This window comes from Variovorax xiamenensis, from assembly GCF_050916385.1.
Classification (GTDB): Bacteria; Pseudomonadota; Gammaproteobacteria; order Burkholderiales; family Burkholderiaceae_C; genus Variovorax.
On the sequence record NZ_CP139038.1, the window covers coordinates 7142508 to 7198751 of the forward strand.

Consider the following 56244-nt stretch of genomic DNA (forward strand, 5'->3'; position numbering starts at 1 on the left):
CTGCGTCGCGCGCTGCATTTCCTTCTGCTGCCAGATGGAGCGCTCCTGCATGCGGCCGGCACCGAGGATCGCGAAGGCGGCTGCGGCCAGCAGCAATGCGACCAATACACCGGCAATCAGGGCGCCCCAAGCCTTGGCCGCGAGGCTCATGGCGCGTCCCCCTTGCACTGCGCGTGCAGCCTGAGGCGGTCTTTCCAGAGACCAGCGCAGGTCTTGTTGCCGGATGCGGAGCAGTCGACTCCGCCTGCGTATTTCCATCCGAGGATCGCGTCGCACGCGCCCGCGTAGTCGCCGGCATTGAGGCGCTGCACCAGCACCGAGGTGCCGCCCTTGCGGCCACCGGTGCAGAAGTTGAAGGAGCCGACGTTGTAGGCCAGGCTCACGTACGCGTCGTACTCGTGCTGGTGCAGCGGCACCTTCACGCATTGCTTCAGCGCGTGTTCGTAGGTCTGTACGTCGCGCCATGCGCGCTGCAGCGCGAGCACGGGCGTGGTGGTGTCGCCCATGCGCACGCCTTCGGTCGTGCCGAAGCCGATGGTCGGCACAGCCGTGCCATGCACGGGGTCGGGGTAGGCCTTGTCGCTGTAGCCTTCGCGCGCGACGATGCCGACAAGCCCCGCCGCGCTGAGCGCGAGCACGGCAAGCAACTGCCGCGGGGCCTGGCCCCGTTCACGCCCGCGGCGATGTTCGAAGAAGAGTGTTCGGGAGGTGTCTTTGCCCATGGCCCGAATCGTCGGGCGCCAGGGTCAAAAGGCTGAGGCCGACATCGGCCGGCCTCTGGTTCAGGAAGCGCTGCTCCCTACACTGCGACGCAAGTCGCGCGGCTTCAGATCTCGCCGCCGTGCCACACGACGCGGCCGCTGATATGCAGCTCCGCCGCCTGTTCGGCACTCAGCACCTGCGGCTTGTACGCGGGGTTGTAGCTGATGATCTGCAGGCCGCCGGTCGAGAAGTCGCGCTGCAGCACCTTCACATAGTCGTGGCCGTCGAGCTGGATGACGTACACGCCGTCCTGGTCGAGCGACTTGGTCGCGGTGTCGACAAGCAGGATGTCGCCGTTGTTGATCTTGTCGGCCATCGAGTCGCCGCGTGCATGAACGATGCGGGCATGCGCCGGCTTCACGCCCTTGCGTGCCATCCATGAGCGGTTGAACGCGAAGCGGCCCATGTAGTCCTGCGAGCCGTTGATGGCGCCACTGCCGGCGCTCACGCGAACGTCGAGCAGTTCGACCAGCACGAAGGTCTCGTCATCCAGCCCGCTCGACAGCTGGCTCGGCGGGCTGGCCGACTGAAACGGGTTGAGCTCGGCGGGATCGACCCCGAGCGCGAGCGCCATCACATACAGCTGCTCGAGGCTGGCATCGCTGACGCCCCGCTCGATGCGGCCCACGGTATTGAAGTGGAGCCCGCTGCGCTGCGCGAGGTCGTCGATGGTCAGCCCCTTCTGCTTGCGCAGGTCGCGCACGCGTGCGCCCTGCGCAAGGGCCAGTTCACCGACACGAGCCTTCACCTCGGTGTCGTCGGGTGGGGTGTTGATTTGCTGCGTCACGGTAACTCTGGTTTGTGTGAACGCGCAGATACTAGACATGCAGGAGTATTTTTGCAACCCATTTCAGGTTAAAGAACTCCGAAAAGTTCGTTTTCATGTTTTTCTTGATTGCAAAAACTCACATGATGTGCATAATCGAGGCATCAAACACAAAACAGGGTATTTTCATGAACTGACACCCCGTTTGGGTTAAAGGCGTGCGTGTGACTGTGTAAAAGCAACCGAATCAGGTTTGAAGAGACACAAGGACACGCGCGTCGACACCAGCAAACCGAGCAGCAGTGCCACGAACGAGAAGGAACGTACTGTGGGAAGAGATCAAGCCAGGACCGGCGCCCCCGCGCGCCAGCAAGGGGGCGAGTGATGCAGGAAAACACGACTTCCGAATGGTTCGTTGCCAAGGCGCTGATGGCGCTGGCGCAGCGCCGCACCGAGGCCGGGCAGGAAGCTTCGGCCGCCTGCGAACCCGCGCCCGACGCGATGGTCCGCGATGCGGATCCGTTCGCCGAGCGCCTGTGGAACCTGCTGCGCATCCGGCGCGCACTGACGGCCGACGAAGCCGCGGCCCTGCTGGCCGGCGAGGATGACGACCTCAGCCAGGGCCGGCGCCAGGCTGGCGCACTCATGCTGTCGTGGTCGCGGCAATGCCCGCGGGCCGTGCGCGTGGAAGCACGGCGGGTCGACGGACTCAAGCGCTATGCATTGCTGCGCGACATCGGCGCGACGCCCCCGGCACCGCGCGGAGGCACCGCTTCGTGACCAGTGCGCCACCCTCATACATGAAAGAAGCCTGGTTCGCTCTGCTGCGCGATGCCTGTGCCGGCAAGCGGCGCTCCGAAATCGCGGCGCGGCTGCACCTGAGCGCCGCTGCGGTGAGCCAGGTCTTGAACGGCAGCGGCAAGTACGGCGCCGGCAAGGCAAGCACGGATCGCATCGCCCGCCGGGTGCTCGACACCTTCGGCGCCACCACGACGAACGAGACAGAAGGAGCCACCGAATGAGCATCGCAACCGATCGCGACCTGGACCGCGAAGTGCAGCGCGCCGTTGCCGCGCATCTCGAAGCCAACGAAGCAGCGTCCGCGAAGGAACTCGACAGCATGCTGGCGGAGCGCGTTGAAGGCTATCGACCCGAGCCCGGCGGTACGGCGCTGCGACAGCAGCTCGCAAAGCTTGCCGACGGCGGACACGTCCACAGCGTGGCGGTCGGAGGCAAGCCGCAGTGGAAGCAGGGCCCCGGCCCCGTGGCCGGGCGCATCGCGAAAGGCCGCAGGGTGATGCTGCTCGACTCCAGCGTCTACGAGCCGGAGGAAGTCCCGGTCATCCGGCCCGGCGCGATGGATTTCGCCCGCATTCCAAGCCTGCTGCTCGGCCATCGCAGCGGCTACTGGGGCACCTCGCGCTGAGCGCCGGCAGCCCCTGCACCGACCTCACGAACAACAAGTCACACATCTGGATCAGAGGAACACAGGAACATGCACGCCCAGGAATTCGTCAGCAGAACGCCATTTCCATCGCACGGGATCGCATCGTCGCCCCCGCCATCGCGAGCGCCGGGTGGTTTCCGGCAGGCAGCCACCGCGCTAGCGAGCGAACTGCTGCCTCCCAGGCTGCGCGAGTTCGTGCGATTGATCGGATTGCCCGCAACGCTGCGGATGATCGAGCGCTACGGCGGCCTGCGGATCTACATCCCGGCCCACCCGGCCCCGGACCATCCGCTGGCGAGCCTCATCGGCTTCGACAAGCTGCGCGCGCTGAGCGACGAGTACGCCGTCGACGGCATCGGCCTGCGCTTCGTGCTGCCGAAGGCCAAGCGCGCGTTCGATGCGATCCGCAACGAGCGGATCCGCACCGACTTCAGCACGGGCAAGTCGGTGCGGGCCCTGGCGGCGGAGCACAGCCTGGTCGAACGGCAGGTTGCCCGCATCGTCGCGGACATCGCGTTCTGACCAGGCCGGCCGCCTTGCTTACTTCGCCTGCAGCAGCGCCCCGGCTTCCAGCAACACCAGCTCGTTGTCGTCCGCCTTGTTCGGCTCACGGCTGCTCGAGAAGGGGAGGTTGTTGTCGTTGCCGACCACGATGTGCGTGGCGTCCACCACGTCGACGTTCTCGATGGTGAAGAAGGGGAACTTCAGCACGCCGTCGTTCAGGGGCTTGCGCGCGAGCTTGTTCGGGTCGGCGATGTTCAGCAGGTCGATGTAGCCGATCTTGCGCACCGGGCCGCCCACGTTGGCGTCGCTGAGCTCGACCTTGTAGACGCGCTTGAACTTCGCGATGTCGTGGAAGCAGTCGGTGCGCTTCTGGCCTTCGGGGCAGGCCTTGTCGCTCGTGCCTTCGCCGTTGTCGCGCTCGATGATGAGGCCGGTGGTGCCGTCGATCATGTTGAAGTCGCCGATGGCGTTGCCGTTGGCCTCGAGCACGTACTTCCAGTGGCGGCCGGTCCACTTCTCGGTGGCCACGTCGAACTCCAGCACGCGCAGGGCTTCCTTGCCTTCGAACTTCTCGTAGTCCTTGGCCTCGGCGTTCCACACCGGGCCTTCGAGCAGCGCATACAGCTTGCTGCCGTCCTTCGACGAGGCCATGCCTTCGAAGCCCTTGGAGCGCTTGATCTGGAAGTCGACCGCGCCGCCCGGGGCGCCCGGCGTGGTCACGGCCGGATGGTCGGGCGAGCGCACGGCCTTGCCGTCGACCAGCGTGTCGTACACGGCGAGCACCTTGCCCTTGAGGTCGGCCTTGATGAGGAAGGGGCCGAACTCTTCGCCGATCCACAGCGCGCCGCCGGCGAACTGGAAGCTCTCGGGGTCGAAGTCGGAGCCGGTCAGGTAGCGCTGCTTGGTGCCTTCGTGGACGATGCGGAAGGGCACCTTCTTGTCGGGGTCGTGCAGGAAGACGGTGTCGATGCGGTTGAACTTGCCGCTCTTGAAGTCCACCTTGTAGTGGTTCAGGTAGAGCATGAAGTCGGGCGAGTTGGCCTTGGCACCAGCGCCGTTGTCGGTGAGGATCCAGAAGCTGCCGTCGTCCATCTTCTTGATGCCGGAGTGGCCCTGCAGCGGCTGGCCCTTGAAGGGCAGCGACACGCCGGTGCCGCGGCCGCCCGAGAGGCCTTCGACCGATCCGGGCACTTCGACGCGCTTGCCGGTGGTGAACTTGCCGCTGACCTGCAGGTCGGCCGGAGCGTCCTTGGGCGCTGCGACGAAGCTCTGCGCGGACAACACGGCATGGCCGGCAAGCGTGGCGGGGAAGGCGGTCTGTGCAGCGGCACCGCTGCATGCGAAGGCGGCAGCAAGGGCGACGAAGGACAGGGAGGCAAGGCGCGTCATGAGCGGGAAAGTGTTCAAGTGGAAAACGCGTGACCATGCCGGCGAGGCATGACACAACCATGACATCGCCTGTCGCTTTCCCGCTTCAGGGAGCGATGTCGACCGTCACTTCCCGCGACTCCGCACGCCCCTGGTCATCGACCGCGCGCAGCAGGTAGCGCCGGCCCGAGCTCGCGAGATCGGGCATCCAGGTGATGCCTTCGCCCGGCGCGGCGCGGCCGATGAGCGCGTCGTCCGCGAACCAGTAGATCGCCTGCGTGCCTGCAGCCGCCTCGGCGCGCAGCACCAGCGGCTCCGGCTTCTTCGCGCGCAGTGTGTGGCGCACACCGCGCAGCGGCGATGTGATGAGCGGCGCGCCGTCTGAAGACGCATCGCCTTCGCCACCCTGCGCCTTCTCGCAGCCGTCGGAAGGCGCGCTCGCTCGCGGCAGCCCCGCCTGCCGGAAGAGCCGGCGCATGTCGCTGCCCCATTGCTCCACCACCTGCTGGCGCGCGTTGTGCTGCGGGCCGCAGACGACCTTGCCCGTGGTTTCGTCGACCCACACCGCGCGATGCAGGTTGCTGACCTGGATGGGCGACTTGCCGGCGATGAACCATGTCATGGTGCGCACCGGGCACAGCGCATCGGGCAGGCCGCCGGTCGCAGAGCAGACTTCGACCTGACGCAGGTCGGGCGGGCGGCGCGACGCTATCTCGCCGGGGTCCAGCCGCTCGGCGCGCAGCGCGTCGACCATGCGAAGGAAGAGCGGCGCGGCGGCGTCCACGCCCACCAGTGCCGGATTGCTGCTGCCGTCGAAATTGCCGACCCACACCACCAGCACGTGACGGCCGAACACGCCGGCAGTCCACGCATCGCGGAAGCCCCACGAGGTACCCGTCTTCCATGCGATGGCGGGACGCGCAGGCAGCGTGGTGTCGGGGCGCGGCGTGTGGCGCAGCATGTCGAGCGTGATGAACGACGCCTCTTCGCTCAGCAGGCGCAGCGGCTGCACGGGCTTCTCGTCGGGCACGGGCTGCGTGTAGCGGATGGGCTGCGAGACGCCGCCGTTGGCCAGCGTCGCGTACATGCCGGCCAGCTCCTCGGGCGTGACCTCGCCGCCGCCCAGCACCAGCGCGAGGCCGTAGTGCTGTTCGCTCTGCAGCTTCTGCACGCCCGCCAATCGCATGAAGTCGTAGAGCCCCGGCTTCGAGAGCTTCGCGGCCACCGCCACCGCGGGCACGTTGCGGCTGCGGATCAGCGCCTCCTGCGCCGGCAGCGGCCCCGCGAAGCGGTGGTCGAAGTTCTCGGGCGTGTAGGGGCCGAAGGAGGTTGGAGCATCTTTCAGCATCGTCTTCGGATGCAGCAGCCCCTGGTCGAGCGCCAGCGCGTAGATGAAGGGCTTGAGCGTGGACCCGGGCGAGCGCTTGGCCTGCGTGCCGTTGACCTGTCCCGCGATGGCGTCGTTGTGCCAGTCGGCCGAGCCGATCAGCGCGCGCACCTGCATGGTCGATGCATCGAGCAGCAGGGCGCTCGCGTTCGTCATGCCCACGTCGGCATGCGCGCGCAGGTACTGCGCCATCACGCGTTCGAGCGTTGCCTGCATGCGCAGGTCGATGGTGGTGCGCACCTCCTGCACGCCGCGCTCCTGCGCGAGCAGCATGTCGGTGGCGTGCGGCGCGAGAAAGGGCAGGCTGCCGCGCGACTGTGCCGACAGCGCGAGCTGCGCATCGGGCGCATGCTGCTTCGCCGCCGGATCGCGTTCGGCCCACAGCGCCCAGAGCCGTTCGCGCGCGGCCTGCAGCTCCGCATTGCGCCCGCGCTCGGCGATGCGCTTGACGGGGTTCTGCGGAATCACCGCAAGCGTCAGCGCCTCGGGCAGGCTCAGCTTGGCGGCGTCCTTGCGGAAGTAGATGAGGCTCGCGGCCTGCACGCCCTCGATGTTGCCGCCATAGGGCGCGGTGTTGAGATACGCCTCCAGGATGTCGTGCTTGCTGAAGCGTGCCTCCAGCCACAGCGCGGCGAAGATCTGCGCGACCTTGCCGGTGGGCGTGCGGCTGTCGATGCCGTAGACACGGCGCGCGAGCTGCATGGTGAGCGTGGAGCCGCCCTGCCTGCGCTCGCCGCTGGCGATGCGCCATGCGCTGCGCACCAGCGCGGCGGGGTTGACGCCGGGGTGCACGTAGAAGCGCCGGTCTTCGTACAGCAGCACCGCATCGACCAGCGTGGGCGAGATGCGTTCCAGCGGCTCCCAGAGCCGGTACTGCTGGTCGGCCGCAAGCGTGAGACGCAGCAGCTCGCTGTCGCGCGCATAGACGGCGCGCGAGCTGCCGACGGTCTCGCTCAGCGGGGCATGGGGCCACAGGCGCAGCAGTGCGAACACGAAGACGACGGCCAGCGCCCACAGCGCAGGCTTGCGCAGCCTTCTTGCCGCAGACGCGATGCCGCCGGTGCGCATGGCCCGATCCGCCTCAGTTCGCCACCACCTGGAAGCGCGCACCGGCCGAGCGCGAGAACACGCGCCGGTCGTACATCGCTTCGCCATACGCCGCCGGAACCACGTAGTCGCCCACGTTCGTGGCTCGCGCCTTGTAGGTCACCTCGAGCAGGTCCTTGCCGACGCCGCCGTAGAAGACGACGCGGTCTTCGCGGATGTCTGCGTACTGCACCTTCCACGAGCCGCCGCCGCCCAGGCGCTTCTTCCAGACGGGCGCGTCGGCGTTGGCGTCGTCGTCATCGCCCACGGCCTGCAGCACAGGCTCCAGGCCGCCGGGCAGCACGTCGACCAGCGCCACGTCGTTGATCTGCGCGCGCTCCAGGCTGCGCACGCGCACCCGCACCGTGACCTCTTCGCCGAGCTTCGCCTTGGTGACGGGGTTGCCCTTGGCGTCGAGCACCTCGTGGAAGATCTCCATGCCCTTGTTCACCGGCGTGGCGGGCACGTTGCGCTCGAAGCCCTGCTCGGCCCAGCTGTAGTACAGGTTGAAGTCGCTGTCGTTCGACAGCCTGAGCTTCGCCGTGCCGGCCGGCACCGCGGCGCGCGTGATCGGGTTCACCGAGCCCAGCGCGAGCGCCGCGGCCTGGCCTTGCGCGTTGACGGTGCTCGCCGAGAGCTTGCCTTCCACGTTCTGTCCGACGGCCTCGAAGTACGAATCCACCGCCAGCAGCATCGAGGCCGACGACAGGCTGTTGTACCAGCCGTCGCGCACCATCCCGGCCATGCCTTCCCACACCGCGGGCTTCAGCGTCTTCAGGCGCGTGGGGAAGTGGCGGCCCACCAGGTGCAGCGTCATGCTGTCGTGCACCAGCGGGTCGTAGTAGGAGCCCCAGACGTTGCGGCGCTGCTTCTTCTCGGTGCGCGCGAGCAGGTCGGACCACACGGGGTCGAGCAGCTCGTTGGCCACCTGCTCCTGCTTCACGAGCTGGTAGCTCGCGGCGAGATACACGGCGCCGAGATCGTCGCCCCAGCCCACGCCCTGCCGCGACAGCTGGTTGCGGCGGGCTTCGCGAAGGTTGGCGAGCGCCGCCGGCGCGACGATGCCCTGGCGTGTCAGCAGGTAGGCCGCCTGCGTGCGCTGGCGCCAGCCGTCGAGCGTGTTGTCGCCGCTGCCGAGCCAGCCCTGCAGGTAGGTGTTGGCCTTCTGCAGCAGGTCCTGCGGCACGGGCAGCTTGTGGTCCTTGGCCTCGACCAGCAGCTGCACCGCATAGAGCGTGGCGAAGGGGTCGGTGCCGGCGCCGGGCCACAGCGAGAAGCCGCCGTCGGCCGTCTGCCGCGCGCGCAGCTGCACGAGGTAGCGCTCGAAGGTCTTGCGCGCTTCGGGCAGCGGGCCCTGTTCGGCCGTGCGGCCGCGCGACATCTCCTTCACCAGCTCGGGGCGGCCCGACAGCAGCACAGCCGGGAAGGTCTGGCTCGTGATCTGCTCGGTGCAGCCGTGCGGATAGGCCTCCAGGTACTGCATCAGGCCGGTCGCGAAGGACCAGGGCGCTGCCGACACGGCCACGTCGCTCTGGCGGAAGTTCGGATACAGGTCGGCCTGGCTCGAGATTTCTCCCGCGCGCTGGAAGCTGCCGGCCTGCACCAGCGTGACGAAGGGCGATGCGGGCCGCACGCTCACCTCGGTGGACAGGCGCGCGCTGTAGCTCTTGTGCGTCGAGGTGAACACCAGCGCGGACGAACCCAGCACCGCCTGCTCGCCCGGCTTGGCGCGCACGTTGAACTTCGTGCTGGCTTCGCCGCGCTCGTTGACCTTGAGCGTCTGCGTGGCGTCGCCCACCACTTCGAGCCCGCCCGAGGCGGTGAGCGTGAGCGCGATGGGCGCTTCCTTGCCCGAGCCCACGATGTTGTTCGCGAGGCCCACACCCACTTCGACGGTGTCGCCGGGCGCCATGGCCAGCGGTGCGTTCGGCAGTATCACCATGTCGCCGCGCACCACGGTGCGGGTGCTCTTGGCGGCGGTGGTCTCATCGTTCACGGCCACGGCCATCACGCGCAGGCTGCCGTTGAAGCTCTCGGGCACGGTGTAGCTGAACTCGCGGCTGCCGTTCACGTCGACAAGGCCCGACCAGTAGGCCACCGGCTTGTCGCGCTTGCGCTTGAACGGGTTCAGGTGCTTGCCGAGCTCGCCTTCGCCGTCACCGCCGGGCGCCGCGCCCTGCATGAGCTTCTTGAACTCGGGCAGGATCAGGTCGAGCGTCTGCAGCGTGCCGACTTCGAGTGCGCGCTTCTGGAAGAAGTGCTTCAGCGGATCGGGCGTCTTGTAGCGCGCCACCTGCAGGATGCCTTCGTCCACCGCGAACACCACGGCGCGCGTGGGCTTGTCGCTGGTGAGCTTCATCTTCACCGTCTGACCGGGCTTCACCAGCTCGCTGCTGGTGAGCTGCAGGTTGGCGGTGCGTTTCGTCAGCGCCGTGGCGAAGGGCACCACGCCGTACGACAGCGGGCTCATGTAGACCTCGTCGGAAGCCGGGTCGCGCACGAAGTGCACGTTGATGTAGCCGGTGCCCTCGAAGTCCTTGGGCAGGGTGATCTTCTGCACCGACGCGGTCTTGTCGGTCTTGAACCATGCATGGGCGTAGACCTTGTCACGCTCGATGGTGATGAGGCCCGCGCCCACGTACGGCGCGCGGATGCTCACCGCGATCTCCTGACCCGGCTCGTAGTCCTTGCGGTCGAGCGTGAGCTGCAGCTCGGCGTTGCGGTCGAGCGAGCGCGACACGTTGGCGTTGCCCGCCACGCTGTACTCCACGCGGTTGAGCTCGAGCCCCTGCGCGTTGCGCACCACGTAGGCGAAGTTGCCGGGCGCGGCGGTGTCCAGCACCACGTTGTTGCCGACCGCGGCAATGGCGAAGGGCTTCTCGTCGAGCACGATCTCCTTGCGGCGCGACTCGTAGCGGTACAGGCCGTTGTCCTGCTTGATGAGCACCGACAGCACCTTGCGCTCGACGCGCTCGATCTTCAGGTCGGCCACGGCCGTCTTCTTCGCGCGCGGGTCGATGGCGATCACTGTGGCGTTGCGCGTGGCGCCCTTGCTCACGTAGCTGGTGTCGCCGTCGACCTTCACGCCGACGAGGTAGGGCATGTCGCTCACCAGCGTCTGCGCCTCGGCCGACACGCTGCGCCCGCCCTCGGGCTCGAAGGCCTTGGCGAGCACGTGCACCTGGTAGGTGGCGGCGTCGAAGCGCGAGAGGCGCAGGTCGAACTCGGCCTTGCCGTCGGCGCTGGTCTGCACGCTGCCCAGGTCGTCCACCTGCTTCTCGGTGGCGCGCTGCGGATCGAAGAAGGCGTAGTCGGTGAAGGCGCGGAACACCGGGAAGCCGGGGCTCAGCGTGAGCGTGCCTTCCACCTTGCGGTCGGGCGCGGGCGTGCCGAAGAGGTTCTGCACGTCGATCTGCGCCTTCAGGTCCTTGGGGCTCACCCAGCCTTCGGCAACTTCGTTGCTGAGCTTGGCCGTGACCTTGGTGCGGTCGGGCAGGAACTCCTGCACCTTCACGGTGGTGCTGCCGATCAGCAGGCTCTCGACCTCGGGCGCGCCGGGCGACGACTGGCGCGGCAGGTAGAGATTCACGGCGTAGTTGCCGGTGGGCGAGGTGTCCTGCGTGGTGTGAGCGATTTCCGCCGCGCCGCCGGGGCCGAGCCGGAGCTTCTCGCGGCGCACGCTGAGGCCGCGCGCGTCGATGATCTCGGCTTCAAGCGGCAGGTCGCGCAGCGATGTGCCCCAGTTGCCGGCCTTCACCATCATCGCGATGTGCATGGTGTCGCCGGGGCGGTAGATGCCGCGGTCGCTGAAGACGTACGCCGTCATCTGGTTCGGCACGCCGGCCGCGCGCAGGCCACCGACGTCGAAGCGCGAGATGTCGAGCGTGCGGTCGCTGCGGTTGAAAGGCAGGAAGCTCAGGTCGCCGTCCTTGCGCACCACCAGCACCACCGGCGCCTTCTCGCGCTGGTAGCCGGCGAGGTTGGGCAGCTTGGCGGCGCCCGTCGCGTCGGTGGACTGCGACGCGACGATCATGCCGTTGCGACCCCACACCTCGACCATCGCGCCCGCCACCGGCTGGCCGCTGGCGATGCTCTGCACGAACACGTCGCGCGTGCCGTCGAGCGACTTCTTGGCGACGATGCCCAGGTCGGTGACCAGCACCAGGCGCTGGTCGAGCTGCTGCTCGGGGCTGCCGCCCTCGCCGCCCTCGCCGTTGCCTTCCTCTTCGGAAGACTGCTCTTCTTGCTGCTGTTGCGCTTCCTCCGGCTGGCCTTCGCCCTCCGGCTTCTTTTTCGCCTTGGGGTCGTAGCCCTGCACCTTGAGCAGGAACACGCCGCGGCGGTCGGTCGCGTCGCTGCGCAGGTATTCGGCGAAGTCGACGGTCTCGTAGTGCGCCTTGCCGGCGGGAATGCTCAGCGGAATCTCCTTCTGGAAGCGGTCGACGAGGTTGTCCGACTGCAGGCCGCCGTAGAACTGCGGATGCGCGAAGTCGCCGTTGGTCTGCGTCACCAGGTGCTGCAGCTGCTGCGGCAGCAGGCGGCCGATTTCGAGGCGGATGCCGGGCAGGTCGCGCACCAGGATCGGCAGCTTGCGCTCGCCCGAGAGCGCGAGCAGCGAGCCCTGGCTCATGATGCTGAGCTCGGGCGCGAAGGTCTTGAGCAGGCGCACGTCCTGGCGCGCGGCGCCGAGCTGGTAGCCGCCGGGCGTCTTCAGGCCCTTGGCCACTCGCACCAGCAGGTAGCGGCCGCCCTCGGCCTGTGGCATGCGGAAGCTGACCATCTCGGTCACCTCGCGCTCGCTGGCGATGGCCTGCAGGTTGAGCTTCTTCGAGCGGCGCAGCACCGCGTCGGTGATCTTCGCCGGATCGGCGGACCAGTCGAACTTGTCGTCGGGGTCGCCCTTGGCCTCTTCCGTCACGGGCAGCAGCCAGGCCTGCACCACGCGCGCCATCTCGCGCTCGTGCACCGGCATGGAGGCGGTGACCTGCATCACGTGCTCGGGCTCGCCGTTCTCGCCGGTGACGATGGTGGGCTCGATGCCGGAGATGGAAAGGCTGTAGAGGCCGGGGATGTCGACCGCGCGCGACTGGTCGTTGCGCAGCGCCGGTCCGCCCTTCTGCGCGACGGTGCCGGCCGTGAGGCTCAGGATCGCGGGCCGCGTCTTCTCGGGAATGGGCAGCGGCTCCGACTGCAGCGTAGCGATGAGGCGCAGCTTGTCGTAGCTGACGGTGAATTTCTCGCTCGCGCACTTGCCCACGCTGAAGAAGGAGCTGCTGCAGGGCTGGTCGTAAGTCAGCACCAGCCGCTTCTCGAACTCGGCCGTGTTGACGGCGTGCGAGAAGCGCACCTGGAAGAGCGCGCGGCGCACGTTGGCCTGCACCGGGTCCTGGTAGAACTCGGCGCCTATGAACTGCGCGGTGAACTCGGGCGAGGTGAACTCGTACTTGCGCTGCGCCAGCTCGATGTGCGGCGCGAGGGCGCTGTCGGCAATCTGCACCTTGTAGGGCTGGCCGATGGGCCAGTCCTGGGCGGGCAGGAATTCGAGGCGGTTCTGCTTCGTCCAGGTCCAGCGGCCGGCAATGGCGGGCTCGATGGTGACACCGGTGGCTTCCTGTCCGACGCGTGCGATGGGCGCGACGGAGGCCGAGAAGTTGATGACGTAGGGGTTGGGGCCCTTGTCGAGTTCGATCTGCGTGCGCTGCGGCGAATCGGCCTTCGCGGTGGCGACCACGGGTTCGACGCGGTCGGGTGTGAGGCCGTGCCACCACTTCATCACATGGGGATGGGCGATCCAGCCGACCAGCGCGATCAGCAGCAGCAACGCCAACCACGCGAGGCGCTGCTGCAGCCACTGCAAGCCGAGGAGCACGAAGGAGCCCAGAATGCGCAGCCAGCCCGGGGGTCGCCAGGAACCGATGAGCCCGCGGGCCAGCGGACGCAGGAAGCCGAGCGCGCGGCCCAGCCCGGTGAAGAGCACGTCGCTGAGCGACGCGAGTTTTCTGTTGGCGACTTGAAGCATGGAAGCTCCCCACTGTTTTTTGTTGGCGCCCGCGAGTGTGCGAGCCATCTGTGAAGCAATCGCGCTGTGTGTGAAGTCTTCGTGAAAACCGCACAGGCCCGCGCCGGGCCTTCTTTCATCAGTTCATTTCAATGGCTCATAGCTGGGGCTTGGTCACCATCAGGTAGAACACGACCACCATGGCCGCGAAGGCCGGATAGCCCAGCAGTTCCCACCAGCGCTGGTAGCGCGCATACAGCGACGGCAAGGGCGCCGCATTGCGATGCGCCTGCGCCGCGATGGCCGCCATGCGGATCTGCAGCCACACCACCGGCAGCCAGCAGGCGCCCGCGAAGACGAACAACGCCAGCGACAGCGCAAGCCACGGCGTGGACAGCGGAAAGCCCGCCATGTGCGCCAGCGCGAAGCCGGTGGCCGGCTGCAGGATGACGGTGGGTGTCGTGAACCACCAGTCCGCGCGCACCACCAGCCGGCTCACCACCGCCTGCGCGGGCACGCTGCCGCTGCGGTTGGCGAAGAACATGTAGAAGGCCGAGCCCAGCCCCGTGCCGACCATCAGCACGCTGGAGACGATGTGCAGCCACTTGAGGACGAGGTAGGTGTTCATGTCATGGTGCGGCGCGACGAAACAGGTGCCACAGCAAGGCGGCGATGGGGAGGTTTTTCAGCAGCGGGCCGAGCGGATGCAGCCACAGGCCGGGTTGCAGCACCGTCGCCACCAAGGTCATGACGAGCATCAGCGCCAGGGCTGCCGCATAGCTGGCACGACCGGGCCACCGCCACAGCGCGACGCCGACCGCGAAATCGGCCGCCGCGCCGCCGACGATCAGCCCCTGCACCAGCCATTGCGGCGATGCGATGCCAGCGGCAGCCAGCACGTCGCGGCTCTGGCCGTTCAGTTCGACGAGGCTGACCACGGCGGTGATCAGCCAGACGGCGACGAGGCTGTAGCGCAGCAGGCGATCGGTCTCGTCGGCGGGGCAGTTCATCTGACGGCGGGGCTCGTGCTTTCTTCTTCGACCACATCGGTCACCATGCCCCAGCGCGCGAACTCCGGCTCGAATTCAGGCAGGGCCAGCAGCCCCATGCAGGCATGCGCGCCAACGGGCAGCGCTGAATCCTCGTTCGCGAGCCGGCGTGCCAGCAGGATCGCGGCCATGCACGGGATTTCCGGCCCGTGGTTGTCGTCGGCGGCGATGTGCCAGGCACGGCGTGCAGGCCGTCCCTGTGCATCGGTGCCTTCGACGCGCACGACCATGCCGCCCAGCGCCGTGCCCAGCGCGTCGAACACGCCGCCGGTGGCATGCAGCAGGGGCGCCAGCTTCTGCGGCGCCGGCAGCAGACCCGCGCGGCGCATGAAGGCCAGGAAGGCGAAGGCGTGCTGCGTCAGGCCGACTTCGAGCGCGGCGCGGAACATCACCGACCGCACGCCGGCATAACGCGCCGGAAAGAGCTCCAAGTCGGGAATGTCGCAGAGCGCGCCACGGCGTGGCTTCATGCGCGCAAACTCCACCTTCACCGGATCGGCCCAGCCCGGCATCTCGACCCAACCGCCTTCTTGCCATACGCGGATCGGCTCCCCGCAGTACGCGAGCACGCCCGCCAGCGTGGCCTCGCCGCGCGGCGCGCCCTGCGCCGGAGCGATGCAGATGTCGATGCCGCGGAAGCCCTGCCAGCCGTCTGCAAGATGGTCGACAACGGCGGACGACAGCGCGGGCACGGTGCTGGCTCCGCTCACCGCCAGGCGACCGCAGGCGCGGAAGGCCTCATCCATCGCGGCAGGAAAGTCGCACACGAAGCGCCGCCCGTCGGCCAGGTCGATGTAGTGCGCGCCCGCCGCCGCGACGGCCTGCGGCACGCGGTAGTCCTGGTTCTGGAAGGGGCCGGCGGTGTGGATCACCAGTTCCACGCCGAGGCCGCGCAGGGTGCCGGCGAGATCGGCGGCCTGCACGTCGATGCGCACGCCGCTCGCGGTGCCACCCAGCGACGAGGCGAAGGCCGTCGCACGCTGCGCGTCGCGCCCCGCCACGAGCAGATCGATGCCGGGGCTGCCGGCCAGCGCGCGGCAGATGCGCGCGCCGAAGTTGCCGTAGCCGCCGAGCACCAGCGTCTTCATGCCGCCGCCGCGTCCGTTCCCGCGACATGCCCGCGCGTGAACGCCTCTTCGAAGATCGAATAGCCCGACCAGTCCGCATGCGCGAACGACAGCCGCCCCGCCACCACGCTGCCGCGATGCGCAGCATCGGGCGAACCGATCTGCGCCAGCAGGCCGGGCCTGGGGATGGACATGGCGTGCCCGTAGCGCGTGATCTCGATGCGCGAGACCAGCGAGGGCAGGTCGGGGTGCGGCACCGACAGCTCGGCAAGCAGGTCGTCGCGCCAGCCGGTCCAGGGGCGCTCCAGCAGCAGCTTGCGGCCGTCGGCGGTGTCGTAGCCGCTCGGGCCCAGCGGGCGGTACCAGCTCAGCACTGTGCCGCGCGGCGTGGGGTCCAGCGTCTGGTGGCGCGCGTCGACATAGCCGAGGCCCCTGGTGCCGTAGATCACGTTGTCCCAGCTCGGCGCTGCGCCCACGCGGTCGGCCAGCGGGCCGCGCAGGTGGATGTTGGCCACCAGCCAGGGCGCGTAGCGAACGTGCGCCGCGGCGTTCTTCAGCACCTCGGGCGGGTCCTGGACCACGCGCGCGGCGATGAACACGGGCAGCGCGACGATGCAGCGCTCGGCCTGCCAGCGCACGATGGATTTCGATGCCGCATCCCACGCATCGACCTCGACGCCGTCGCGCACTTCGGCGATGCGCGTGACGACGCTGCCGGTGCGCAGGCGCTCGCCGAGCGGCCTGGCAAGCTGCTTCGTGAGCCAGCCGTTGCCCTCCGGCCAGGTGAGGATGCCGTCGCGCTCGGGGCTCGAGTCGTTGACGCTGCCCGTCGGATCGCCGGGCGCATGAAAGCCGTGCCGGCTCGCGAAATAGTGGATGCCGGCCCAGGCCGAGACCTGACCGATGCCCGCGCCATAGTCGTCGCGGCAGCAGTAGTCCAGGTACCAGCGCAGCTGCACGTCGCTGAAGCCCTCGGTGTCGAGCCAGCTCTCGAAGCTCACGGCGTCGAGCGCCAGCAGCTCGGGCGTGATGGCGACCTTGAGCGTCGGAATCGCGAAGTGCGCGGCGTGCTGCAGCGCGTCGATGCGTTGCGCGAACTTGCGGTACTGCGCGAGCGTGGCCTCGCCGACGCCGTGCACCGGCAAGAGGCCGTCCTGCCACTCGCCGTTGAAGAACAGGCGCTCCTGCGGGCTGTGGCAGAGCGTGACCTCGTCGTATTCCCAGCGGCCCGCCACGCGGCGGCGCAGACCGAGCTCTTCGAGCAGATCCTGCACCTCGCGCGCGTCGTCGCCCGGCACCGGCAGGTAGTGCGCGCCGAGCGGACAGGCGATGCCGTTGACCATGCCGCCGCGCGCGTTGCCGCCCGCGGTGTCTTCCAGCTCGAGCAGCGCGAAGTCGTCGATGCCCGAGAGCCGCAGCGCGCGGGCGGCTGCGAGGCCTGCAACGCCACCGCCGGCGATGACGACGCGCGTACGCTTGACCGTGGCAGGCGTCCTGCTCCCGAGAGCGCCATCGCGCATCGCGTGGCCGCGATTGACGTCGATGCCGGTGAAGCCGCCTTCAATGGGCGGCGCAGGCGCCTCGCAGCCTACAAGCGCCAGCGCACCCGCAGCCCCCGCCGCAGCCCCGAGAAATCCACGCCGCCTCATCCGCACCTGCCTGTTCGGCGTGTTCCAGGAACACCGCGGAACCGGCTCTGCCGGGCCGCAGGTGTTGCCCCCGGCGAGGGGGTTGGCGAAGCGACACGAAGTGCGCGAAGCCTGGGGGAGTGCATCATTCAGTGCGCCATGACCTTGCCCCACTCCTGTTCGTAGGTGGTGACGAGGATCTGGTTCGACAGCCGGTTCACTTCGGCCGGCACGCGCGCCATGTCGAGCGGAAAGTCGAACATCAGCGGCAGCGTGGTCGGGGAAAGGAAACGCAGGCCCGGCGGCAGTGCGTCGGGCATGTGATAGGGCCGGCGGCTCGCGATGATGTAGCCCCATTCGCCGAAGCTGGGCACATGCGCGTGGTACGGCGTGGCGCGCAGGCCCACCGACTCGATGGTGGTCGCCACGGTCCAGTAGCTCTTGCGCGCCACCAGCGGCGAGGTGGTCTGGATCACCGCGTAGCCGCTGGCCGACAGGCGCTTCTCGAGCAGCGAGTAGAAGCTGTTGGTGTAGAGCTTGCCGATGGCGAAGTTGGTCGGATCGGGAAAGTCGACCACGATCACGTCGAACATGTCGCCAGGCTGCTGCAGCCACTGGAAGGCGTCCGTGTTGACGATCTTCACCTTCGGCGAGGAAAGCGAATGTCCGTTGAGCGCGGCCAGCGTCTCGTGCTCGGTGAAGAGCTTCGTCATGTTCGGATCGAGCTCCACCAGCGTGACCGACTCGACCGAGGGGTACTTGAGGATCTCGCGCACCGCCATGCCGTCGCCGCCGCCGAGCACCGCGACCTTCTTCGGCGCGCCCTGCGCCGCCATCACCGGATGCACCAGCGCCTCGTGATAGCGATATTCGTCGCGCTCGGCGAACTGCAGGTTGCCATTGAGGAACAGCCGGTGCCCCAGCAGCCCGCGCGTGACCACGATGCGCTGGTAGGGCGAGGTGGCGCTGAAGACGATGCGGTCCTGGTAGAACTTGTCCTCGGCCAGCGTGGTGATGTGGTTGGCGCCCACGAAGGCCGCCACCAGCGCGGCCAGCGCGAGACAGCAGGCGACGGCATGCGCGCCCACGCGGCGCAGCTCATGGCGAAAGAGCCACAGTGCCCACACCGCCACAGCCGCGTTCATGATGCCGAACAGCAGGCCGGTGCGGATCATGCCCAGTTGCGGCACCAGGATCAGCGGGAAGGCGACCGACACCGCCAGCGCGCCGAGGTAGTCGAAGGTGAGCACCTGCGACACCAGGTTCTTGAGCACGATGTTGCGCTTCAGGATGCGCATCACCAGCGGGATCTCGAGCCCCACCAGCGTGCCCACGACCATCACCAGCCCGTACAGCAGCAGCCTGAAGGCACCGGGCACGTAGGCGTTGGCGAGGAACAGGATCGCCGGCAGCGCGCCGCCGATCAGCGCCACCAGCAGTTCGATGCGAAGGAAGTGCGCCGGCAGCTGGCGGTCGAAGTAGCGCGAGAGCCAGGAGCCCACGCCCATCGCGAACAGGTAGGTGCCGATGATGGTGCTGAACTGCAGCACCGAGTCGCCCAGCAGGTAGGAGCTGAGCGCGGCCGCCGTGAGCTCGTAGACGAGTCCGCAGGCGGCGACCACGAACACGCTGGCGAGCAGCGCGATCTCGATCGGTTGCGGCCCCCGCGCGTCCGGGGTGCGCGCGGGCAGGGCCGCGTCGCTCAATGGATTGCAGCAGCCACGATGATGCTGATGCCCAGGCTCATTGCCGCCACGACGAGGCCCAGCGCCACGTTCTGCTTCTCGACGATCTCGCCCCACAGGTCGTAGGGCGTGATCTTGTCGATGATCAGGAAGCAGAGCCAGAAGATCACGACGCCGATCAGCGCGTACACGAGCGATCCGAGGACCACGCCCGGTTTCAGCCATTCAAATCCCATGGGGACCTCCAGTCGTAGTAGTTAGAAAGACCATCGCGCGCATCTTCGCCGTCATTTGTGGCCGCCGCCACTCGAATAGCCGCCATACGAGCCGCCCGAGCTGCGATAGCCGGACGATCCGCCGCCGCTGCTGGAGCAGGTGCTCAGGATGATCAGCAGGATGATGATCACGACGATGATGAGGATGATGGTGCCGCAGCCCAGCCCGGAGGCGGCGCTCACGGGCAGCGCGTCGGCGCGCTTGAACATGTCCTTGCGCGCGTCGAGCTTGAAGGCGGTGGCCACTGCGCCGCTGTCGATCTTGGTGCCGGACGACCAGGTGAGCTCGTTGGTCGAACGCTCCATCGACAGCAGCGCGCCGCCATTGGCGAAGTCGCGGTTGAAGGTCTTCTGGCCGCGCTCGACCTGCCAGTAGAACTCGCCCGCCACGTAGGTGGTCTCGGCGTTGTAGGCGTACTGCTGCTGGTAGCGCTTGCCGAGGTAGGTGGCGCTGCTGCCGTTCTCGGCCATCACCGGCGCGCCGGTGGTCGGCTTGACCATGCTCCAGCCGTCCTCGGCGTCCACCAGGAAGCTGAAGCCGCGCTTCTTGTTGTAGAGCAGGTATTCGTCCCAGCCGAACTGCTCGTCGTCGCCGGGCTCGCTGCCCATGCGGTGCTGGAAGCCCACCACCTGCCACTGCGCGCCCTGCAGCTGGCCCATGGTGCCCAGCGCGATGAGCGGTCGCACGGGTTCGTCCTGCGTGGCGTGCTTCAGCTCGCCGCCGATGCCCTGCGACAGGTCGATGATGCTGTTGCACGAGCCGCAGGTGATGCTCTTGCTGTCCGCCAGGTTGACGGTGACGGGCGAGCCGCAGTTGGGGCAGTTGAAGCTGCGGCCTTTTTCGTCCTTGGCGGACTCGGCGCGCAGGCCGGTGAGCTGCAGGTCCTCGAGCTGCACCGAGCGGCCGAGGTAGGCGCTGGGCTTCGCGGTGCCGTAGTCGATGCTGAGCACCAGCCCGCGGTCGTTGCGCAGCTCGACCATCGCGAACTGGCGGCCCAGCTCCGGCAGGTGCGGCAGTTCGCCCTGGGCCGAGGTCAGCGCGACCTGCTCGTTCGAGGTGACGGTGTAGCTCTGGCCGGCGAAGGCGCTGGTGGCGCCCACGCGCAGGTCGACCGGCGGCGGCGCGGTGCGCTGCAAATCGAAGGGCAGGGCAAAGACGTAGGCGCCGTTGTCCTCGCTGAGGATGCCGGTGCGGTCGCCGTCGAGCGACGCGATCCATTCGGTCCAGCGCCCGCCGGGGTAGGTGTACTGCAGCCGGCCGATCAGCGTGAAGGGCTTGTCCTGGATGCGGCCGGCGGCGAACAACTGGAGCGGGCTGAAGTCGTCGAACAGCTCCGCCATCTTGCCGGTGCGCGCGAGCGTCTCGCCCTGGCGCACGACGGTGCTCTGGCAGTAGGGACAGACCGCGTGCGTCGATTGCGCCGAGCGGAATTCGACCGGCGCCCCGCAGCCGGGGCAGGGCGCTCGGTAGTAGCGTTGGTTGCCGGTTTCCTCAGCCATGGCGTCTCATCAGCCATGGCACCGGCGGCCACGAGTCTTTCAAGCCAATGAGGCTTCCGACGCCCGTCGAAGAGGCGTCAGGCGCTATGCGGAACATGGCGCCGCGTCAGACCAGCTTCTTGAGCAGTTCGGCCTTCTTGGCGTCGAACTCTTCCTGCGTGAGGATGCCCTTCGTCTTGAGTTCGCCCAGCTTCTCGAGCGTGGTCATCACGTCGGCGGCGCTCACCACGGCCACCGCGGGTTGCTGCTGCTGCGCCGCGGCGGCTGCCGCCGCGTTGGGGCTCAGGCCCTGCGCGAGGTTCTGCGCCAGCACCTGGCCGAGCGCCACGCCGGCACCCAGGCCCATCGCGTCGCCCGCGATGCCGCTGCCGCCGGCGGCAGCGCCCTCGGCGAACTTCGGAATGGCCTGCGCCGTCTGGTACTGCATGAACTTGCCCATGTCGTTGCCGACCATGCCCATGCCGATCTTCTGGTCGAGGATCTTCTGCAGCTCTTCGGGCAGCGAGACGTTCTGGACGGTGATGTTCTCGAGCTTGATGCCGATCTTCTCGAACTCGGGCACCAGCTGCGCGGCGAGCGCCTGTGCGAACTGGATCTGGTTGGCCGCAAGGTCGAGGAAGGGCACGCCGCTGGAGGCGATGGCGTTGCTGATGTTCTGCAGCACCAGGCCGCGCAGCTGGCCGTCGAGGTCGGCCACGGAATAGATGTCGCGCGTGCCGGAGATCTCGGTGTGGAAGGCCTTGGCGTCGCCGATGCGGAAGGAGTAGTTGCCGAATGCCCGCAGGCGCACGGCGCCGAAGTCCTTGTCGCGGATGGTGATCGGCTGGGGCGTGCCCCACTTCTGGTCGACCTGCTGGCGGGTGCTGAAGAAGTAGACGTCGCTCTTGAAGGGGGACTCGAAGAGCTTGTCCCAGTTCTTCAGGTACGTGAGCACGGGCAGCGTCTGCGTCGTGAGCTTGTACATGCCGGGGCCGAAGACGTCGGCCACCTTGCCTTCGTTGACGAAGACGGCGACCTGCGACTCGCGAACGGTGAGCGAGGCGCCGTTCTGGATTTCCATCTCCGCCATCGGGAAGCGCCAGGCGAGCGTGCCGTCGCCCGTCTCGGTCCACTGGATGATGTCGATGAACTGCTTCTTGATGAAATCCATCAGGGCCATGATCGGTCGCTCCTCGTCAGGTTTTTTCAGGTTTTGTCCGAACTGTGCATATTGCCACACCGGCATTGAGAAACACCCGTGCTATTGGTCATGGGGCCCACTGGCCATGCGGCGTATGGCGTCATGCGCGAGGTCTACAATCGGCGCCCCCAGAAGAAGCGCCACCAGGAGCTACGGCACATGTCAGATTCGACCCCCTCGACCTCATCGACTCCCACGCCCGAAGACAAACGCGCAGAACTGCGCCGTGCCGCCCTCGAGTACCACGAGTTTCCCGTTCCCGGCAAGATCGCCATCGCGGCGACGAAGCAGATGGTCAACCAGCGCGACCTGTCGCTGGCCTACTCGCCCGGCGTGGCGGCTCCCTGCGAGGAGATCGTCAAGGACCCTGCCAACGCCTTCAAGTACACCTCCCGCGGCAACCTCGTGGCCGTCATCAGCAACGGCACCGCCGTGCTGGGCCTGGGCGACATCGGCCCGCTGGCTTCCAAGCCGGTGATGGAAGGCAAGGGCGTTCTCTTCAAGAAGTTCGCGGGCGTCGACGTGTTCGACATCGAGATCGACGAGAAGGACCCCGCCAAGCTGGTGGACATCATCGCGTCGCTGGAGCCCACCTTCGGCGCCGTCAACCTGGAAGACATCAAGGCCCCCGACTGCTTCTACGTCGAGCGCGAGCTGCGCAAGCGCATGAAGATCCCGGTGTTCCACGACGACCAGCACGGCACGGCCATCACGGTGGCCGCCGCCATGGTCAACGGCCTGAAGGTCGCGGGCAAGAAGATCGAAGAGGTCAAGCTGGTCGCCTCGGGCGCGGGCGCCGCGGCGCTGGCCTGCCTGAACCTGCTGCTGAAGGTCGGCCTGAAGCGCGAGAACGTGTTCGTCACCGACCTGGCCGGCGTGGTCTACGAAGGCCGCACCGAGCTGATGGACGACGACAAGCGCCTGTTCATGCAGAAGACCGACGCCCGCACGCTCGCCGAGGTGATCGAGGGCGCCGACGTGTTCCTGGGCCTGTCGGCCGGCGGCGTGCTCAAGCCAGCCATGGTGGCGAAGATGGCCAAGCGCCCCGTGATCTTCGCGCTGGCCAACCCCAACCCCGAGATCGCGCCGGAAGACGCCCACGCGGTGCGCGACGACGTGATCATGGCCACCGGCCGCACCGACTACCCGAACCAGGTCAACAACGTCCTGTGCTTCCCGTACATCTTCCGCGGCGCCCTGGACTGCGGCGCGACGACGATCACCGACGAGATGGAGATCGCCGCGGTGCACGCCATTGCCGACCTGGCGCAGGCCGAGCAGAGCGAGCGCGTGGCCGCCGCCTACGTCGGTGAAAAGCTGAGCTTCGGCCCCGAATATCTGATTCCGAAGCCCTTCGACCCGCGCCTGATGATGAAGATCGCGCCGGCCGTGGCCAAGGCGGCGGAGGAAAGCGGCGTGGCGCAGCGTCCCATCAAGGACATGGACGCCTACCGCGACAAGCTGCAGAGCTTCGTCTACGCCTCGGGCACCACGATGAAGCCCATCTTCGAAGCCGCCAGGCGCGCGAGCAAGAAGCGCGTGGCCTATTCGGAGGGCGAGGAAGAACGCGTGCTGCGCGCCGCCCAGATCGTGGTGGACGAAGGCGTCGCGCGCCCGACGCTGATCGGCCGGCCGGCCATCATCGCCCAGCGCATCGAGAAATTCGGCCTGCGCCTGAAGGAAGAACTGGACTACGACGTGGTCAACGTCGAGCAGGACCACCGCTACCGCGAGTTCTGGCAGACCTACCACCGCATGACCGAGCGCAAGGGCGTGACGGTGCAGGTCGCCAAGATCGAGATGCGCCGGCGCCTGACGCTGATCGGCTCGATGCTGCTGCACAAGGGCGAGGTCGACGGCCTGATCTGCGGCACCTGGGGCACCACCGCCAACCACCTGCACTACATCGACCAGGTGATCGGCAAGCGCCCCGGCGGCTGCGAAAGCACCCCGCAGGACGTGCCGGTGTACGCCTGCATGAACGGCCTGCTGCTGCCCGACCGCCAGGTCTTCCTGGTCGACACGCACGTCAACTACGACCCCTCGCCCGAGGAACTGGCCGAGATCACCACCATGGCGGCCGAGGAAATGATGCGCTTCGGCCTGAAGCCGAAGGCGGCGCTGCTGTCGCACTCCAACTTCGGCACCAGCAACGGCCCCAGCGCCATCAAGATGCGCAGGACGCTCGACCTGCTGCGCGTGCAGGCGCCCTGGCTCGAGGTGGACGGCGAAATGCACGGCGACGTGGCGCTGGACAGCAAGCAGCGCGCCGTCGTCATGCCGCACAGCGCGCTGGCGGGCGACGCCAATCTGCTGGTTTTCCCGAACATCGACGCGGCCAACATTTCCTACAACCTGCTCAAGACGGCGGCGGGCGGCAACATCGCCATCGGCCCGGTTCTGCTGGGCGCGGCCAAACCTGTGCACATTCTCACGGCGAGCGCGACTGTTCGGCGCATCGTGAACATGACAGCCTTGACAGTGGCCGACGCAAACGCCGAGAGATAAGCCATCTGGCGAGAGTGGCCGCCAACTTGAAAAGCCATTCGATACCCTCGCGACTGCTCAAACTTTGGGCAGTCGCTTGCTATTTTCGCCAGCGTGGTGCACACTCGCGGGCTTGAATTTGCGGGTTAACCCCGACGTTGATCGCCGATTCGACCCCCCGCTCTTTTCTTGTGGTGCCCCATGGCGGCTTACGCCTCGATCACGTCCTCTGTCACAAAGTTTGCGCTCACCAGTCTGATGCTGGTGGCGTTGACGACGGGGGCCGAGGCCCGCGGATGGTTCGGCGCCGGAAAAACGTCCTCCGAGGAAACGGTTGCACTGGCCGATCTGCCGGTGCAGGGCCAGCGGACCTACCAGGCCATCCTCAATGGCGGCCCCTTCCGGTATGACAAGGACGGCACGGTGTTCGGCAATCGCGAACGTCTATTGCCGCCGGCCCGCCGCGGCCACTACCGTGAATACACGGTAACGACGCCCGGCTCGCGCAACCGAGGAGCGCAGCGGATCGTCTGCGGCGGCGAACAGCGCACCGCGCCCGAGGCCTGCTGGTACACCGCGGACCACTACGCGAGCTTCAGACGGATTGCGCCATGAGCGATGAAAACGACCTGAGCGGCGCCTCGAAGCGCCCCGAAGAAATGATGATGACTATGGAAAGACCAGCGGAGATGACCTTATCCCTTCGTGCCGTACGCCCGAACATCGTGCAATCGATCCGCGCGTTCCGCGTGAACGACCTGCAGGACGCGGCCAACGCGGCCGGCCAGCACTTCCTGTACGCCAACCTGGGCAACGCCCAGACCAAGCAGGACGTGCTCGACCTGATCGCGCAGCAGTTCACGTTCCCGGCCCACTTCGGGAAGAACTTCGACGCGCTGTACGACTGCATGACCGACCCGTTGCATAAATCGGGCCCGCAGCCGGGATTCGTCATCGTGCTGGAGCAGATCCCCGCCAACGCCAAGTTCGACAAGGAAGCCCGCGAGCAACTGCTCGACATCTTCCGCGACGCCTCGGACTACTGGGGCGACCGCAAGGTCCCGTTCCGGTGCTTCTATTCTTTTCTGTAGCCCGTTCTGCATCCACCAGCCAAGCAGAACGGGCGAACGAGGCTCAGCCGAACGCTGAAACCCTCGATGGCATCGACGTCAACAACACCGCCGCAACCGCAGCGGCCGCCGCCAGCACCGAGCCGGCCGGCGAAAAAATGCCGACCGACAAACTGGTCGACGTGTCGCCGCTGGCGCTGCGCATGAGCAGCCCCTTCAACGCAGGTTACTGGCTCGCCGCCGCCTGAGCGGCAAGCCTGCCAGGCAACTCGCCGACAAACAAAAAGCGCGCCGATGGCGCGCTTTTTTCATTGGGGCACGGCCTGGGCCAGCGCCACGTAGTCGGCCACCGGCACTTCCTCGGCCCGCCGCTGGGTGTCGAAGTCGCCGGAAAAGCCCTTCTCCTGCAGCCACTTGCCCAGCGTATGGCGCAGCAGCTTGCGGCGCTGGCTGAAGGCGACCTGCACGATCTCGCCCAGGCGCTGTGCATCGACGGCCGGCGGCGCCGCCAGCGGCACCATCCGCACCACGGCGCTGTCCACCCGCGGAGGCGGGTCGAAGCTCTCGGGCGGCACGAACAGCACGTTCTCCATCTCGTAGCGCCACTGCAGCATCACGCTCAGGCGGCTGTAGTCGGAGGTGGCGGGCCTGGCCACCATGCGGTCGATCACTTCCTTCTGCAGCATGAAGTGCTGGTCGGCGACCAGGTGGGCGTAGCCCAGCAGATGGAACAGGATGGGCGTGGAGATGTTGTAGGGCAGGTTGCCCACCACGCGCAGCGGCTTGTCGGCCGGAAACTTCGCGGCCAGCTGCGCGAAATCGACTTTCAGCACGTCGGACTCGATCACGTCGAGCTGCGGATGCTCGCGCAGGCGCTTCGCCAGGTCGCGGTCGAGCTCGATCACGGTGAGCCGGCCCAGCCGCTCCACCAGCGGCTGCGTCAGCGCAGCGAGCCCCGGTCCGATCTCGACCATGGCGTCGCCGGGCTGCGGCGCGATCTCGCGCACGATCGAATCGATGATCCCGCCGTCGGACAGGAAGTGCTGCCCGAACCGCTTCCTCGCGATGTGCTGCGCCATCAGGTCAGGATTGGGGAGGGTCGCGGTATTCGACGTAGGCGCGCGCGCGCACTTCCTGCACCCAGGTGGTGAAGGCCTCTTCCACGCGCTGCTCGCGCAATGCGGCGCGCGCGGCTTCGCGCTGCTCCGACTGGCTGAGCTTGGAATCGCGGCGGCCCACCACCTGGATCAGGTGCACGCCGAAGCGCGACACGATGGGATCGCTGATCTGGCCCGGCGAGAGCCGGTCCATGGCTTCCTCGAACTCGGGCACGAACTGGCCCGGGCGCGACCAGCCGAGGTCGCCGCCCTGCTTGGCGCTGCCGTCCTGCGAGTTGTCGCGGGCGAGGCTGGCGAAGTCGGCCGTGCCTGCCTGGATGCGGCGCTTGAATTCGGCCAGCTGCGCAACCGCCTGCGCCGTGGTGCGCTTGGGATCGTTGAGCAGCAGGATGTGACGCACCTGCGTCTGGGTGACGGTGACGTCGCCCGAGCCGATCTGGGCCTTGGCCAGCACCTTGAGCACGTGGAAGCCGGCGCTGGAGCGCACCGGGCCGGCGATGCCGTTCACGGCGGTCGACTGCGTGGCCTCGACGAACAGCGACGGATAGCGGTCGGCGCTGCGCATGCCGATGGCGCCGCCGTTGGCGCGGTCGGGCGAATCGGAGTTCTCGCGCACCAGCTTGGCGAAGTCTTCGCCGGAACGGGCGCGCTGGGCGATGTCCTGCGCCTTCTTCTGGGCCGTGGCCACCTGCGCGTCGGTAGCGTTCTCGGGAACGGCCACCAGCACCTGCGCGAGGTTGAGGTTTTCCAGCGCCGCGTTCTTCACGGACTGGTTGCGCTGGTCGCGCAGGTATTCGTCGGCCTCGGCATCGCTGACCTTGACCTTCGACTCGACTTCGCGGTCACGCAGGCGCGTGAGCAGCAGCTGGTCGCGCAGGTCGTTGCGGAAGTCCTGCTGGGCGATGCCTTCGGCGGCCACGCGGCGGCGCAGCTCGACCAGGCTGATCTCGTTCTGGCGCGCCACGGTCTGCTCGGCCTGGTCGATGGCCACGTCGTCGACCTTGATGCCGTTTTCCTTCGCGAGCTGCAGCTGGGCACGTTCGGTGATCAGCCGCTCCAGCACGAGCCGCGTGAGTTCACCGCGGGGCACGCGCTCGGCGTCGGGGTTCTCCTTGATGAGCCGCGTCACGCGCGACTGCACGTCGGTGTTGGTGATGGGCTCCGAGTTGACCAGCGCGACGATGAATTCGGCCGAACGCTGCACCGGCGCCGAGGATGGCGGGGTGGACGGACGCGCCGCCGGCGGCCCCAGGCGCGGCCCGGCGCGCATGATGTCCGTGATGCCGGTACCGGGACGATAGCCCTGCGCCCCCGCCGTGGCGGCGATTGCCGCGAGGCAGCCCATGGTGATGATGGAACGGATGTGTTTCATGGCGTCGCTCAGTCAGTCGTCTCAGTCGTAATTGGTGAAGCGGCTCGGCGCTTCGCCCGGTTGGCGCAGGGGTTCGTAGCGCTGGATGTTCTGCCGCAGGGTCTGCATGGGGCTCGAGCCGATGCTGGAGAAGCCGACGAATTCGAGCTGGAACATGATGCGGGTGTTCGCCGTCACCTGGCCGGTGGTGATGCGCTGCATCACCACGCGCCCGATCCAGCAGCAGCCGTCGTACTCGAAGCCGAGCACGCCGTCCGTGAGTTTCTTGTCCTGCAGGCTGTAGTTGAGCCGGCCGACCGCATACCAGCGTCCGCCGCCCTGGCCCTTGCCGGGGCCCAGGTTCTTGCCCTTGTCGCCCCACAGGTCGTTGAGCGGCCACTGCCAGCCCACGTCGATCGACTTGTTGCCGTCGGTCGCCGTCGGGGTGGTGGGCGCCTGGTAGCGGAAGGCCGCGCTCAGGTTGTGGTACGGCTCGGGGTTGTAGCGCGCGCTGATGGCCGAGCGCTCCGACCTGCGGGTGTCGGGGTTGTACTGGACCAGGGTGTCCAGGCTCCACTTGGGCGTCCAGTTGATGGTGGCGCCCAGCAGCAGGTCGCTCGCGCGGTCGGTCACCGGCGTGCCGCCCGGCAGCGTGACCTTCTGGTCGCTGAAGCGCAGCCGCTGCGCGATGCCGAAGCGCGCGGCCTCGACGCCGGTGTCCGGATCGATCAGGCGGGAGGTCACGCCCAGCGTGAGCGCGTTGGTGTCCGAGATGCGGTCGCCGCCCGAGAACGCGTTCTCGGTGTAGATCGTCGCGAAGCTGAAGTCGTTGGCCGCCGAGTCGTAGTTCGGCAGCATGCTCTGGTTGCGGTACGGCGTGTAGACGTAGTACGCGCGCGGCTCCAGCGTCTGGCGGAAGGCGCGGCCGAAATAGCTGGCGTCGCGCTCGAAGGTCAGGCCGCTGTCGAGGCTGAAGGTCGGCACCACCCGGTTGCTGGAAGTCGGGAAGAAGTACAGCGAGCTCGGGTTGTAGACCTGACCATTGACGTACTGGACGCCGTTGACCGTGAGCTTCGGGATGTCCGCCTGCGGCAGGTAGTAGTTGTACGAGGCCCCGTTCAGGATCAGCTTGGGAATGACGTACGTGCTCGGCGTGATGAACGGCCGGCTGATCGTGGCGACGGCCATGGCGCGGTCGCCGTCGGGCTGCGACTGCTGGGTGACGTCGTAGCCGAGCTGGGTCGAGGAGAGCCTGTTCACGCGAAAGCGCGTGTAGTCCAGGTTCAGCGCAACGTCGAAGCCGTGCCAGTCGTACTTGTTGTAGTTGGCCGTGATCTGCGGCATCCGGTCGTACGCGGGCACGATCGGCGACAGGTTGTACTGCAGGTTCTGGTACTTCAGCGTGCGGATCATGCCGCTCCAGTCGCCCTTGCTCCAGTTCAGCGATGCGTCGTTCGGCAGCTGGCGCTGCGCGAGCGAGGGCGTGCGCGTGAAGTCGCGCCAGTAGTCGTTGTCGCTCACCCGGTTGATGGTGATGTTGGCCGACAGCGAATCGAGGCCCAGCGCCTTGGCGTCGAAGTCCTGGTGGTGGGTGAGCCACAAGCCCCAGCGCCGCGTGTTGCCGGGCGGCGGGGTCAGGCTGCTGGCCGTGATCTGCCCGTTGGCCAACTGCTGCAGCTGGCTGGCGCGCAGCTCGTTGTAGCGGTCGCCCACGAGCCGGTCGCTGCCCATCAGGTCGAAGCGGATGGTTCCCTTGTATTCCTTCTCGAGGTAGCGGAACTCGTTGCCGAAGTTGACGCCGCGCTTGCTCATGATCGTCGGCGTGAACGTGGCGTCGCGGTTGGGCGCGATGTTCCAGTAGTACGGCTGCGCGATCTCGAGGCCGTTGGTGTTGTCGATGCCGATGGTGGGCGGCAGCAGGCCGCTCTTGCGATCGTTCGACAGCGGGAAGCTCACGCTCGGAATGGGCGGCGTGGTGATGCCCATGAAGCTCAGGCGCGCGTTCTTGGCCACGCCCTCGTTCTCCTCGGTGTCGGTGGTGATCGAGGCGGCGGTCAGCAGCCAGGCGGGCATCCAGCCGGGGAAGTCCTCGCGGCGGCAGGTGGTGTAGGTGGCCTCGCGGGCGATCGACACGTTGGCGTCGACGAAGTCGATGCGCTTGGCCTCGCCGTGCGCCTCGTTCGCGAGGAACTTGTAGCGCACGTTGTTGAAGAAGCCCTCGAAGGTCTCGAGCTTGAGCTGCAGCTCGGGGCCTTCATACACGTTGCCGGCCTGGTTGACCCGCACGTTGCCGGTGGCCTTGGCGCGGTCGTCGGGCTGGTAGTACTCGAGCCGGTCGGCGGTGATGGACACGGCGCCGCGGCGCAGCGTGGCGTTGCCTTCGACCACGGTCTCCAGGTCGGGCCGGCCGGAGATGCGGTCGCCGGTGACCAGGCTGGGCATCTGGCCGCGGTCGGCGGGCGTCAGGGTTTCGGTCAGCAGCGGCGTGCGCTTCAGCGTGAGCGGAGCGTCGACGTTGCCGGCGGTCTGCGCGGACGCGCCGTGCACGTGCATCAGTGCCAGCGACAGGACGGCCAGTGGCAGCGGCGGCGGGCCCGGGCGCCGCGGACGCGGGGCGACACGACGTCGGCTCATCAGGCCTCCCGCCCGGCCGTTCCGAGGAAAGCCGGCGACTCTCCCATGGAGAGCTGCGAGCGCACAAGGTGCCAAGCGTGAGGGCGTTGGGTCGTAGGCATCGGTTCGGAACGAAATGTCGTCGGGGACGGCGCGGCAGGCCGGCGGGTTGCAGGGGCCGGAGGCGATCCGCATCGGCCGGAAGCCGGCCAAGGGGGATTGCCGCGCCAGGCGGATTTGTAGAATCGATTATCCATGACAGCACCCCCGCCCCCGGCCGCATTGGCCCCAAGCCCCGCCGAGACCATTGCCTGGACGGATCCACAGCGGGCCGAAGCGTTCCGGACCTGGCTGGCCGCGGTCGCGCCCACCCACAAGCTGCTGCCCGACACGGTGCGCCTCGCCTCGGCCGACGCGAGCTTTCGCCGCTACTTCCGGCTCGACACCACCGAAGCGGCCGCCCCCACGCGCATCGTGATGGACGCCCCGCCGGACAAGGAAAACAGCGCCCCCTTCGTGCAGGTGGCCGGGCTCATGGCCACCGCCGGCGTGCTCGCCCCCACGGTGCTCGAGTGGGACAAGCCCCACGGCTTCCTGCTGCTGGACGACCTGGGCCGCCAGACCATGCTGGACGTGATCGATCCGGCCCGCCCCGATGCCGCCCGCCCGCTGTACGACGAGGCCATCGACGCGCTGATCCGCTGGCAGCTGTCCTCCAGGCCAGGCGTGCTGCCGCCCTACGACAGGGCCCTGCTGGAGCGCGAACTGGGCCTCTTCCCCGAGTGGTACATCGACCGCCACCGCGGCATCGCCGTGGAAGGCAAGCTGAAGGAGCGGCTCGACCGCAGCTTCAAGCTGATCGTCGAGAGCAACCTTGCATCGCCCAGCGTCTATGTGCACCGCGACTTCATGCCCCGCAACCTGATGGTCGGCGGCAGTGCATCGCTCGGTGTCCTCGACTTCCAGGACGCGGTGTACGGCCCCATCACCTACGACATCGCCAGCCTGATGCGCGATGCCTTCCTGAGCTGGGACGAGGAGTTCGTGCTCGACGTCACCATCCGCTACTGGCAGGCCGCGCGCAAGGCCGGTCTGCCGGTCGACGAGGACTTCGGCGCCTTCTATCGCGCGGTCGAGTGGATGGGCTTGCAGCGCCACCTGAAGGTGGCCGGCATCTTCGCGCGCCTCACGCTGCGCGACGGCAAGCCCAGGTACCTGGCCGACACGCCGCGATTCATTGCGTACATCCGCGCCACCGCCAGCCGCTATACCGAGCTGACGCCGCTGCTGCGCGTGATCGACGAGATCGAGGGCACCTCGGCCATCACGGGCTACGCCTACGGCCGTGTCTGAAGAGAAACTGAAAAAGCACCACCCTGTGACGCCCGCGCAACGGTCGTTCGCAGCTATCGATTTCAGAGCATGCCGCGTTTTCACTGTTCCGTGCCGCTGAGCGCCGGCGCCAGCCTGGCGTTGCCGGCCGGCGCCGCGCGCCATGTGCAGGTGCTGCGGATGCAGCCCGGCGACGCGCTCACGCTGTTCGACGGCGCGGGCGGCGAGTACGCGGCCACGGTCGAGCGCATGGGCCGCAGCGACGTCGCGGTGACGGTCGGCGCGCACCTCGCGGTGGAGCGCGAGGCGCCGCGCGCCGTGCACCTTGCGGTCGGCATGCCGGCCAACGAGCGCATGGACTGGCTGGTCGAGAAGGCCACCGAGCTCGGCGTGGCGAGCATCCAGCCGCTGGCCACCGCCCACGGCGTATTGCGCCTGGTGGGCGAGCGCGCCGAGAAGAAGCGGGCGCACTGGGAAGCCATCGCGGTCGCGGCCTGCGAGCAATGCGGGCGCAACCGCGTGCCGGTGATCCATCCGGTGCAGTCCTTCGCCAGCTGGCTCGAGACCCAGGACGGCCCCGGCGATCCGGCCGTGCGCCTGGTGCTGAGCCTTGCCGAGGGCACCCGCAGCCTCGCAGCCATCTCGCCGGGCGGGCAGGGCGTGACCGTGCTGAGCGGCCCCGAAGGCGGGCTGAGCGCCAGCGAGGAGCAGCAGGCCATCGCCCGCGGCTTCGCTCCCGTCACCCTGGGCTCGCGCGTACTGCGTGCCGAGACGGCGGCGCTGGCCGCGCTGGTGTCCCTGGCCGGCCTCTAGACAAAGATTAGGCCGACAGGCCCCGGGGCCGGCGTCCCAGGTGGGTGTTTTCCGCGACGCGCACGCGGAACGGCTAGGAAACAATCGTTACCTCTTTAAGACAAAAGAAGGACTTTTGCGCCCATGTCCAAGCTCCCCGGCCCGCTGCGCCTCGCCCCTCTCGTCCTCGCCGCGCTGCTGTGCGCCACGCAAGGCGCACTCGCCCAGAGCCAGGCCGTCGCCCCGACGCCTGCGCAAGTCAGCCCCGAGATCGACCGGGCCTTCACCCAGCTGATGGCCGCGCCCGCCATCCAGAAGCTGCTGGAGGCGGTCAAGGCCGACCATGACCGCTCGGTCGAGGACCTCAAGATGCTCACCGAGATCGAGGCCCCGCCCTTCAAGGAGCAGAAGCGCGCCGAAGCCTTTCTCGCGCGCATGAAGGCCTTCGGGCTGACGCACGCGAAGATCGACGCGGAGGGCAACGTGATCGGCCTGCGCAAGGGCACCGGCGGCGGCCCGAAGCTGCTGATCTCGGCCCACCTCGACACCGTGTTCCCGGCCGGCACCGACGTGAAGGTCAGGGAGCGCGACGGCCGCCTCCACGCGCCGGGCATCGCCGACGACACGCGCGGGCTCGCAGTGCTGCTGTCGTGGCTCAAGGTGCTGAACGACAACAAGGTGCAGACGGTGGGCGACCTGATGTTCGTCGCCAATGTCGGCGAGGAAGAGCTCGGCAACCTGCGCGGCATGAAGGCGATCTTCCGCGACCACCTCGACATCGACGGCATGGTGGGGCTCGAGCCTTCGGCGCCGGGCTCGGTGCTGGTGCTGGGCACCGCGAGCCATCGCCACGAGGTCACGTTCCAGGGGCCGGGCGGTCACAGCTTCGGCGCCTTCGGCCAGGTGCCGAGCGCCATCCACGGCATGGGGCGCGCCATCGCGAAGATCGCCGACATCCGCACGCCGAGCTTTCCGAAGACGACCTTCACCGTCGGCACCGTGGGCGGCGGCACCTCGGTCAACACCATCGCGCCGGACGCGCGCATGGCCATCGACATCCGTTCTGACGACATGGCATCGCTGCTGGAGACCGAAAAGAAGATCCTCGCCGCCATCGACGAAGCCGTGGTCGAGGAGAACAAGCGCTGGAACGTCAGCACGCTGAGCGCGAGCACCAGGCTCATCGGCGACCGGCCGGGCGGGCGCACGCCGCCAGACTCGGTGATCGTGGAGGCCGCGATCCGCTCGAACGCCGCCTTCGGCCACAAGACGCTGCTGCGCGGCGGCAGCACCGACGCCAACGTGCCGATCTCGATGGGCATCCCGGCCATCATCATCGGCGGCGGCGGCAAAGCCTCGGGATTCCATTCGCTGAACGAGTCCATTGACATGACAGATGCATGGAAAGGCGCGCAGAATTCGCTCGTCACCGTGCTCGGCCTGGTGGGCGTGCAGGGGGTCGGCCCCGCATTGCTCCCCAAACGGACGGCGCGTATCAAGTAATTTGTCACGTTGCCAATTCGAAAGTGGCGTGCCACTTTCGGCTTAAGGTCCGCGGCATTTAACAATGTTGGCGGTTCTGTCACACACCACAAGGAAACAGCCATGGGATTGCTCGATTCGGTACTCGGTCAAGTGCTCGGAGGCGCTGCGCAACAGCAGCAACCGCAAGGCGGAGGCATTGGCGGACTGGGCGATCTGGGAGGCCTGGCCGGCGCGCTGGGCGGCCTGCTCGCCAACAACGGCAGCGTGGGCGGCCTGGGTGGCCTGGTCTCGAAGTTCGAGCAGGCCGGCATGGGCGACGTCATCGGCTCATGGATCGGCAAGGGAGAAAACCAGCCCGTCTCGGGCGACCAGCTGCAGAACGCGCTGGGCGGCGACACCATCGCCGCCATCGCGTCCAAGCTCGGCATCAATGCGCAAACGCTGCTGCCGATGCTGGCCACCATGCTGCCGGCGCTCATCGACCAGCTCACGCCGCACGGCAAGATTCCCGACCAGGGGCTGGGCAATCATGACGACCTGCTGGGCTCGCTCAGCGGTCTGCTGCAAGGCAAGCAGTCCTGATCTTCCGAAGGACTGCCTTCTCCAGAGTTACGGCGCCCGCGAGGGCGCTTTTTTTTGCCCCGCGCGTGTTGGCCGACAATCCCGCTGGCATCAACGGAGAGCAATGGCATGGCGGTCAGTCGCAAGTCGAAAGAAGGAGACAGCAAGAAGGAGGACGGCCTGAACGCACGGCCCGACGGCAGCGTGCGGTGGTCCAAGGGCATGCGCGAGGCGCTCGCGAAGTTCAACGACCGGCCCTGCGGGCAGTGCGGCGGCTCGCTCTCCGACGAGCGCAGCCTGGCCGACAGCCTCGACTTCTTCCGCCGCCACCGCTCCAGCTTCTATCCGCCGCGCGCCGCACGGCTGCGCATGCTCGAGATGCACGGCGCCGCGGCGGCCGAACTGCTCTTCGAGCCCTCGCCGCACAAGGAAGCCGTTACCGACCTGCTGGCCATCCACGACGCGGAGGTGGTGCGCTTCTTCGTCGCCCAGGTCAAGCAGATCGACTGCAAGAACGCGCTGGTCAAGCAGGCGGCCCGCTGGCCGCTCTTCGTGCTGCGCGAGCTGCTGTCGGCGAACCCGGCGCGGCACCAGGCCGGCGCGGCGCTGGTCCTTGAGCTGCTCGCGGCGAACCCCGAGTGGCAGGAGCCGCTGGAGGCCTCCTGCGACGAGGCCCAGCGCAAGACGCTCGCGCGCCTGCAGGAAGACAGCTCCGGCGGCGTGGCCGATGCAGCCGCCGACACCTGGCCCGCGCTGCTGCGCCGCCCACCGTGGAAGAACCGGCAGGCGCTGCCCGTCATTCCGGTGCTGGCGCTTCAGCCGCTGCCGCCGACGGCGCGGCTGCACTGGGTCGATCTGCAGCCGCCGCAATACCTGCAGGCCACGGGCGATCTGTCAGACTGGATGGCGCGCGAAGTGCGCGTTTCGCGCGAGCGCTCGGACCAGTGGATGAAGGAATTCGCGCGTAACCAGCCCGATGCGCCTGACTCGATCCGCGACGGCAGCAGCGCGCACAAGGCGCTGTGGATGCTGGGCCTGCGCCCCGAACTCATCGACGACACGATCGCCGGGCGCCGCGAGATCACCGGCCCCGAAGACTTCGGCGAGCTGCCGGGCTCGCGCTGGAGCGTCGCCGAATACATCTGGCAGCTGCCTGCGCCGCTGGCCGTCGCGGCGTTCACGCACGGGCCGGCCGTCGAGCACTTCATGGGCGACGTGGCGCGCGTGCGGCCCATCCTCCATGCCCTCGGCACGGACGCGCTGCCGGGGCTGCCGCGCTTCCTCAAGCAGGGCTCGCGCGCGATGTTCGAGCTGGCGTCGGTCATCGAGTGGGACCCGCTCGCCGGCTGGATCGCCAGGGGCTTCCACACCAACCGCTGGGTCCGGCGCGAAGCAGCCGCGTGGCTCGGGCGCTACCCCGACACGGCCGCCCGCGGCCTCGTTCCCATCGCGCTGGGCGAGCCCGGCCCCGCGCACGAAGCGGCACAGGCCGCGCTGCGCTGGCTGCACGACTCGGGCCATGCCGGCGCGGTACGCACTCAGGCGCAGGCCTACGGCGCCGGGGCCGCCGACGCGGTGGCGCAGTTGCTCTCGATCGCGCCCGAGGACGTGCTGCCCGACAGCCTGCCCGTGGTGCCCAAGACCCTGCCGCTCTCGGCGCTGCCCCGCCTGATCCTGGCGAAGGGCGGCCTCGCGCTGCCGCAGGCCGTGGTGCCCGACGTGCTGATGGCCATGATGCTCGGCAAGCCCGACGCGCCATACCCGGGGCTCGCCGGGCTGCTCGACGCGCTCGCGCCCGATTCGCTCGCGCGCTTCGGCCGCGCGCTGCTGGCCTGGTGGATCGGCAACGGCCGCCCGAGCAAGGAGCGCTGGATGTTCGCGCTCCAGGGCCGCCTCGGCGACGGCGAAACCGCGCGCCAGCTCTACAGCCTGCTGCGCCAGTGGCGCGCCGCACTCGACCGCGTGCGCGCCTACGACGCCATGGCCATGCTCGGCGAGATCGGCAGCGATGCCGCGCTGATGCACCTGGCCGAACTCGCGCGCCAGACCCGCTACGACGACCTGCGCACCCGCGCCGACCGCATGCTCGGCGAGGTGGCCGAGCAGCGCGGCCTGAGCCTCGACCAGCTGGCCGACCGCACCGTGCCCGACCTCGGCCTCGACGCACGCGCGCGGCTCACGCTGGACTTCGGCCCGCGCAGCTTCGAGGTGCGCATGGACGACAGCTTCCAGCCCGTGGTGCACGACGCCCGAGGCAAGGCGCTCAAGACGCTGCCGAAGGCGGGCGCGAACGACGACCCCGGCAAGGCCGCCGCCGCGGCGACGCAGCTCAAGGAACTGCGCAAGCTCGCGAAGACCGTCGCCGCCACGCAGATCAGGCGGCTGGAGGCCGCGATGTGCGCGCAGCGGCGCTGGGCCCCCGACGAATTCATGCCCTTCTTCGCCAACCACCCGGTGCTGCGGGTGTTCAGCCGGCCGCTGGTCTGGGGCCTCTTCGACGCGACCGGCAACAGGCTGCAGGGCACCTTCCGCGTCACCGCCGAAGGCGAGCTGGCCGACCTGCACGACGACCCGGTGAACCTGCCGGAGAACGCGCGCATCGGCCTGCCGCATCCGCTGGACTTCGCGGCGCTCGATGCCTCGCTCGCCGCCGCATGGGGCCCCGTGCTGGCCGACTACGAGATCCTGCAGCCCTTCGAGCAGCTGGCGCGCCAGTCCTTCGCTCTCGACCCTGCGTTGCGCGCGGGCCGCGAACTGCCGCAGTGGGCCGGCCGCGCCGTGTCGAACGCCGCGCTCATGGGCCTCGAAACGCGCGGCTGGGTGCGCGAGGTGGGTGAAGGCGGCATGGTCAACAGCTTCAACAGGGGCGTGCCGGGCGAAGGCCAGGTCTGCCTTCGGCTGGAAGAAGGCTGGTTCGTGCAGGACAGCCCCGACGGCAAGGTGCTGCAGACCGTGCTCGGCGTGGTGCTCACCGGCACCGAGCGCACGCTGGGCGATATTCCGCCCATCGCCTTCAGCGAGATCGAGCGCGACCTGCAGCGCGCGGTGAGGGAGACGACGCCATGAACCGCAACCTGTGGCTGCTGGCCATCTGCCAGGGCCTGCTGCTGACCAACAACGTGACCTTCATCGCCATCAACGGGCTGGTGGGCCTGAGCATCGCGCCGCGCGGCTGGATGGCGACGCTGCCGGTGATGAGCTATGTGATCGGCGGCGCGCTCTCCACCGGGCTGGTGGCGCGCACGCAGCAGCGCTTCGGCCGGCGCGGCTCGTTCCAGACCGGGCTGGCGGTGGCGCTGGTGTCGGCCCTGCTGTGCTGCTTCGCGGCGGTCACGAAGAACTTCTGGCTGCTGTGCTTCGCCACGGTGATCGCGGGCTACTACAACGCCAACGCGGGGCTGTACCGCTTCGCCGCGGCCGAGCTGGCGGCGCCGGAGTGGCGCGAGAAGGCGGTGTCGATGGTGATGGCCGGCGGATTGATCGGCGCCGTGGCCGGGCCCAATCTCGCGAAGGCCACGCGCGAGGCCTTCGCCGTGCCCTTCGCCGGCGCCTACATCGCGCTGGCCGCGGTGGCGCTGCTGTCGCTGGCGGTGATGTACTTCATCGAATTCCCGCCCGCGCCCGGTCGCAAGGAAGCGGCGGGCGGCAGGCCGCTGTCGCAGATCGCGCGGCAACCGGTGTTCATCGTGGCGGCCGCGGCCGGTGCGCTGGGCTACGGCGTGATGAACCTGCTGATGGCCGCGACGCCCATCGCGATGCAGATCTGCAGCCTGCCGTTCTCCGACGCCGCGCTGGTGCTCGAGTGGCACGTGATCGGCATGTTCGCGCCGGGCTTCTTCACCGGCCACCTGATCCGCCGCTTCGGCGCGCTGCCGGTGATGGGCGTGGGGCTCGTGCTCAACCTCGGCTGCATCGCCATCGCGCTCTCGGGCGTGGAGCTGCATCACTTCATCGCGGCGCTGTTCCTGCTGGGCGTGGGCTGGAATTTTTTGTTCACCGGCAGCACCACGCTTTCGCTCACGGCCTACACACCCGAGGAGCGCGACCGCGCGCAGGGCGCGCTCAACTTCTGCGTTTTCGCCACGCTGGCGCTGACCTCGTTCGCCTCGGGCGTGCTGGTGACCACGCAGGGCTGGCGGCTGCTGAACTTCGGCTCGCTGGTGCCGGTGGCACTGACGGGCGCGGCGCTGCTCTGGCTGGCGCGCAGGCGCGCCGTCAGGCCTGCGGCGGAAAGCGCCGGTTGAGCCAGCGCTGCAGGGCTTCGAAGACCGGATCGGCCTCGAGCTCGTTGAAGATCTCGTGGTACAGCGTGTCGAAGCAGTGCGCCTCGACCTTGCCGCCGGGCGCGGCGGCCACCGCGAAGGCCCGGCTCGCGGCGGGCCGCACGAGGCGGTCGTCGCCCGCGTAGAGCAGCAGCGTCGGCACGGGCCAGTTCGGGGCCTGCCGCAGCACGGTCTCGCCTTCGTAGGCCAGGAAGCGCGCGAGCCGCCCTCCGATGCGGTCGTGCGTGAGCGGATCGTCTCGGTAGGCCTGCACCACGGCCGGGTCGTGCGAGAGGAAGTTGTCGTCGAGACCGTTGCCCACGCGCAGGTTGGGCGCAACGCGCGGCAGCACCGCGAGCAGCATCTTCTGGAAACCGTTCAGGCCCGGGTCGAGCCCCGGCGAAGACAGCACCAGGGCGTTGACGTGACGCACGCCGCGCGCGACAAGGCTCGCCGCGACCAACCCGCCCAGGCTGTGGCCCAGCAGCACCACCGGCAGGCCGGGGTTCTCGCGGCGCGCGTCGTCGATGACCAGCGCGAGGTCGTCCACCAGCCGCAGTTCGCTCGGCAGGCCGCCGCGCGGGCCACTGGATTCGCCGTGCCCGTAGTGGTCGTGCGCCCACACCGCGAAGCCCCATTCGTGCAGGCATTCGGCGAGCCCGTGATAGCGGCCCGCGTGCTCGCCGAGCCCGTGGACCACGACGACCACGGCACGCGCCAGACCGGGCGCCGGCAGCCGGCGCAGTGCGAGCGTCTCGCCGTCTGGCGTGGACAGCGACACGCGCTGCGGCAAAGGCAGCGCCTCGCTCAAGCGGCCACCGGCTCCGATGCTGCTGCGCGGTGCGCGGCCGGCAATGCGGCGATCACCTCGGCCACAGCCGCCGTGAGCTTCTTGGCGTAGGGCACGTGCAGGAACTCGTTGGGGCCGTGCGCGTTGCTCTTCGGGCCGAGCACGCCGCAGACCATCATCTGCGCCTTCGGGAAGCCGGCGCTGAGCATGTTCATCAGCGGAATCGTGCCGCCCTGGCCGATGTAGCCGCACGAAGCGCCGAAGTGCGCCTTCGAGGCCTTGTTGAGCGCGTCCTCGAACCACGGCGTGATGGTGGGTGCGTTCCAGCCGGTGGCGCCGCCGTTGCTCTCGAAGGTCACGCGGGCCTGGTAGGGCGCGTTGTCCTCGAGCAGCGTCTTGAGGTTCTGCACGGCCTCGGCCGCGTCGACCAGCGGGGGCAGGCGCAGCGACAGCTTGAATGCCGTGTAGGGGCGCAGCACGTTGCCCGCGTCCTTCAGCGCCGGGAAGCCTTCGGCGCCGGTCACCGACAGCGTGGGCTTCCATGTGCGGTTGAGCAGGGCCTCGACCGGATCGGTGGTGGTGGGCAACGCGAACATGGTGGAGCCGCCGCAGTCGTAGTGCGCCCACGGGAAGCGCTTGTAGACCTCTTCGCCGAGGATGGCGGCGGTGGCCCTGGCCTGCGCGAGGCGGTCGGCCGGTACTTCGCAGTGGAAGCTCGCGGGCAGCAGGCGGCCGGTGGCGCTGTCTTCGAGGCGGTCGAGCACCTGCCGCATGATGCGGAAGCTCGAGGGCACGAGGCCCGAGGCGTCGCCCGAGTGGATGCCTTCGGTCAGCACTTCCACCTTGAGCGTGCCGCTGGCCATGCCGCGCAGCGAGGTCGTGAGCCACAGCTGGTCGTAGTTGCCGGCGCCGGAGTCGAGGCAGATCACCAGCTCGACGTTGCCCAGGCGCGGACGCAGGGCATCGACATACGGCAGCAGGTCGTAGGAGCCGCTTTCCTCGCAGGTCTCGATCAGGCCCACGATGCGCGGGTGCGCCGCGCCCTGGCTCTTGAGCGCCTGCAGCGCGGCGATGCTGGCATACACCGCGTAGCCGTCATCGGCGCCGCCGCGGCCGTAGAGCAGGCCGTTCTCGTACTTGGGCGTCCAGGGGCCGAGGTCGTTGCGCCAGCCGGTGAATTCGGGCTGCTTGTCGAGGTGGCCGTACATCAGCACGGTCTCGCCCATGTCGGTGCCGGTGGCCGGCACTTCGAAGAACAGCACCGGCGTGCGGCCCTCAAGCCGCACGATCTCCAGCTTCAGGCCCTCGACCTTCTGCGCCTCGACCCAGGCGGCGGCGTTGCGCAGCACGGTCTCGAGGTAGCCGTTGGCCGACCAGTCCTTGTCGAAGCCGGGCGACTTGGCAGGAATGCCGATGTAGTCGGTGAGTTGCTTGAGGATGTCGCCGTCCCATCGGGCGGTGACGTCGGACAGGGCGCGCTCGGCGTCGAGCGTGCCGGCGGGCATTTCGCGGTGCAGGGGGGCGTTCATCGTTGGGATCTCCGCGGGTGACGAAAGAAAGAAGGACGCATTTTGCGCCTTGGAGCGTCCGCGCGTAGAGTGCGGGCGATCTCAACCCGGAGGGCCATGTGAGCAAGGCAAACATCAAGGTGGGCATCGGCGGCTGGACCTACGAGCCCTGGCGCGACAACTTCTACCCCAAGGGGCTCGCGCACGCCAAGGAGCTGAACTACGCGAGCCGCAAGGTCAGCGCCATCGAGATCAACGGCACCTACTACAGCACCTTCAAGCCCGAGACCTTCCGGAAGTGGCACGACGACACGCCCGACGACTTCATGTTCTCGATGAAGGCCTCGCGCTTCGCGACCAACCGCAAGCTGCTTTCGGGCGCGGGCGACTCCATCAAGCGCTTCATCGACAGCGGCGTGGCCGAGCTGGGCGACAAGCTGGGGCCGATCGTCTGGCAGTTCATGCCGACCAAGCAGTTCGACGCGGAGGACTTCGAGGCTTTTCTCGCGCTGCTGCCGAAGAAGGAGGGCAGCCGGGCGCTGCGGCACGTGATGGACGTGCGGCACGAGAGCTTCATCGTGCCCGCCTACAAGGCGCTCGCAAAGAAATACAAGGTGTCGACGGTGTTCACCGACGCCGAGAAGTTTCCGTCCTTCGAGGAGCCCGAAGGCGACATCGCCTACGCGCGGCTGATGATGGCCGACGCCAAGCTGAAGATGGGCTACGCGCCGAAGGCCCTCGAAACCTGGGCCGAACGCGCGCAAGGGTGGGGCGCGTCGTCGAAGAAGCGCGACGTGTTCGTCTACTTCATCAACGGCGCCAAGGAAAAGGCACCGGCTGCTGCCGGTGCCTTGCTGGAGCGTCTTGGGTGGACCCCGCCTGCTGCTTAAGTATCAAGCAGCGGCTTGCAGCGAGGGCTTGGCGCCGAAGCTGATCTCGCCGGAGATCTGGCCGCCTTCCTCGATCACGATCTTGCCGTAGCGGATCTTGCCGGTGACCTTGCCGGTGGAGTGGATGACGAGCTTCTCGCGCACGGTGAGGCTGCCGTCGAACACGCCGCGGATCTCGGCGATGTCGATCTCGGCCGAGCCCTTGAACGCGCCCTGTTCGGCGATCTGCATCAGGCGCGAGTCCATGGTGGCTTCGACCAGGCCTTCGACCACGAGCGTGTCGCAATCGGTGATCTCCACGCCCTTGAGCTTGATGTTCGGACCGACGGTGAGCTTGCTGCCGCCTTCCTTCGCCGACGTGTTCGCCGCCGCTGCGGCATTCAGGCCGCCTTGCTGTGCGGTGAGCGAAGAGGGATTGACGGGGGTTCCGGAGAGGTTGGTGCCCGAACCGACGAGCGGCGCGGGGCGCGATGTCAACGAATCGGTGTCTCGATCACGCTTGCCGAAGAAGGGGGACTGTGTAGCCAAAGGGGAGCTCCTCAAGAAAGGGGACTATCGTAAGAACGCACTCACGGCCTGCGGCACTTCATTGCGCAATAAGCGTAACTGAATAAGTCGATCGCGCACATGACAATGTGGCGCCATGACCCGTCCGAACGCCGCATCTCCTTCCGACACGCACGCTTCGCGCGCCATCTCGTCCACCACGGACTCGCGCTTCGACAAGCCCGCGCATGGCTGGCGGCGCACTCTCTTCACGGTGATCTTCGAGGCCGACACGCGCGCGGGCCTGATGTTCGACCTCGCGCTGATCGCGGTGATCGTGGCCAGCGTGCTGGTGGTGATCCTCGACAGCGTGCAGTCCATACGCGAGCAGTGGCGCTCGGTGTTCAACGTGCTCGAGTGGGTCTTCACCATCCTCTTCACGCTGGAGTACGTCGCGCGGCTCAGTTGCGTGAACAAGCCGCTGCGCTACGCGTTGAGCTTCTACGGCGTGATCGACCTGCTGGCGCTGCTGCCGACCTTCCTCGTGGTCTTCGCGCCGGAGATGGGGCTGGGGTATCTCATCGACGTGCGCGTGCTGCGTCTGCTGCGCGTGTTCCGGATCTTCAAACTATCGCGTTACTCCGTGGAATACCGTGCACTGGTGTCGGCGGTGGCGGCGAGCCGGCGCAAGATCACCGTGTTCGTCGGCTTCGTGATGCTGGTGGTGCTGGTGATGGGCACGCTGATGTACGTGGTCGAAGGGCCGCAGCACGGCTTCACCAGCATTCCGGTGGCGGTCTACTGGGCGATCTCGACCATGGCCACGGTGGGCTTCGGCGACCTCGTGCCCAAGACCGACCTGGGCCGCGCCATCGCCTCGGTGATGATGCTCGTGGGCTGGGGCGTGCTCGCGGTACCGACCGGCATCGTGACCGCCGAGATGGCGCGGCGCGGCGGCGACGACGAATCGGCGGCGGTCCCCGTGGCCGCGCGCGGCATTCTCGCGATGGCGGAGCCTTCGGCACCGGCGGTGCCTGCGAAGAGGCTCACTCCTTCGGCCAGGCGACGCGCCCTTGCGCAGCATCGCCGAGGCGCGCGATGAAGGCGTCGGCCTCGGGCTCGGGCAGCGAGAAGGCGAAGGCCACGTCGTCGCCGTGCTGCACGGCCTCGAGCACCGCGCCGGCAGCCGCGAGTTCGCGCCGTACCAGTCCTTCGAGCGCATAGGGCACCGAGCAGCGAAGGCTGCGCTGGCGCAGCAGCGGCACCAGCGTGGCGCCGAGCAGGGCCTGCGCGACCGCGTCGGTGTAGGCCCGCACGAGGCCGCCCGCACCCAGCTTCACGCCGCCGAAGTAGCGCACCACGGTCGCGAGAGCACCCTCGACCTGCTGGTGGCGCAGCACCTCCAGCATCGGCCGTCCCGCGGTGCCGCCGGGCTCGCCGTCGTCGTTCGCGGCCGACTGGCCGCCGGCCATGAGAGCCCAACAGACGTGCGCGGCCGCAGGGTGCTCTGCACGCAGGGAGGCGACCACGGCCAGCGCCGCGGCGCGATCGGCCACCGGCTGCACGCAGCCGATGAAGCGGCTCTTCTTGATGACGAGCTCGCTGTGGACCGGCTGTGCGAGCGTGAAGCTCATCCGTCGATGCGCCCCGCCGCGATCAGCCGCCGCCGCGCTCGAACTTGAAGACCGCCGTGCTGGCGCGCGCGTTGGGCAGCCAGCGCACGTCGCGCCCGTCCTGCAGGCCGAAGGCGTCGAGGATGCGCAGGTTGTTCTTGCCGGCCAGCACCTCGAAGTCCTTGAAGGTGCCGACGCGGATGTTGGGCGTGTCGTACCACTGGTAGGGCAGGCGGCGCGTGACGGGCATGCGCCCGCGCGCCACGCTCATGCGGTTGGGCCAGTGCGCGAAGTTGGGAAAGGCGACGATGCCGATGCGGCCCACGCGCGCGGTCTCGCGCAGCATCACCTCGGCATTGCGCAGGTGCTGCAGCGTGTCGATCTGCAGCACCACGTCGAAGGAGGCGTCGTCGAACATCGCGAGGCCTTCGTCGAGGTTGAGCTGGATCACGTCGACGCCGCGGCGGATGCACTGCAGCACGTTGCCGTCGGCGATCTCCACGCCGTAGCCGGTGCAGCCGCGCTCGCGCTGCAGCAGGTCGAGCAGGGCGCCGTCGCCGCAGCCGAGGTCGAGCACGCGCGAGCCTTGCGGCACCAGTTCGGCGATGAGTCTTTGATGTTCGAGGTCGCTCATTGCTGGAACTCCTTGGCGACGCGATCGAAGTAGGAGCGCACCACGCCCATGTAGCGCACGTCGTCGAGCAGGAAGGCGTCGTGGCCGTGCGGCGCGTCGATCTCGGCGTAGCTCACGTTGCGGCGGTTGTCTAGCAGTGCCTTCACGAGTTCGCGGCTGCGCGCGGGGGAGAAGCGCCAGTCGGTCTTGAAGCTCACGAGCAGGAACTTGGCGGTGGCCTGGGCCAGCGCGGTGCTGAGCTTGCCGCCGTGGCTGCGCGCGGGGTCGAAGTAGTCGAGCGCGCGGGTGATCAGCAGGTAGGTGTTGGCGTCGAAGTATTCGCTGAACTTGTCGCCCTGGTAGCGCAGGTAGCTCTCGATCTGGAACTCGACGTCCTGCGTGGAGTAGCGGTAGTCGGCGCCTGCCACCTCGCCCTCGACGGCGCTGCGCAGGATGCGGCCGAACTTGGCGTTCATCACATCGTCGCTGAGGTAGGTGATGTGGCCGATCATCCGCGCGATGCGCAGGCCGCGCTTGGGCACCACGCCGTGCTCGTAGAAGTGGCCGCCGTGGAAGTCGGGGTCGGTCACGATGGCGCGGCGCGCCACCTCGTTGAAGGCGATGTTCTCGGCCGTGAGGTTGGGGGCGCTGGCCACGACCACGGCGTGGCGCACGCGCTCGGGGTACTGCAGCGTCCACGAAAGGGCCTGCATGCCGCCGAGGCTGCCGCCCATGACGGCGGCGAGCGTCTGGATGCCGAGGGCGTCGAGCAAGGCTGCCTGGGCGTCGACCCAGTCTTCGACGGTGACCACCGGGAAGTCGGCGCCGTAGACACGGCCGGTGGCGGGGTTGACGTGCATCGGGCCGGTCGAGCCGAAGCAGGAGCCGAGATTGTTGACACCGATGACGAAGAAGCGGTCGGTGTCGACCGGCTTGCCCGGGCCCACCATGTTGTCCCACCAGCCCTCGGAGCGGGCCTGGCCCTGGTAGACGCCCGCGACGTGGTGCGAAGCGTTGAGCGCATGGCACACGAGCACGGCGTTGCTGCGCTCGGCGTTCAGGGTGCCGTAGGTTTCGTAGGCGAGCGTGTAGTCGCTGATCGATGCGCCGCTGCGCAGGGCCAGCGGGCCTGCGAACTGCATCGACTGCGGAGTGACGACCAGAGGTGGCGACGAAGACATGAATGAAAAAACCCGGCCTCGCCAAAAACGAGCCGGGTCTGCCGCGCCTGTCTTTAGCTGAATTTATAGAGCGCCCGCAAGCTGAAGCAAATCGGCGCAGGGCAAGTATATCCCCCAGGCTTCGCGCACTGCGTGCCGCTTCGCCAACCCCCTTGGAAAGGGGGCCGGGTTTGCTTTTATATGCCGACGATCATGAGGACGCCGAGCACCAGGAAGATCGCTGCGGAGACGCCGTGCACGAGCTTGATCGGCACGCGCCGCACGATCTTCTCGCCGAGCCACACCACCGGCGCGTTGGCCAGCATCATGCCCAGCGTGGTGCCCACGACCACCCAGAAGTAGTCGTGCGTGAAGCGGGCTGCAAGCATGACGGTGGCGATCTGGGTCTTGTCGCCCATCTCGGCGAGGAAGAAGGCGATCACCGTGGTGCCGAAGACGCCGAACTTCGATGTGCCGGGGGCATCGTCGTCGTCCAGCTTGTCGGGGATGAGCATCCAGACGGCCATGGCGATGAACGAGCCGCCCAATATCCACCGCAGCACCTCGGGCCCGAGCCAGCGCGTGAGGTAGTTGCCGACGGCGCCCGCCAGGGCATGGTTGATGACTGTGGCGGCGAAGATGCCGAGGACGATGGGCCAGGGTTTCCTGAAGCGGGCGGCGAGCAGGAGGGCCAGGAGCTGGGTCTTGTCGCCCATTTCCGCGAGCGCGACGACGCCCGTTGCTACGAGAAAAGCTTCCATGATGACGTGGGGTTCCTTGGGCCGAAGGACGCAATTGACCGTGCAACACCTTCGGCCATATTCCCGAAGTTGCACGGTCAAAGGTCTCGCCAGGTGTGTTCACTGCACGCGCCATATCCTGGTGGGACAGGACAAGTCTGTTGACGCGGGCCCTTCTCGCAGATCGGAAGGCGGCTACTCCCCAATGACGGGCGGAATTCTACATGCAGACGCGGATGTAGGGCGAAGGACCTCGCCCGATCATGCAAGTAGGCACTAGCTTTCGGATAGTTTTGACAGGTGCTACCTCAAGAAGCAATTTCCCGCTTGCAATTCGGATATTTCACCCATAATGCACGAGCCTCCCTCTTCAATTTGGTCGGGGGGCAGTTCGGTGATCGGTCAGTTTCGCGCGACTCGACGCTCTCGTTTGAGTGATGCTTTCGGGACTCCATCGCTTTTCTTGATGTGTTTATAGGAGTCCCTTGATGGGCAACAAACTGTACGTCGGCAACCTGCCTTACTCGGTGCGCGACGGAGATCTCGAACAAGCCTTCGGGCAGTTCGGCGCAGTGACCAGCGCCAAGGTCATGATGGAACGTGACACCGGCCGCTCGAAGGGCTTCGGCTTCGTCGAGATGGGCAGTGACGCGGAAGCACAGGCCGCAATCAACGGCATGAACGGCCAGCCCCTGGGCGGCCGCAGCGTCGTCGTCAACGAAGCACGTCCGATGGAAGCTCGTCCCCCGCGCAGCGGTGGTGGCGGCTACGGCGGCGGCGGTGGTGGTTATGGCGGCGGTGGTGGCGGTGGCTACGGCGGCGGCGGTGGTGGCGGCTACGGTGGTGGCGGTCGCTCCGGCGGTGGTGGCGGCTACGGCGGCGGTGGCCGCAGTGGTGGTGGCGGCGGTGGTGGCGATGGTGGTTTCCGCAGCCCCTACGGCGCCGGCCCCCGTGGCGGCGGCGGTGGCCGCTCTGGCGGTGGCGGCGGTGGTTACGGCGGCGGCAACAGCGGCTACTGAACCCTGCGACACTCCGAAGCACACTCAGACAGACAAAAGGCTCCCTCGGGAGCCTTTTTCTTTTGTCGATCCGCGATCGGTCCGATCGGGCCCGGATCGATCTTCAGTCAGATCAGGCTTCGCCGCTTCGCTTCTTGCGCTCGCGCCCCTGCACCGCGCGGTCGAGCACGGCGTTCGGCAGCATGCGCATGATCTTGGCGACCACGCCCATCTGCCAGGGAATCACGCGGTAGCTGGTGCCGGCCTCGATGGCGCGCAGCGCCTGCGCCGCGAAATCTTCCGCCTTCATGAGAAAGGGCATGCCGTAGCGGTTGCCCTGCGTGAGCGGCGTGTCGATGTAGCCCGGGCACAGCGTGACGACCTTGACGCCGCTGTTGTGCAGTTCGCCGCGCAGGCTCTCGCAGTACGCCACCACGCCCGCCTTGCTCGCGCAGTAGGCGCCGTGCCCCGGCAGCCCACGGATGGAAGCCACGCTGCCGATGCCCACCAGCCGCCCGCTGCCGCGCTGGACCATCGCCCGCACGAAGGGATGGAAAGTGGCCATCAGGCCCACGTTGTTGGTCGCGAAAGTACGCGCCATCACGTCGATGTCCTCGCGCTCCGCCGTGTCGATGCCCATGCTGATTCCGGCATTGGCGATCACCACGTCGGGCAGCCCCTGCTGCTCGATGCAGGCCTTGCCGGCGGCGACGATGCTGTCGGTCTGCGCCACGTCGGCGCCATAGACGCGGTAGCGGTCCGCGCTCAATTGGCGGGCGTTCGCCCACGATTCGATTTCCCCCGTTCGCCGCGCGACCAGCGCCAGCCGGTAGCCCGCGTCGTAGAAGCTCGCGGCCAGCGCCTGGCCGATGCCGCTGGAGGCGCCGGTGATGAAGACGAGCGGGGAGCCGTTGGCCATGAGAAAAATCGTCCTCAGCGCTTCTTTGCGGGAGCGGGTGCTGCCGCGGCCGCCGACGGAATCAGCACGCCGCGCACCCGGCCGTTGAGGTTGGCCACGCCGCTCAGGTTGTCGTAGTCGAGCGTGTCGCCGGTGAACTGGTCGGTGCCGCGGATGAGCGTGACCGGCTTGTTCGACGTGACGCGCTCGGTGTCGACATAGGCGTGCAGGAAGTCGCCGCGGAACTCGAGGCGCGGCGTGGGCTTGCCGTTCGGCCCCACCGACGGGTCGCGGATGACGATGGCATTGCCGAACAGCTGGAGCTCGCTGCCGTCGGAATTCGACAGGCCCCGATCGGCCGTCGCGCGCGTCACCAGCCCCTCGGGCGACACCGAGCGCATGCGCACCTTGTCGACCTCGATGGTGTCTGTATCGGGATAGTGCCTGCCCTCGGTGCCGTGCAGCTCGCTGCGCAGGTCCCCGTTGGGCAGGAAGTTCTTGATGACGAAATCCCGCATGAAGTAGTCGGGCTCGTGCGTCGGCGCGACCTTGGGGGTGGGCTCCAGCAGCTTGGGCGCGTTTCGCACCAGCCAGTAGGTGCCGAGCGCGACGGCGGCCGTCAGGATGATCGGCAGGTAGATCGTGGCGCGGTCGAGGACGTCGCGCACCATGCCCAATGCGCGTTTCGCGGTGCTCATGCGCTCGGCCCCCGGGCGGCGTCGAGCATGACGCGGTACTGGCCGCAGGCCGTGAGCAGCAGGTCGCAGAACTCGCGCGCCGCGCCCTCGCCCCCGCGTGCCTGGGTGACGTAGCGCGCGATGCCTCGCACTTCCGCGTGGGCATTGGCCGGCGCCGCCGGAAAGCCCACGCGCAGTAGCACCGGCAGGTCGGGCCAGTCGTCGCCGATGGCGGCGGCCTGCGCCCACGTGAAGCCGAGCTGGTCGAGCATGGCCTGCGCGGCCGGCAGCTTGTCCTCGGTGCCGTAGCGCACGTGCTCGATGCCCAGCGCCTCCAGCCGCACGCGCAGCGGCTTGGAATCCCGCCCCGTGATCACGGCCGGCACGATGCCCGCCTTGCGCAGCAGCTTCAGGCCGTAGCCGTCGAGGATGCTGAAGCGCTTGAGCGTTTCGCCGTGCTCGGTGAAGTACACGCCGCCGTCGGTCAGCACGCCGTCGATGTCGAAGAAAACGATGCGCACGTCCTGCGCGGCGAGCAATGTCTCGGCCTGGAACTCGAGCGGCATCAGATGACCTTCGCGCGCATCAGGTCGTTGGTGTTGATCGCGCCGACGACCACGCCTTCGCCGTCGATCACGAACAGGCGGGTGATGCCGCACTGCTCCATGAGCTCGGCCGCCTCCACCGCCAGCGCATCGACGCGGATGGTGCGCGGATTGCGGTGCATGACGTCGACCGCCTTGGGGCTGCGCAGGTCGGCGCCGGCCTCGATCAGCCGGCGCAGGTCGCCGTCGGTGAAGATGCCCGAGGCGCGGCCATCGGGCTCGACCACCGCGGCGGCGCCGAAGCCCTTGTTGCTCATGGCGCGCATCAGTTCGCTGATGCTGGCGTCGGGCGCCACGCGCGGAACGTCGTCGCCCGAGCGCATGACGTCGCTCACGTGGGTGAGCAGCTTGCGCCCGAGCGCGCCGCCCGGGTGCGAGCGCGCGAAGTCTTCCGAGCCGAAGCCGCGCGCGTCCAGCAGGGCCACGGCCAGCGCGTCGCCCATCGCCATCTGGGCGGTGGTGCTCGCGGTGGGGGCGAGGTTGAGAGGGCAGGCTTCCTTCGACACGCCGGCGTCGATCACGATGTCGGCATGGCGGGCCAGGGTGGATTCGGGGCGGCCGGTCATGGCGATCAGGGGCACGCCCTGGCGCTTGACGACCGGCAGGATGACGGTGAGCTCGTCGACCTCGCCGCTGTTGGAGATGGCGAGCACCAGGTCGACCGCCTTGATCATGCCGAGGTCGCCGTGGCTGGCCTCGGCCGGGTGCACGAACATCGCCGGCGTGCCGGTGGAGGCGAGGGTGGCGGCGATCTTGCGGCCGACGTGGCCGCTCTTGCCCATGCCCATCACGACCACGCGGCCGCGCACTTCGAGAATTTTGCGCACGGCCTCGACGAAGCTGGGGCCGACGCGGTTCTTCAAACCGGCGACGGCTTCGGCTTCGATGTCGAAGGTGAGGCGTGCCCGAGCCAGGATGGCTTCGGGGTCGACCACGGGGGCCGGGGCGGGACGGGAGCTCATCGCCGGATTTTACGGGCCAGAGGCTTGTCCCCGCGCCCGGCCCCTTGCGGCCCGGGCATACCCTGCAGGCGGTGCCCGGCGCTGCCCGGCGGCGCTCGGTGTCCTCCCGGACGCGCCGTGCACGGCTCTTGCTCTAGCATCGGCGCATATGTCTTCGTTCGATCTCACGCTGTTGTATTTGCTGGCCGCGGTGATCGGCGTGGTGGCGTGCCGCTCCCTCAAGCTGCCGCCGATGCTGGGCTACCTTTCGGCCGGCGTGCTGATCGGGCCGCACGCCTTCGCGCTGGCCCAGAACACCGAAGGCATCCAGCACCTCGGCGAGTTCGGCGTGGTGTTCCTCATGTTCGTGATCGGGCTGGAATTCAGCCTGCCCAAGCTGCGCGCGATGCGAAAGCACGTGTTCGGCCTCGGCCTGCTGCAGGTGCTGCTGACCATGGCGCTCGCCACCATCGGCGCGCTGCTGCTGGCCCGGCTGCTGCCGCCCGCCTGGCACCTGGGCTGGCAGACGGCGCTGGCGCTTTCGGGCGCGCTCACCATGAGCAGCACCGCCATCGTGGTCAAGCTGATGGCCGAGCGGCTGGAGCTCGAGAGCGAGCACGGCAAGCGCGTAATGGGCGTACTGCTCTTTCAAGACCTGGCGGTGGTGCCGCTGCTGGTGCTGATTCCCGCTTTGGGCGCGCCGCCCGAGGCGCTGGCCAAGGCGCTGGGCCTGGCGCTGCTGAAGGCGAGCTTCCTGATCGGCGTGCTGCTGTACGGCGGCCCGCGCGTGATGCGCTGGTGGCTCACGCTGGTGGCGCGGCGCCGCAGCGAGGAACTCTTCATCCTGAACGTGCTGCTGATCACGCTCGGCCTGGCCTGGCTCACCGAGCTGGCCGGCCTGAGCCTGGCGCTGGGCGCCTTCATCGCGGGCATGCTGGTGTCGGAGACCGAATACAAGCACCAGGTCGAGACCGACATCCGCCCCTTCCACGACGTGCTGCTGGGGCTGTTCTTCATCACCGTGGGCATGTCGCTCGACTGGCACATCGTGGTCGAGCGCTGGCTGCTGGTGGGCGTGCTGCTGCTGGTGCCGCTGGCCTTCAAGCTGGGGCTGGTGACGGTGCTGGCGCGGGTGCTGGGCGCCACCTCGGGCGTGTCGCTGCGCACCGGCCTCTACCTGGCGCAGGCCGGCGAGTTCGGCTTCGTGCTGCTGACGCTGGCGCAGGAACGCAGCCTGCTGCCGCCGTGGCTGGCCAACCCGGTGCTGGCGTCGATGGTGCTGTCGATGCTGGCGACGCCCTTCATCATCATGTACAGCAACGCCATCGTGCGGAAGCTCGTGGCAAGCGACTGGCTGCAGCAGTCGCTGCAGATGACGACCATCGCGCGCAAGACCATCAACACGGCGCAGCACGTGATCATCTGCGGCTACGGGCGCTGCGGCCAGAACCTGGCGCGCATCCTGGAGCGCGAGGGCATCCCGTACATGGCGCTGGACCTCGACCCCGACCGCGTCCGGCAGGCCGCCGCCGCGGGCGACTCGGTGGTGTTCGGCGACGCCGCCCGGCTGCAGGCGCTGATGGCTGCCGGCCTGGCGCGCGCCAGCGCGGTGGTCGTCACCTACCTCGACGTGCCCGGCGCGATGAAGGTGCTGGCCAACACCCGCGCCCACGCGCCGCACGTGCCGGTGATCGTGCGCACGCAGGACGACCACGACCTCGAGAAGCTGCAGGCCGCCGGCGCGACCGAAGTGGTGCCCGAGGCCATCGAGGGCTCGCTGATGCTCGCGAGCCATGCGCTGGCGCTGGTCGGCGTGCCGATGCGGCGCGTGATCCGCGTGGTGCAGGACCAGCGCGACGCCCGCTACAACCTGCTGCGCGGCTACTTCCATGGCGCCGACGACGACAACGCCGACGAGATCGACCACGAGCGGCTCAACAGCTTCACCCTCGATGCCCGCGCGCGCGCCGTCGGGCAGACGCTGGAGGGGCTGGCGCTGCAGACGCTGGGCGTGCGCATCGCCAGCCTGCGCCGCCACGACGGCCAGCCGCGCACCGTGGCCGACGACACGGTGCTGTCGGACGGCGACACGCTGGTGCTGTCGGGCAAGCCGGCCGCGCTGGCGATGGCCGTCGAGCGGCTGCAAAAGGGCTGAGCGGGCGGCGAAAAGCCGCTTCTTGCCGCCGCCTCCGGCTCAGTTGATGAGCGTCGGGTTGCGCTTTTCTTCTTCGATGCGCTGCTGGCGCCGCACGGCCTCGCACTGCGCGTGAGCCTTGAACTCGGGCTTCAGGCACTGCGCCGCCATGCATTGGGCCTTGGCGATGAAGTTGCGGTCACCGCACATGGCCGCGGGCTCGGCCGGGGCTGCAGGGGCCGGCGCCGGAGCAGGGGCGGCAACCGGAGGCGCTGCCTCGGCAGCGGGCTGGGGCGATGCGACGGCAGTCGCCTGCTTGCGCGGCTTGGCGGCAGGCTTGGGTGCCGCAGGCGCTGCCGGCGCGGCTTCGGCCGCGGGCGATGGCGCTGCCTGCTCGGCCGCCTGGGCATCCGCCGCGGCGGGCTCCGCGGGCGACGGCGGCGGTGGCGGTTCGGCCGCAGGCGGCGGTGCCACGGGCGCCGGCGCTTCAGCGGCCGGCGCAGCCTCCTCGACAGCGGGAGCCGCCTTGCGCGTTCCGTAGCCGGACCAGCCCGCGACGATCATCGCCACGGCCACCGCCAGCAGGCCCACCCACAGCAGGATCGCCCGCCAGCGCGGCGGCCGCTCGACCGGAGCAGGCTTGCGGATCTTGACTCGGCGGGGTTTCTTCGCTCGTTCAGGCGACGGTGCCCAGCTCGATTCCAGGCCCAGTGGCGCGGCGGGCGGCGCAGGCGTGCGCGGCGAACCGTCGTCGTGCAGCATGAAGACGGTCTGCTCGTCGTCGTCATGCCGCGGCGCGGCGGCCGGCGTCCTGCTGAAGAACGACTGGCGTGCCGGCGGTGGCGCAGGGGGTAGTTCTTCCAGGGGCGCCGGGATGGTCGGCGCGCGCAACTGGGCGGGTGCGGTGGTGGCCCATTCGCGTTCCGGGGTCGGCGGCGGCGGGATCCGGTCTCCCGCGGCGGACAGCTTGATGCCGCAACTCCTGCAGAAATTCGCGCCGTCACGGTTCTCCGTGCTGCAGACCGGACAGATCAAGGCCATGGCTTACTTACTGACTACTTCTCGGGTCCTGAACTGAAAAACGGCTGGCCCGCATCCGTAGGATCGATCCGGCGGCGGGCGATTGGAGGGGTTTGCTGCTCAGGTCACCGCGACGCGCTTGGAGCGGTGCGCCATGCGCTTGGCGATCACGGCGCCCAGGGCCATCGCGATCTCCAGCGCCATGTTGGGCTGGCGGTTGGACATTTCCGCAAAACGGATCGCTGTGAGCCGCCACACGCGGCCCGCGCCGGTGACCACCACGTTGGCCGAATGCGGCTGGCGCGAGAAGAACGAACCTTCGCCGACCACCGCGCCCGAGGTGAGCACCGCAAGCTTCATCTGTTCCTTGCTGCTGACGCGGTGCACGCTGATGGCACCGCTCTCGACGAAGAACACCGAGCGGTCGGGCGTGTTCTGCTCGATCAGCACGTCGCCCACGCCGGTGTCGATCGGCTGCAGGTAACCCGCCAGCGTTTCCCACTGCTGGACGTTGAACGTCAACGCGAACGCGTCGGTGTTGATGTTCTCCGCGATGGCGCGGCTCAAGTTCTGGATTGACATGTGTTTCTCGGCCCCCGCATGTGAGCCGAAGTATCCGCGATGGCCACGAACTTCGGCTACAACTGATTACGTTTTTCGGCCTGCGCTGCCGCCATCTGTGGCTATTTGCCAATGCAGAAGCGCGAAAAGATGACTCCCAGCAGGTCGTCCGCGCCGAACTCGCCGGTGATCTCGTTCAGGGCGTTCTGCGCCAGGCGCAGTTCCTCGGCCAGCAGGTCGAGCAGTTGCGCCTGTGCCGCGAGATGGCCGGCGGCCAGCGCCAGGTGCGTCTCGACCCGCGCCAGCGCCTGCACGTGGCGCGCCCGCGCGAGGTACACGCCCTCGGGCACGGCCTGCCAGCCGGCCATGGCCAGCAGTTGATCGCGTAGGGCTTCGATGCCCAGGCCGGTCTTGGCGGAAAGTGCGATGCCCTGCTCGGGATGGGCCGCGGGCGCCGCGTCCTGCTTGTTCCAGACGTCGAGCACCGGCACGCTCGCAGGCAGCTTCTGTCCCAGGCCGGCCAGGATCTCCGCGTCGGCGGCGGCGTAGTCGGGCAGGTGCGCACGCGTCAGGTCGTGCAGGAACAGCACTGCATCGGCGCTCTCGATCTGGCCCCAGGCGCGCGCCACGCCGATCTGCTCGACCTCGTCGCTGCTCTCGCGCAGGCCGGCGGTGTCGGCCACGTGCAGCGGCACGCCGTGGATCTGGATGGTCTGCGAGACGACGTCGCGCGTGGTGCCCGCCACCGAGCTCACGATGGCCAGCTCGGCGCCGGCCAGTGCATTGAGCAGCGAGCTCTTGCCCGCGTTGGGCTGCCCCGCGATCACGACCTTGATGCCCTCGCGCAGCAGGGCGCCCTGGCGCGCGCGCTGCTGCACCGCGGCCAGCTGCGACTGCAGCCTGGCCAGCTGACCGGCCGCGTCGGCCTTCTGCAGGAAGTCGATTTCCTCTTCGGGAAAGTCGAGCGTGGCCTCCACCAGCATGCGCAGATGGATCAGCGCGTCGCGCAGCGTGTGAATCTCGCGCGAGAAGGCCCCCGACAGCGAGCGCCCGGCGCTGCGCGCGGCGGCTTCGGTGCTGGCGTCGATCAGGTCGGCGATGGCCTCGGCCTGCGCCAGGTCGATCTTGCCGTTGAGGAACGCCCGCTGGCTGAACTCGCCGGGCTCGGCCACGCGCAGGCCGGGCAGGCGGGGTCGGCCGGTGATCGGGTCGGGCTCGGCTGCCGCTTCGAGGCAGCGCGCCAGCAGCAGCTGCAGCACGACCGCCCCGCCGTGAGCCTGCAGTTCGAGCACGTCCTCGCCGGTGAAGGAGTTCGGCGAGGGAAAGTGGATGGCCAGGCCGTGGTCGACCGGCTCGCCGTCCGCGTCGCGAAACGGCAGGTAGGTGGCTTCGCGCGGCTTGAGCGCGCGGCCGCAGATCGCGTCGACCAGCGGCGCCAGCCTCGCCCCCGACACGCGCACGATGCCGACCGCGCCGCGCCCCGAAGCGGTGGCGATGGCGACGATGGGATCGGAAGTGCGGGCGAGCATGGTGCGGATTCTTTCAGTCTTTCAGCAAAAAGGGCCGCTGACGCGGCCCTTCGAAGGATGGCTGGAGTGCCGTGCGGCTACTTGGTGCCGAGCACGCCCAGGCGCTTGTTGATGAACCACTGCTGCGCGATCGACAGCACGTTGTTCGTGATCCAGTACAGCACCAGGCCGGCCGGGAAGAAGATGAACATCACGCTGAACGCGAGCGGCATGATCCACATCAGCTTGGCCTGCATCGGATCGGGCGGCGTCGGGTTGAGCCAGGTCTGGAAGAGCGACGTGGCCGTCATCACGATCGGCAGGATGTA

General features: G+C 68.4%; 50 protein-coding genes and 1 riboswitch (2 of these 51 running past the window's edge). Of the genes, 18 read left to right on the forward strand and 32 right to left on the reverse strand.

The features are described from left to right. From SFB74_RS32980 to SFB74_RS32990, 3 genes are all read right to left on the reverse strand, one after another. A protein-coding gene (locus SFB74_RS32980; RefSeq protein WP_432728584.1) for a hypothetical protein crosses the window boundary here: on the reverse strand, positions 1–150 show its 5' portion. Its footprint begins 501 nt before the window's first position; only the first 150 of its 651 coding nucleotides appear in the window; its start codon is at positions 148–150; its stop codon lies off the left edge, out of view. Beyond that, on the reverse strand, positions 147–638 hold the full coding sequence (locus SFB74_RS32985) for a lysozyme (protein WP_432728585.1): 492 nt from the start codon (positions 636–638) through the stop codon (positions 147–149). Before SFB74_RS32985 ends, SFB74_RS32980 begins: the two co-directional genes overlap by 4 nt. Before the next feature lie 188 nt (positions 639–826). Beyond that, a complete protein-coding gene (locus SFB74_RS32990; protein WP_432728586.1) occupies positions 827–1549 on the reverse strand; it encodes an XRE family transcriptional regulator in 723 nt (240 codons plus the stop codon). 363 nt (positions 1550–1912) lie between these two features. Between SFB74_RS32990 and SFB74_RS32995 the strand changes: the two genes are divergently transcribed. From SFB74_RS32995 to SFB74_RS33010, 4 genes are all read left to right on the forward strand, one after another. After that, on the forward strand, positions 1913–2308 hold the full coding sequence (locus SFB74_RS32995) for a hypothetical protein (protein WP_432728587.1): 396 nt from the start codon (positions 1913–1915) through the stop codon (positions 2306–2308). A 20-nt stretch (positions 2309–2328) separates the two neighbouring features. Then, positions 2329–2550: a hypothetical protein gene (locus SFB74_RS33000; protein WP_432728588.1), complete on the forward strand. Its 222-nt coding sequence runs from the start codon at positions 2329–2331 to the stop codon at positions 2548–2550. Further along, entirely contained in the window at positions 2547–2954 is a 408-nt protein-coding gene (locus tag SFB74_RS33005; protein ID WP_432728589.1) for a hypothetical protein, read from the forward strand. Before SFB74_RS33000 ends, SFB74_RS33005 begins: the two co-directional genes overlap by 4 nt. Before the next feature lie 69 nt (positions 2955–3023). Beyond that, positions 3024–3497 carry a Mor transcription activator family protein gene (locus SFB74_RS33010; RefSeq protein ID WP_432728590.1) on the forward strand — a complete coding sequence of 158 codons (474 nt, stop codon included), beginning with the start codon at positions 3024–3026 and terminating at the stop codon, positions 3495–3497. 18 nt (positions 3498–3515) lie between these two features. Here the strand turns inward: SFB74_RS33010 and SFB74_RS33015 are convergent, their stop codons facing one another. From SFB74_RS33015 to SFB74_RS33065, 11 genes are all read right to left on the reverse strand, one after another. Further along, positions 3516–4868: an esterase-like activity of phytase family protein gene (locus SFB74_RS33015; RefSeq protein ID WP_432728591.1), complete on the reverse strand. Its 1353-nt coding sequence runs from the start codon at positions 4866–4868 to the stop codon at positions 3516–3518. 85 nt (positions 4869–4953) lie between these two features. Continuing rightward, positions 4954–7302 (reverse strand): penicillin-binding protein 1C, encoded by a 2349-nt coding sequence (gene pbpC, locus SFB74_RS33020; protein ID WP_432728592.1) that lies wholly within the window; start codon positions 7300–7302, stop codon positions 4954–4956. A 13-nt stretch (positions 7303–7315) separates the two neighbouring features. Next, positions 7316–13339 carry an alpha-2-macroglobulin family protein gene (locus SFB74_RS33025; RefSeq protein ID WP_432728593.1) on the reverse strand — a complete coding sequence of 2008 codons (6024 nt, stop codon included), beginning with the start codon at positions 13337–13339 and terminating at the stop codon, positions 7316–7318. A gap of 136 nt (positions 13340–13475) precedes the next feature. Then, positions 13476–13946, reverse strand: coding sequence for a DUF2269 family protein (locus SFB74_RS33030; RefSeq protein WP_432728594.1), 471 nt, complete (start codon positions 13944–13946; stop codon positions 13476–13478). Between the two features lies 1 nt (position 13947). After that, positions 13948–14328 (reverse strand): DoxX-like family protein, encoded by a 381-nt coding sequence (locus SFB74_RS33035; protein WP_432728595.1) that lies wholly within the window; start codon positions 14326–14328, stop codon positions 13948–13950. Then, positions 14325–15455: a saccharopine dehydrogenase family protein gene (locus SFB74_RS33040; RefSeq protein ID WP_432728596.1), complete on the reverse strand. Its 1131-nt coding sequence runs from the start codon at positions 15453–15455 to the stop codon at positions 14325–14327. Before SFB74_RS33040 ends, SFB74_RS33035 begins: the two co-directional genes overlap by 4 nt. After that, positions 15452–17083 carry an FAD-dependent oxidoreductase gene (locus SFB74_RS33045; protein WP_432728597.1) on the reverse strand — a complete coding sequence of 544 codons (1632 nt, stop codon included), beginning with the start codon at positions 17081–17083 and terminating at the stop codon, positions 15452–15454. The genes SFB74_RS33040 and SFB74_RS33045 overlap by 4 nt, the downstream gene beginning before the upstream one ends. Positions 17084–17211: 128 nt before the next feature. Continuing rightward, positions 17212–18768, reverse strand: coding sequence for a polyamine aminopropyltransferase (locus SFB74_RS33050; protein WP_432728598.1), 1557 nt, complete (start codon positions 18766–18768; stop codon positions 17212–17214). Further along, entirely contained in the window at positions 18765–18983 is a 219-nt protein-coding gene (locus tag SFB74_RS33055; protein WP_019653703.1) for a DUF350 domain-containing protein, read from the reverse strand. Before SFB74_RS33055 ends, SFB74_RS33050 begins: the two co-directional genes overlap by 4 nt. A gap of 51 nt (positions 18984–19034) precedes the next feature. Continuing rightward, a complete protein-coding gene (locus SFB74_RS33060; protein ID WP_432728599.1) occupies positions 19035–20522 on the reverse strand; it encodes a DUF4178 domain-containing protein in 1488 nt (495 codons plus the stop codon). A gap of 106 nt (positions 20523–20628) precedes the next feature. Beyond that, positions 20629–21681 (reverse strand): SPFH domain-containing protein, encoded by a 1053-nt coding sequence (locus tag SFB74_RS33065; protein WP_093195849.1) that lies wholly within the window; start codon positions 21679–21681, stop codon positions 20629–20631. A gap of 180 nt (positions 21682–21861) precedes the next feature. Between SFB74_RS33065 and SFB74_RS33070 the strand changes: the two genes are divergently transcribed. The 4 genes from SFB74_RS33070 (at position 21862) to SFB74_RS33085 (ending at position 25507) form a co-directional block, all read left to right on the forward strand. Beyond that, on the forward strand, positions 21862–24210 hold the full coding sequence (locus SFB74_RS33070; RefSeq protein WP_432728600.1) for an NADP-dependent malic enzyme: 2349 nt from the start codon (positions 21862–21864) through the stop codon (positions 24208–24210). A 180-nt stretch (positions 24211–24390) separates the two neighbouring features. After that, positions 24391–24804, forward strand: a complete 414-nt coding sequence (locus SFB74_RS33075) for a ribonuclease domain-containing protein (protein ID WP_432728601.1) — start codon at positions 24391–24393, stop codon at positions 24802–24804. Between the two features lie 50 nt (positions 24805–24854). Next, positions 24855–25280, forward strand: a complete 426-nt coding sequence (locus tag SFB74_RS33080; protein WP_086011111.1) for a barstar family protein — start codon at positions 24855–24857, stop codon at positions 25278–25280. Further along, complete coding sequence (locus tag SFB74_RS33085; RefSeq protein ID WP_143012506.1) at positions 25259–25507, forward strand: hypothetical protein; 249 nt, start codon at positions 25259–25261, stop codon at positions 25505–25507. The genes SFB74_RS33080 and SFB74_RS33085 overlap by 22 nt, the downstream gene beginning before the upstream one ends. A gap of 60 nt (positions 25508–25567) precedes the next feature. Here the strand turns inward: SFB74_RS33085 and rsmA are convergent, their stop codons facing one another. From rsmA to SFB74_RS33100, 3 genes are read right to left on the reverse strand one after another with little or no spacing between them, the layout of a single operon-like run. Continuing rightward, positions 25568–26338 carry a 16S rRNA (adenine(1518)-N(6)/adenine(1519)-N(6))-dimethyltransferase RsmA gene (gene rsmA / locus SFB74_RS33090; protein ID WP_432728602.1) on the reverse strand — a complete coding sequence of 257 codons (771 nt, stop codon included), beginning with the start codon at positions 26336–26338 and terminating at the stop codon, positions 25568–25570. A 4-nt stretch (positions 26339–26342) separates the two neighbouring features. After that, on the reverse strand, positions 26343–27749 hold the full coding sequence (locus SFB74_RS33095; RefSeq protein ID WP_432728603.1) for a peptidylprolyl isomerase: 1407 nt from the start codon (positions 27747–27749) through the stop codon (positions 26343–26345). A 21-nt stretch (positions 27750–27770) separates the two neighbouring features. Continuing rightward, positions 27771–30362 carry an LPS-assembly protein LptD gene (locus tag SFB74_RS33100; RefSeq protein ID WP_432728604.1) on the reverse strand — a complete coding sequence of 864 codons (2592 nt, stop codon included), beginning with the start codon at positions 30360–30362 and terminating at the stop codon, positions 27771–27773. 234 nt (positions 30363–30596) lie between these two features. Between SFB74_RS33100 and SFB74_RS33105 the strand changes: the two genes are divergently transcribed. From SFB74_RS33105 to SFB74_RS33130, 6 genes are all read left to right on the forward strand, one after another. Then, the gene (locus SFB74_RS33105; protein ID WP_432728605.1) at positions 30597–31694 is read left to right on the forward strand and encodes an aminoglycoside phosphotransferase family protein; all 1098 of its coding nucleotides are present in this window, start codon (positions 30597–30599) and stop codon (positions 31692–31694) included. 69 nt (positions 31695–31763) lie between these two features. Further along, entirely contained in the window at positions 31764–32486 is a 723-nt protein-coding gene (locus tag SFB74_RS33110; RefSeq protein WP_432728606.1) for a 16S rRNA (uracil(1498)-N(3))-methyltransferase, read from the forward strand. A gap of 123 nt (positions 32487–32609) precedes the next feature. Beyond that, positions 32610–33968 carry a M20/M25/M40 family metallo-hydrolase gene (locus SFB74_RS33115; RefSeq protein WP_432728607.1) on the forward strand — a complete coding sequence of 453 codons (1359 nt, stop codon included), beginning with the start codon at positions 32610–32612 and terminating at the stop codon, positions 33966–33968. Positions 33969–34070: 102 nt separating this feature from the next. Continuing rightward, positions 34071–34532 carry a YidB family protein gene (locus tag SFB74_RS33120; protein ID WP_432728608.1) on the forward strand — a complete coding sequence of 154 codons (462 nt, stop codon included), beginning with the start codon at positions 34071–34073 and terminating at the stop codon, positions 34530–34532. Between the two features lie 108 nt (positions 34533–34640). Then, complete coding sequence (locus tag SFB74_RS33125; RefSeq protein WP_432728609.1) at positions 34641–37577, forward strand: DUF4132 domain-containing protein; 2937 nt, start codon at positions 34641–34643, stop codon at positions 37575–37577. Next, complete coding sequence (locus SFB74_RS33130) at positions 37574–38755, forward strand: MFS transporter (protein ID WP_432728610.1); 1182 nt, start codon at positions 37574–37576, stop codon at positions 38753–38755. The genes SFB74_RS33125 and SFB74_RS33130 overlap by 4 nt, the downstream gene beginning before the upstream one ends. On the opposite strand, the gene SFB74_RS33135 is transcribed toward SFB74_RS33130, so the two are convergent. Both SFB74_RS33135 and SFB74_RS33140 read right to left on the reverse strand, forming a co-directional pair. Continuing rightward, complete coding sequence (locus tag SFB74_RS33135; RefSeq protein ID WP_432728611.1) at positions 38727–39584, reverse strand: lysophospholipase; 858 nt, start codon at positions 39582–39584, stop codon at positions 38727–38729. The two genes, SFB74_RS33130 and SFB74_RS33135, sit on opposite strands and share 29 nt — an antisense overlap. Then, complete coding sequence (locus tag SFB74_RS33140; protein ID WP_432728612.1) at positions 39581–41092, reverse strand: M20 family metallopeptidase; 1512 nt, start codon at positions 41090–41092, stop codon at positions 39581–39583. The genes SFB74_RS33135 and SFB74_RS33140 overlap by 4 nt, the downstream gene beginning before the upstream one ends. 98 nt (positions 41093–41190) lie before the next feature. Here SFB74_RS33140 and SFB74_RS33145 point away from each other — a divergent pair, with 98 nt between their 5' ends. Continuing rightward, on the forward strand, positions 41191–41961 hold the full coding sequence (locus tag SFB74_RS33145; RefSeq protein ID WP_432728613.1) for a DUF72 domain-containing protein: 771 nt from the start codon (positions 41191–41193) through the stop codon (positions 41959–41961). Between the two features lie 3 nt (positions 41962–41964). Here SFB74_RS33145 and SFB74_RS33150 read toward each other — a convergent pair whose 3' ends face one another. Beyond that, positions 41965–42489 carry a bactofilin family protein gene (locus SFB74_RS33150; protein WP_432728614.1) on the reverse strand — a complete coding sequence of 175 codons (525 nt, stop codon included), beginning with the start codon at positions 42487–42489 and terminating at the stop codon, positions 41965–41967. A gap of 115 nt (positions 42490–42604) precedes the next feature. Between SFB74_RS33150 and SFB74_RS33155 the strand changes: the two genes are divergently transcribed. After that, positions 42605–43549 carry an ion transporter gene (locus tag SFB74_RS33155; protein ID WP_432728615.1) on the forward strand — a complete coding sequence of 315 codons (945 nt, stop codon included), beginning with the start codon at positions 42605–42607 and terminating at the stop codon, positions 43547–43549. Here SFB74_RS33155 and SFB74_RS33160 read toward each other — a convergent pair. From SFB74_RS33160 to SFB74_RS33175, 4 genes are all read right to left on the reverse strand, one after another. Continuing rightward, positions 43494–44081 (reverse strand): IMPACT family protein, encoded by a 588-nt coding sequence (locus SFB74_RS33160; protein WP_432728616.1) that lies wholly within the window; start codon positions 44079–44081, stop codon positions 43494–43496. The two genes, SFB74_RS33155 and SFB74_RS33160, sit on opposite strands and share 56 nt — an antisense overlap. Before the next feature lie 22 nt (positions 44082–44103). Next, positions 44104–44694 (reverse strand): methionine biosynthesis protein MetW, encoded by a 591-nt coding sequence (metW, locus tag SFB74_RS33165; protein ID WP_432728617.1) that lies wholly within the window; start codon positions 44692–44694, stop codon positions 44104–44106. Continuing rightward, a complete protein-coding gene (gene metX / locus SFB74_RS33170) occupies positions 44691–45854 on the reverse strand; it encodes a homoserine O-succinyltransferase MetX (protein ID WP_432728618.1) in 1164 nt (387 codons plus the stop codon). Before metX ends, metW begins: the two co-directional genes overlap by 4 nt. Before the next feature lie 176 nt (positions 45855–46030). After that, positions 46031–46594, reverse strand: a complete 564-nt coding sequence (locus SFB74_RS33175) for a TMEM165/GDT1 family protein (protein ID WP_093195830.1) — start codon at positions 46592–46594, stop codon at positions 46031–46033. An 8-nt stretch (positions 46595–46602) separates the two neighbouring features. Then, a riboswitch (yybP-ykoY riboswitch) is annotated at positions 46603–46789 on the reverse strand. 272 nt (positions 46790–47061) lie between these two features. Between SFB74_RS33175 and SFB74_RS33180 the strand changes: the two genes are divergently transcribed. Then, positions 47062–47592, forward strand: coding sequence for an RNA recognition motif domain-containing protein (locus SFB74_RS33180; RefSeq protein WP_176665378.1), 531 nt, complete (start codon positions 47062–47064; stop codon positions 47590–47592). Positions 47593–47704: 112 nt separating this feature from the next. Here the strand turns inward: SFB74_RS33180 and SFB74_RS33185 are convergent, their stop codons facing one another. The 4 genes from SFB74_RS33185 to SFB74_RS33200 are packed head-to-tail and all read right to left on the reverse strand — an operon-like array spanning position 47705 to position 50713. Further along, positions 47705–48490 carry an SDR family oxidoreductase gene (locus SFB74_RS33185; protein WP_432728619.1) on the reverse strand — a complete coding sequence of 262 codons (786 nt, stop codon included), beginning with the start codon at positions 48488–48490 and terminating at the stop codon, positions 47705–47707. 14 nt (positions 48491–48504) lie between these two features. Next, positions 48505–49167: an LPS export ABC transporter periplasmic protein LptC gene (gene lptC / locus SFB74_RS33190; RefSeq protein ID WP_432728620.1), complete on the reverse strand. Its 663-nt coding sequence runs from the start codon at positions 49165–49167 to the stop codon at positions 48505–48507. Further along, positions 49164–49712 (reverse strand): KdsC family phosphatase, encoded by a 549-nt coding sequence (locus tag SFB74_RS33195; protein WP_432728621.1) that lies wholly within the window; start codon positions 49710–49712, stop codon positions 49164–49166. The genes lptC and SFB74_RS33195 overlap by 4 nt, the downstream gene beginning before the upstream one ends. Then, on the reverse strand, positions 49712–50713 hold the full coding sequence (locus tag SFB74_RS33200; RefSeq protein WP_432728622.1) for a KpsF/GutQ family sugar-phosphate isomerase: 1002 nt from the start codon (positions 50711–50713) through the stop codon (positions 49712–49714). The genes SFB74_RS33195 and SFB74_RS33200 overlap by 1 nt, the downstream gene beginning before the upstream one ends. Positions 50714–50861: 148 nt before the next feature. On the opposite strand from SFB74_RS33200, the gene SFB74_RS33205 reads away from it, so the two are divergent. After that, positions 50862–52847: a monovalent cation:proton antiporter-2 (CPA2) family protein gene (locus SFB74_RS33205; protein WP_432728623.1), complete on the forward strand. Its 1986-nt coding sequence runs from the start codon at positions 50862–50864 to the stop codon at positions 52845–52847. Between the two features lie 39 nt (positions 52848–52886). On the opposite strand, the gene SFB74_RS33210 is transcribed toward SFB74_RS33205, so the two are convergent. From SFB74_RS33210 to yidC, 4 genes are all read right to left on the reverse strand, one after another. Beyond that, positions 52887–53867 (reverse strand): zinc ribbon domain-containing protein, encoded by a 981-nt coding sequence (locus tag SFB74_RS33210; protein WP_432728624.1) that lies wholly within the window; start codon positions 53865–53867, stop codon positions 52887–52889. Between the two features lie 99 nt (positions 53868–53966). Beyond that, positions 53967–54428: a Crp/Fnr family transcriptional regulator gene (locus SFB74_RS33215; RefSeq protein WP_432728625.1), complete on the reverse strand. Its 462-nt coding sequence runs from the start codon at positions 54426–54428 to the stop codon at positions 53967–53969. Positions 54429–54529: 101 nt separating this feature from the next. Further along, a complete protein-coding gene (gene mnmE / locus SFB74_RS33220; RefSeq protein ID WP_432728626.1) occupies positions 54530–55936 on the reverse strand; it encodes a tRNA uridine-5-carboxymethylaminomethyl(34) synthesis GTPase MnmE in 1407 nt (468 codons plus the stop codon). A gap of 77 nt (positions 55937–56013) precedes the next feature. Beyond that, positions 56014–56244, reverse strand: partial view of a membrane protein insertase YidC gene (gene yidC / locus SFB74_RS33225; protein ID WP_432728627.1) — the 3' portion only. Its footprint extends 1467 nt past the window's final position; the window shows 231 of its 1698 coding nt (coding positions 1468–1698); its start codon lies off the right edge, out of view — the gene reads right to left on this strand; it ends in the stop codon at positions 56014–56016.

Bases quoted from the DNA above. Each gene is read 5' to 3' on its own strand.
- SFB74_RS33035 (WP_432728595.1), bottom strand. From the start codon at position 14,328: ATGAACTGCCCCGCCGACGAGACCGATCGCCTGCTGCGCTACAGCCTC.
- SFB74_RS33075 (WP_432728601.1), top strand. From the start codon at position 24,391: ATGGCGGCTTACGCCTCGATCACGTCCTCTGTCACAAAGTTTGCGCTC.
- SFB74_RS33080 (WP_086011111.1), top strand. From the start codon at position 24,855: ATGACTATGGAAAGACCAGCGGAGATGACCTTATCCCTTCGTGCCGTA.
- SFB74_RS33195 (WP_432728621.1), bottom strand. From the start codon at position 49,712: ATGCCGCTCGAGTTCCAGGCCGAGACATTGCTCGCCGCGCAGGACGTG.
- SFB74_RS33175 (WP_093195830.1), bottom strand. From the start codon at position 46,594: ATGGAAGCTTTTCTCGTAGCAACGGGCGTCGTCGCGCTCGCGGAAATG.
- SFB74_RS33185 (WP_432728619.1), bottom strand. From the start codon at position 48,490: ATGGCCAACGGCTCCCCGCTCGTCTTCATCACCGGCGCCTCCAGCGGC.
- SFB74_RS33060 (WP_432728599.1), bottom strand. From the start codon at position 20,522: ATGGCTGAGGAAACCGGCAACCAACGCTACTACCGAGCGCCCTGCCCC.
- metW (WP_432728617.1), bottom strand. From the start codon at position 44,694: ATGAGCGACCTCGAACATCAAAGACTCATCGCCGAACTGGTGCCGCAA.
- SFB74_RS33095 (WP_432728603.1), bottom strand. From the start codon at position 27,749: ATGAAACACATCCGTTCCATCATCACCATGGGCTGCCTCGCGGCAATC.
- SFB74_RS33200 (WP_432728622.1), bottom strand. From the start codon at position 50,713: ATGAGCTCCCGTCCCGCCCCGGCCCCCGTGGTCGACCCCGAAGCCATC.
- SFB74_RS33215 (WP_432728625.1), bottom strand. From the start codon at position 54,428: ATGTCAATCCAGAACTTGAGCCGCGCCATCGCGGAGAACATCAACACC.
- SFB74_RS33105 (WP_432728605.1), top strand. From the start codon at position 30,597: ATGACAGCACCCCCGCCCCCGGCCGCATTGGCCCCAAGCCCCGCCGAG.
- SFB74_RS33120 (WP_432728608.1), top strand. From the start codon at position 34,071: ATGGGATTGCTCGATTCGGTACTCGGTCAAGTGCTCGGAGGCGCTGCG.
- SFB74_RS33115 (WP_432728607.1), top strand. From the start codon at position 32,610: ATGTCCAAGCTCCCCGGCCCGCTGCGCCTCGCCCCTCTCGTCCTCGCC.
- SFB74_RS33070 (WP_432728600.1), top strand. From the start codon at position 21,862: ATGTCAGATTCGACCCCCTCGACCTCATCGACTCCCACGCCCGAAGAC.
- SFB74_RS33065 (WP_093195849.1), bottom strand. From the start codon at position 21,681: ATGGCCCTGATGGATTTCATCAAGAAGCAGTTCATCGACATCATCCAG.
- metX (WP_432728618.1), bottom strand. From the start codon at position 45,854: ATGTCTTCGTCGCCACCTCTGGTCGTCACTCCGCAGTCGATGCAGTTC.
- SFB74_RS33055 (WP_019653703.1), bottom strand. From the start codon at position 18,983: ATGGGATTTGAATGGCTGAAACCGGGCGTGGTCCTCGGATCGCTCGTG.
- SFB74_RS33010 (WP_432728590.1), top strand. From the start codon at position 3,024: ATGCACGCCCAGGAATTCGTCAGCAGAACGCCATTTCCATCGCACGGG.
- lptC (WP_432728620.1), bottom strand. From the start codon at position 49,167: ATGAGCACCGCGAAACGCGCATTGGGCATGGTGCGCGACGTCCTCGAC.
- SFB74_RS33205 (WP_432728623.1), top strand. From the start codon at position 50,862: ATGTCTTCGTTCGATCTCACGCTGTTGTATTTGCTGGCCGCGGTGATC.
- SFB74_RS33140 (WP_432728612.1), bottom strand. From the start codon at position 41,092: ATGAACGCCCCCCTGCACCGCGAAATGCCCGCCGGCACGCTCGACGCC.
- SFB74_RS33000 (WP_432728588.1), top strand. From the start codon at position 2,329: ATGAAAGAAGCCTGGTTCGCTCTGCTGCGCGATGCCTGTGCCGGCAAG.
- SFB74_RS33125 (WP_432728609.1), top strand. From the start codon at position 34,641: ATGGCGGTCAGTCGCAAGTCGAAAGAAGGAGACAGCAAGAAGGAGGAC.
- SFB74_RS33045 (WP_432728597.1), bottom strand. From the start codon at position 17,083: ATGAGGCGGCGTGGATTTCTCGGGGCTGCGGCGGGGGCTGCGGGTGCG.
- SFB74_RS33025 (WP_432728593.1), bottom strand. From the start codon at position 13,339: ATGCTTCAAGTCGCCAACAGAAAACTCGCGTCGCTCAGCGACGTGCTC.
- SFB74_RS33155 (WP_432728615.1), top strand. From the start codon at position 42,605: ATGACCCGTCCGAACGCCGCATCTCCTTCCGACACGCACGCTTCGCGC.
- SFB74_RS33210 (WP_432728624.1), bottom strand. From the start codon at position 53,867: ATGGCCTTGATCTGTCCGGTCTGCAGCACGGAGAACCGTGACGGCGCG.
- SFB74_RS33160 (WP_432728616.1), bottom strand. From the start codon at position 44,081: ATGAGCTTCACGCTCGCACAGCCGGTCCACAGCGAGCTCGTCATCAAG.
- SFB74_RS33180 (WP_176665378.1), top strand. From the start codon at position 47,062: ATGGGCAACAAACTGTACGTCGGCAACCTGCCTTACTCGGTGCGCGAC.
- pbpC (WP_432728592.1), bottom strand. From the start codon at position 7,302: ATGCGCACCGGCGGCATCGCGTCTGCGGCAAGAAGGCTGCGCAAGCCT.
- SFB74_RS33040 (WP_432728596.1), bottom strand. From the start codon at position 15,455: ATGAAGACGCTGGTGCTCGGCGGCTACGGCAACTTCGGCGCGCGCATC.
- mnmE (WP_432728626.1), bottom strand. From the start codon at position 55,936: ATGCTCGCCCGCACTTCCGATCCCATCGTCGCCATCGCCACCGCTTCG.
- SFB74_RS33015 (WP_432728591.1), bottom strand. From the start codon at position 4,868: ATGACGCGCCTTGCCTCCCTGTCCTTCGTCGCCCTTGCTGCCGCCTTC.
- SFB74_RS33110 (WP_432728606.1), top strand. From the start codon at position 31,764: ATGCCGCGTTTTCACTGTTCCGTGCCGCTGAGCGCCGGCGCCAGCCTG.
- SFB74_RS33005 (WP_432728589.1), top strand. From the start codon at position 2,547: ATGAGCATCGCAACCGATCGCGACCTGGACCGCGAAGTGCAGCGCGCC.
- SFB74_RS33130 (WP_432728610.1), top strand. From the start codon at position 37,574: ATGAACCGCAACCTGTGGCTGCTGGCCATCTGCCAGGGCCTGCTGCTG.
- SFB74_RS33030 (WP_432728594.1), bottom strand. From the start codon at position 13,946: ATGAACACCTACCTCGTCCTCAAGTGGCTGCACATCGTCTCCAGCGTG.
- rsmA (WP_432728602.1), bottom strand. From the start codon at position 26,338: ATGGCGCAGCACATCGCGAGGAAGCGGTTCGGGCAGCACTTCCTGTCC.
- SFB74_RS32995 (WP_432728587.1), top strand. From the start codon at position 1,913: ATGCAGGAAAACACGACTTCCGAATGGTTCGTTGCCAAGGCGCTGATG.
- SFB74_RS33100 (WP_432728604.1), bottom strand. From the start codon at position 30,362: ATGAGCCGACGTCGTGTCGCCCCGCGTCCGCGGCGCCCGGGCCCGCCG.